General features: G+C 71.2%; 50 protein-coding genes and 1 riboswitch (2 of these 51 cut by a window edge). Of the genes, 16 read left to right on the top strand and 34 right to left on the bottom strand.

What is annotated here, in order from left to right; translation table 11 throughout:
* On the top strand, positions 1–108 hold the 3' end of the coding sequence (locus AB0F62_RS04070) for a hypothetical protein (protein WP_361791886.1). 267 nt of this gene lie to the left of the window's left edge; 108 of the gene's 375 nt are visible here — the last part of the coding sequence; its start codon lies off the left edge, out of view; the stop codon is at positions 106–108.
* Positions 109–306: 198 nt separating this feature from the next.
* Positions 307–681, top strand: a complete 375-nt coding sequence (locus AB0F62_RS04075; RefSeq protein ID WP_361791888.1) for a metalloregulator ArsR/SmtB family transcription factor — start codon at positions 307–309, stop codon at positions 679–681.
* A 34-nt stretch (positions 682–715) separates the two neighbouring features.
* Here the strand turns inward: AB0F62_RS04075 and AB0F62_RS04080 are convergent, their stop codons facing one another.
* The 10 genes from AB0F62_RS04080 to AB0F62_RS04125 form a co-directional block, all read right to left on the bottom strand.
* Entirely contained in the window at positions 716–868 is a 153-nt protein-coding gene (locus tag AB0F62_RS04080) for a DUF6126 family protein (RefSeq protein ID WP_361791890.1), read from the bottom strand.
* Positions 865–1,239 (bottom strand): metalloregulator ArsR/SmtB family transcription factor, encoded by a 375-nt coding sequence (locus AB0F62_RS04085; RefSeq protein ID WP_361791892.1) that lies wholly within the window; start codon positions 1,237–1,239, stop codon positions 865–867. The genes AB0F62_RS04080 and AB0F62_RS04085 overlap by 4 nt, the downstream gene beginning before the upstream one ends.
* Before the next feature lie 192 nt (positions 1,240–1,431).
* Positions 1,432–1,569 (bottom strand): hypothetical protein, encoded by a 138-nt coding sequence (locus AB0F62_RS04090; protein WP_361792046.1) that lies wholly within the window; start codon positions 1,567–1,569, stop codon positions 1,432–1,434.
* 42 nt (positions 1,570–1,611) lie between these two features.
* Positions 1,612–2,178 carry a hypothetical protein gene (locus AB0F62_RS04095; RefSeq protein WP_361791894.1) on the bottom strand — a complete coding sequence of 189 codons (567 nt, stop codon included), beginning with the start codon at positions 2,176–2,178 and terminating at the stop codon, positions 1,612–1,614.
* A 217-nt stretch (positions 2,179–2,395) separates the two neighbouring features.
* Positions 2,396–3,052, bottom strand: coding sequence for a fasciclin domain-containing protein (locus AB0F62_RS04100; protein WP_361791896.1), 657 nt, complete (start codon positions 3,050–3,052; stop codon positions 2,396–2,398).
* A gap of 106 nt (positions 3,053–3,158) precedes the next feature.
* Positions 3,159–4,748: a molybdopterin-dependent oxidoreductase gene (locus AB0F62_RS04105; RefSeq protein WP_361791898.1), complete on the bottom strand. Its 1,590-nt coding sequence runs from the start codon at positions 4,746–4,748 to the stop codon at positions 3,159–3,161.
* 136 nt (positions 4,749–4,884) lie between these two features.
* A complete protein-coding gene (locus AB0F62_RS04110) occupies positions 4,885–6,339 on the bottom strand; it encodes a glycosyltransferase 87 family protein (RefSeq protein ID WP_361791900.1) in 1,455 nt (484 codons plus the stop codon).
* Positions 6,336–7,199 carry a methyltransferase domain-containing protein gene (locus tag AB0F62_RS04115; RefSeq protein ID WP_361791902.1) on the bottom strand — a complete coding sequence of 288 codons (864 nt, stop codon included), beginning with the start codon at positions 7,197–7,199 and terminating at the stop codon, positions 6,336–6,338. Before AB0F62_RS04115 ends, AB0F62_RS04110 begins: the two co-directional genes overlap by 4 nt.
* Positions 7,196–7,888, bottom strand: coding sequence for a DUF2064 domain-containing protein (locus AB0F62_RS04120; RefSeq protein WP_361791904.1), 693 nt, complete (start codon positions 7,886–7,888; stop codon positions 7,196–7,198). Before AB0F62_RS04120 ends, AB0F62_RS04115 begins: the two co-directional genes overlap by 4 nt.
* Positions 7,885–8,616 carry a glycosyltransferase family 2 protein gene (locus AB0F62_RS04125; RefSeq protein ID WP_361791906.1) on the bottom strand — a complete coding sequence of 244 codons (732 nt, stop codon included), beginning with the start codon at positions 8,614–8,616 and terminating at the stop codon, positions 7,885–7,887. The genes AB0F62_RS04120 and AB0F62_RS04125 overlap by 4 nt, the downstream gene beginning before the upstream one ends.
* A 114-nt stretch (positions 8,617–8,730) precedes the next feature.
* On the opposite strand from AB0F62_RS04125, the gene AB0F62_RS04130 reads away from it, so the two are divergent.
* Positions 8,731–9,450 carry a response regulator transcription factor gene (locus tag AB0F62_RS04130; protein ID WP_361791908.1) on the top strand — a complete coding sequence of 240 codons (720 nt, stop codon included), beginning with the start codon at positions 8,731–8,733 and terminating at the stop codon, positions 9,448–9,450.
* Entirely contained in the window at positions 9,440–10,552 is a 1,113-nt protein-coding gene (locus AB0F62_RS04135; RefSeq protein WP_361791910.1) for a HAMP domain-containing sensor histidine kinase, read from the top strand. The genes AB0F62_RS04130 and AB0F62_RS04135 overlap by 11 nt, the downstream gene beginning before the upstream one ends.
* Positions 10,553–10,637: 85 nt before the next feature.
* Here AB0F62_RS04135 and AB0F62_RS04140 read toward each other — a convergent pair whose 3' ends face one another.
* The 3 genes from AB0F62_RS04140 to AB0F62_RS04150 form a co-directional block, all read right to left on the bottom strand.
* Positions 10,638–11,690, bottom strand: a complete 1,053-nt coding sequence (locus AB0F62_RS04140; protein WP_361791912.1) for an NAD-dependent epimerase/dehydratase family protein — start codon at positions 11,688–11,690, stop codon at positions 10,638–10,640.
* A gap of 120 nt (positions 11,691–11,810) precedes the next feature.
* The gene (locus AB0F62_RS04145) at positions 11,811–12,212 is read right to left on the bottom strand and encodes a hypothetical protein (protein WP_361791914.1); all 402 of its coding nucleotides are present in this window, start codon (positions 12,210–12,212) and stop codon (positions 11,811–11,813) included.
* Positions 12,209–13,354, bottom strand: coding sequence for a molybdopterin-dependent oxidoreductase (locus tag AB0F62_RS04150; RefSeq protein WP_361791916.1), 1,146 nt, complete (start codon positions 13,352–13,354; stop codon positions 12,209–12,211). Before AB0F62_RS04150 ends, AB0F62_RS04145 begins: the two co-directional genes overlap by 4 nt.
* A gap of 473 nt (positions 13,355–13,827) precedes the next feature.
* On the opposite strand from AB0F62_RS04150, the gene AB0F62_RS04155 reads away from it, so the two are divergent.
* From AB0F62_RS04155 to AB0F62_RS04170, 4 genes are all read left to right on the top strand, one after another.
* Positions 13,828–15,123: a molybdopterin-dependent oxidoreductase gene (locus AB0F62_RS04155; RefSeq protein ID WP_361792037.1), complete on the top strand. Its 1,296-nt coding sequence runs from the start codon at positions 13,828–13,830 to the stop codon at positions 15,121–15,123.
* The gene (locus AB0F62_RS04160; protein WP_361792039.1) at positions 15,120–15,629 is read left to right on the top strand and encodes a hypothetical protein; all 510 of its coding nucleotides are present in this window, start codon (positions 15,120–15,122) and stop codon (positions 15,627–15,629) included. Before AB0F62_RS04155 ends, AB0F62_RS04160 begins: the two co-directional genes overlap by 4 nt.
* Before the next feature lie 466 nt (positions 15,630–16,095).
* Complete coding sequence (locus AB0F62_RS04165) at positions 16,096–16,353, top strand: hypothetical protein (protein WP_361791918.1); 258 nt, start codon at positions 16,096–16,098, stop codon at positions 16,351–16,353.
* 115 nt (positions 16,354–16,468) lie between these two features.
* Positions 16,469–16,603: a hypothetical protein gene (locus AB0F62_RS04170; protein ID WP_361791920.1), complete on the top strand. Its 135-nt coding sequence runs from the start codon at positions 16,469–16,471 to the stop codon at positions 16,601–16,603.
* Positions 16,604–16,909: 306 nt separating this feature from the next.
* On the opposite strand, the gene AB0F62_RS04175 is transcribed toward AB0F62_RS04170, so the two are convergent.
* Both AB0F62_RS04175 and AB0F62_RS04180 read right to left on the bottom strand, forming a co-directional pair.
* Entirely contained in the window at positions 16,910–18,502 is a 1,593-nt protein-coding gene (locus tag AB0F62_RS04175) for an ABC transporter substrate-binding protein (RefSeq protein ID WP_361791922.1), read from the bottom strand.
* Between the two features lie 662 nt (positions 18,503–19,164).
* Positions 19,165–21,066 carry an alkyl sulfatase dimerization domain-containing protein gene (locus AB0F62_RS04180; protein ID WP_361791924.1) on the bottom strand — a complete coding sequence of 634 codons (1,902 nt, stop codon included), beginning with the start codon at positions 21,064–21,066 and terminating at the stop codon, positions 19,165–19,167.
* Between the two features lie 432 nt (positions 21,067–21,498).
* On the opposite strand from AB0F62_RS04180, the gene AB0F62_RS04185 reads away from it, so the two are divergent.
* Entirely contained in the window at positions 21,499–23,616 is a 2,118-nt protein-coding gene (locus tag AB0F62_RS04185) for a SpoIIE family protein phosphatase (protein ID WP_361791926.1), read from the top strand.
* A gap of 73 nt (positions 23,617–23,689) precedes the next feature.
* Here AB0F62_RS04185 and nhaA read toward each other — a convergent pair whose 3' ends face one another.
* From nhaA to AB0F62_RS04225, 8 genes are all read right to left on the bottom strand, one after another.
* Positions 23,690–25,006: a Na+/H+ antiporter NhaA gene (gene nhaA, locus AB0F62_RS04190; RefSeq protein ID WP_361791928.1), complete on the bottom strand. Its 1,317-nt coding sequence runs from the start codon at positions 25,004–25,006 to the stop codon at positions 23,690–23,692.
* A gap of 386 nt (positions 25,007–25,392) precedes the next feature.
* Entirely contained in the window at positions 25,393–25,926 is a 534-nt protein-coding gene (locus tag AB0F62_RS04195) for a GNAT family N-acetyltransferase (RefSeq protein ID WP_361791930.1), read from the bottom strand.
* A gap of 98 nt (positions 25,927–26,024) precedes the next feature.
* Positions 26,025–26,252 (bottom strand): hypothetical protein, encoded by a 228-nt coding sequence (locus AB0F62_RS04200; RefSeq protein ID WP_361791932.1) that lies wholly within the window; start codon positions 26,250–26,252, stop codon positions 26,025–26,027.
* Positions 26,253–26,499: 247 nt separating this feature from the next.
* Positions 26,500–27,276: a DUF427 domain-containing protein gene (locus AB0F62_RS04205; RefSeq protein ID WP_361791934.1), complete on the bottom strand. Its 777-nt coding sequence runs from the start codon at positions 27,274–27,276 to the stop codon at positions 26,500–26,502.
* Positions 27,277–27,522: 246 nt separating this feature from the next.
* Positions 27,523–28,977, bottom strand: coding sequence for a glycoside hydrolase family 47 protein (locus AB0F62_RS04210; RefSeq protein WP_361791936.1), 1,455 nt, complete (start codon positions 28,975–28,977; stop codon positions 27,523–27,525).
* Between the two features lie 211 nt (positions 28,978–29,188).
* The gene (locus tag AB0F62_RS04215) at positions 29,189–29,764 is read right to left on the bottom strand and encodes a hypothetical protein (protein ID WP_361791938.1); all 576 of its coding nucleotides are present in this window, start codon (positions 29,762–29,764) and stop codon (positions 29,189–29,191) included.
* A gap of 592 nt (positions 29,765–30,356) precedes the next feature.
* Positions 30,357–34,460: a carboxypeptidase regulatory-like domain-containing protein gene (locus AB0F62_RS04220; protein WP_361791940.1), complete on the bottom strand. Its 4,104-nt coding sequence runs from the start codon at positions 34,458–34,460 to the stop codon at positions 30,357–30,359.
* A gap of 535 nt (positions 34,461–34,995) precedes the next feature.
* The gene (locus AB0F62_RS04225; protein ID WP_361791942.1) at positions 34,996–35,244 is read right to left on the bottom strand and encodes a hypothetical protein; all 249 of its coding nucleotides are present in this window, start codon (positions 35,242–35,244) and stop codon (positions 34,996–34,998) included.
* 75 nt (positions 35,245–35,319) lie between these two features.
* Here AB0F62_RS04225 and AB0F62_RS04230 point away from each other — a divergent pair, with 75 nt between their 5' ends.
* Entirely contained in the window at positions 35,320–36,804 is a 1,485-nt protein-coding gene (locus tag AB0F62_RS04230) for an MFS transporter (RefSeq protein ID WP_361791944.1), read from the top strand.
* On the top strand, positions 36,801–37,364 hold the full coding sequence (locus tag AB0F62_RS04235) for a TetR family transcriptional regulator (protein ID WP_361791946.1): 564 nt from the start codon (positions 36,801–36,803) through the stop codon (positions 37,362–37,364). The genes AB0F62_RS04230 and AB0F62_RS04235 overlap by 4 nt, the downstream gene beginning before the upstream one ends.
* A gap of 115 nt (positions 37,365–37,479) precedes the next feature.
* Here AB0F62_RS04235 and AB0F62_RS04240 read toward each other — a convergent pair whose 3' ends face one another.
* On the bottom strand, positions 37,480–37,686 hold the full coding sequence (locus AB0F62_RS04240; protein ID WP_361791948.1) for a hypothetical protein: 207 nt from the start codon (positions 37,684–37,686) through the stop codon (positions 37,480–37,482).
* 727 nt (positions 37,687–38,413) lie between these two features.
* Here AB0F62_RS04240 and AB0F62_RS04245 point away from each other — a divergent pair.
* Positions 38,414–38,836: a VOC family protein gene (locus AB0F62_RS04245; protein ID WP_361791950.1), complete on the top strand. Its 423-nt coding sequence runs from the start codon at positions 38,414–38,416 to the stop codon at positions 38,834–38,836.
* A gap of 31 nt (positions 38,837–38,867) precedes the next feature.
* Here the strand turns inward: AB0F62_RS04245 and thiE are convergent, their stop codons facing one another.
* From thiE to AB0F62_RS04275, 6 genes are all read right to left on the bottom strand, one after another.
* Entirely contained in the window at positions 38,868–39,551 is a 684-nt protein-coding gene (gene thiE / locus AB0F62_RS04250) for a thiamine phosphate synthase (RefSeq protein ID WP_361792042.1), read from the bottom strand.
* Between the two features lie 2 nt (positions 39,552–39,553).
* On the bottom strand, positions 39,554–40,363 hold the full coding sequence (gene thiM, locus AB0F62_RS04255; RefSeq protein WP_361791952.1) for a hydroxyethylthiazole kinase: 810 nt from the start codon (positions 40,361–40,363) through the stop codon (positions 39,554–39,556).
* Between the two features lie 71 nt (positions 40,364–40,434).
* Positions 40,435–41,841: a cytosine permease gene (locus tag AB0F62_RS04260; protein ID WP_361791954.1), complete on the bottom strand. Its 1,407-nt coding sequence runs from the start codon at positions 41,839–41,841 to the stop codon at positions 40,435–40,437.
* Positions 41,832–41,925, bottom strand: a riboswitch (TPP riboswitch). Its footprint overlaps the gene before it by 10 nt.
* A 396-nt stretch (positions 41,926–42,321) precedes the next feature.
* A complete protein-coding gene (locus AB0F62_RS04265; protein ID WP_361791956.1) occupies positions 42,322–49,287 on the bottom strand; it encodes a glycoside hydrolase domain-containing protein in 6,966 nt (2,321 codons plus the stop codon).
* 485 nt (positions 49,288–49,772) lie between these two features.
* Positions 49,773–50,510 (bottom strand): hypothetical protein, encoded by a 738-nt coding sequence (locus AB0F62_RS04270; protein ID WP_361791958.1) that lies wholly within the window; start codon positions 50,508–50,510, stop codon positions 49,773–49,775.
* Positions 50,511–50,891: 381 nt separating this feature from the next.
* Positions 50,892–51,197: a hypothetical protein gene (locus AB0F62_RS04275; RefSeq protein ID WP_361791960.1), complete on the bottom strand. Its 306-nt coding sequence runs from the start codon at positions 51,195–51,197 to the stop codon at positions 50,892–50,894.
* 676 nt (positions 51,198–51,873) lie between these two features.
* On the opposite strand from AB0F62_RS04275, the gene AB0F62_RS04280 reads away from it, so the two are divergent.
* Entirely contained in the window at positions 51,874–52,014 is a 141-nt protein-coding gene (locus tag AB0F62_RS04280; protein WP_361791962.1) for a hypothetical protein, read from the top strand.
* Between the two features lie 138 nt (positions 52,015–52,152).
* Here AB0F62_RS04280 and AB0F62_RS04285 read toward each other — a convergent pair whose 3' ends face one another.
* Entirely contained in the window at positions 52,153–52,773 is a 621-nt protein-coding gene (locus AB0F62_RS04285) for a plasmid pRiA4b ORF-3 family protein (protein WP_361791964.1), read from the bottom strand.
* Positions 52,774–52,991: 218 nt separating this feature from the next.
* Between AB0F62_RS04285 and AB0F62_RS04290 the strand changes: the two genes are divergently transcribed.
* Positions 52,992–53,774, top strand: coding sequence for a hypothetical protein (locus AB0F62_RS04290; protein WP_361791966.1), 783 nt, complete (start codon positions 52,992–52,994; stop codon positions 53,772–53,774).
* An 85-nt stretch (positions 53,775–53,859) separates the two neighbouring features.
* Positions 53,860–55,068: an acyltransferase gene (locus AB0F62_RS04295; protein ID WP_361791968.1), complete on the top strand. Its 1,209-nt coding sequence runs from the start codon at positions 53,860–53,862 to the stop codon at positions 55,066–55,068.
* A gap of 381 nt (positions 55,069–55,449) precedes the next feature.
* Here AB0F62_RS04295 and AB0F62_RS04300 read toward each other — a convergent pair whose 3' ends face one another.
* The 3 genes from AB0F62_RS04300 to AB0F62_RS04310 form a co-directional block, all read right to left on the bottom strand.
* The gene (locus AB0F62_RS04300) at positions 55,450–55,791 is read right to left on the bottom strand and encodes a hypothetical protein (RefSeq protein ID WP_361791970.1); all 342 of its coding nucleotides are present in this window, start codon (positions 55,789–55,791) and stop codon (positions 55,450–55,452) included.
* Between the two features lie 155 nt (positions 55,792–55,946).
* Positions 55,947–56,360 (bottom strand): Imm10 family immunity protein, encoded by a 414-nt coding sequence (locus tag AB0F62_RS04305; protein ID WP_361791972.1) that lies wholly within the window; start codon positions 56,358–56,360, stop codon positions 55,947–55,949.
* Positions 56,361–56,593: 233 nt separating this feature from the next.
* Positions 56,594–56,977 (bottom strand): VOC family protein, encoded by a 384-nt coding sequence (locus AB0F62_RS04310; protein ID WP_361791974.1) that lies wholly within the window; start codon positions 56,975–56,977, stop codon positions 56,594–56,596.
* A gap of 232 nt (positions 56,978–57,209) precedes the next feature.
* Between AB0F62_RS04310 and AB0F62_RS04315 the strand changes: the two genes are divergently transcribed.
* Positions 57,210–57,553, top strand: the 5' end (the start) of a protein-coding gene (locus AB0F62_RS04315) for a hypothetical protein (protein ID WP_361791976.1). The gene runs 469 nt beyond the window's last position; the window shows 344 of its 813 coding nt (coding positions 1–344); its start codon is at positions 57,210–57,212; its stop codon lies beyond the right edge, outside the window.

The following is a 57,553-nucleotide window of genomic DNA, read 5'->3' on the forward strand; positions in this document are numbered from 1 at the left end:
CGCAGCGGCAAGGGTCTGTTCCTCTACCTGGTGCTGAACAAGGCCACCGCCAACCTGGCGATGGCCCGCCACCAACTCAGGCGCATCGAGGCCGACCTGGAGGTGTAGCCGCGACCCCGGGTTTCGCATGCCCATGAATTGAAGAATGTTTCAACTGGGCACATCCAGATCCTGAAAAGCCCGCAAGTGCATCGGCATGCGGGACCCGGGGGCGGAAGGATGGGACCCCAGCGGCATCGTCCGCGGCCACAGCGGCCGGCCGGCGCCGGGAAACGGTCATCGATGCGGGACGGGAGCGATCACGCGATGCAGGTACCCCTGTACCAGGCCAAGGCGGAGTTCTTCCGCATGCTCGGACACCCGGTGCGCATCCGGGTCCTGGAACTCCTGCAGGACGGACCCAGGCCGGTGCGGGACCTGCTGACCGAGATCGAGATCGAACCCTCGAGCCTGTCCCAGCAGCTGGCCGTGCTCCGCCGCTCCGGCATCGTGGTGTCGATACGCGAGGGCTCCACCGTCAGTTACGCCCTCGCCGGAGGGGATGTCGCCGAACTGCTGCGGGCCGCGCGCCGCATCCTGACCGAACTCCTCGCCGGACAGCGCGAACTGCTCGCCGAGCTCCGTCAGGCCGACAGCCCTCACACACGCCCGGTGGAGCACGCCGTCCATCCCGCCGGCTGAGCGTGCCCGAGGACGACGGGGCGGTGCGGCCGGCTCACTTCGGGGCGTGCTGCCCAAGGTAGAAGAGCAGGGTGATGAAGCCCGCGATGAAGTGCGTGACGAACACGTAGACGAGCACACGCAGGAGCACGGCCCGCTGCTTGTACCTCTCCGTTCCCCCGCCGGCGCTGCCGGTGCCGGCGTTCACGCCGCGTTGCCCTTCGTCCCCGACCCGGACGTCGTGGAATCCGTCTCGGTCTGCTGGAGCTCGGCGAGCAGATCCTGCTGACCGGTCAGCAGTTCGGTCAGGATGCGGCGCGCGGCCCGCAGCAGTTCGGCGACGTCGCCTCCGGCCAGCGAGTACACCACCGTGGAACCGCTCCGTTCGGCGGTCACGATGCCGGAGCGGCGGAGCACGGCCAGCTGCTGGGACAGGCTCGACGGTTCGATCTCGATCTCGGTCAGCAGGTCCCGCACCGGCCTGGGTCCGTCCTGCAGGAGTTCCAGGACCCGGATGCGCACCGGGTGTCCGAGCATGCGGAAGAACTCCGCCTTGGCCTGGTAGAGCGGCACCTGCACGCGAACCACCCCACCCTTTGAAGAGGCTTGTAAATTGAAGAACTCTTCAAGAGTAGTCGACGCCGGGCGGACCACACACCCGGATGCGCCCCGCAAACATGTCAGGGGCCCGGCGCAGGTCGCGGGCGGGCACCCGCTGCCCGCCTCTCGGCCGAGACGCCGCAGCCGTCGACGATGCCGCTCCGGCCGGGATCACGCCCCTGTGGTCGAACCCGGACGGACGATCATCAGGATGACGACGACCGCCCACAGGACGTTGAAGATGCCGGTGAGCATGGTCTCCGCCCGTGCCTGCCGCCACTGCGCACGCCTTCCTTCCGCGTGACCCATCAGCGTCCTGTACGCACTCCCCGGACGGCGCGGCGTCGGCTCTCAACCGACGAGCGTCTCGAAGCCCGAGTCTTCGCAGTAGGACACCACGCGCCGCTCGGCCCCCGTGTCGCCGCCGACGGCTGCGGCGGTGTCGATGAGGATGTGGCTGCCGTCGCGATCCAGACCCTCACGATCCAGTACCTTCGCGGCCGCGACAGCCCCATGCCCGGACACCTCGACTTCGTCGGACCCGGCCGACCGGCCGCCTTCACCGCCCTCCCCACCTACGTCGTCGGCGTCGTCGGCGGCCTCGGCAAGAGCCCTGCCGGCGTCCTGCCACGCCCCCAACTCCGTGCAGTACCTCCGCTGCCACTCCATGGCCCGGGCCGGCTCAGCGGACGAGCAACCACTGATCAGACCGGCGACGACAACGACGGCGGCTGCCGTCCGCACGACTCCTCGGACGACCTCGCGGCCGTACTCCCGATGATGCTGCACGCACACCCTCCCCGAAGCGACAAGCCCCACAGTATGGATCACCGGAGCGACATCGAACAGCACTCCGCAGCCGCCACGGGTGCCCATGGCCACGTCGTGGCGTGCGGCCTTTGCCGCTGCGTGGTTCACCACGGCGATCGGGTCGGTCCTGACACCTCCCTCGCACCGCTCAACTCACGGCTGCTCCACGCCGGTGAGGTGGCCGAGTGCCGACCGAAGCGAAGCAGGGCACCGGGGAAGGTGTGTGCGGACCCCTGGACGCACACAGCCGTTGTCCTTCCCCGGGCCCGGTCTTCGGTGTCCCCCCGGGCCGGCCGGCATCGTGACCGGCCCGGGGCGGGGCCGGCTACTTCGGCATCAGGACGGTGTCGACGATGTAGACGGTGGCGTTGGCGGTGGAGACGTTTCCGCACACCACGCGCGAGGTGTCGTTGACGGTGTAGTTCTCACCGGTGCCGGAGGTGGTGACCTTGCCCTTCTCCAGGGTGTCAAAGGAGCCGTTCTCCAGTTGGGCGGGTGTGATCTTCTGCCCGACGACGTGGTAGGTGAGGATCTTGGTGAGGGTGGCCTTGTCGCCGAGAACCTTGTCGAGGTCGGCCTTGGGGATCTTCGCGAAGGCATCATTGGTGGGTGCGAAGACGGTGATGCCCTGTGCGTTGTTCAGGGTGTCCACCAGGCCGGCCTTCTTCACGGCCGCCACCAGTGTGGACAGCACCGGGTTGTTGGACGCGGCCGTCGCCACGGGGTCCTTGGCCATTCCGTCGAAGCTGCCGGCGCCGTCCTCGGGTACCGCCGAACACGCGGTGCCGAAGGGCTTGTCCATGGCCATCGGGTCGCCGGGGTCCTGGCTTGCGGAGCCGTCGTCGGCGGGGGTGGACGGTGCCGAGGTGGACGAGGCGTTGTCCTTCCCGTCGGTACCGCATGCGGTCAGCGCGAGCGGCAGGACGGTAGCAGCGGTCACTGCGATGGCGGCACGACGAAGGCGCAGGGTGTTCGTGTTCATCAGGTTTCTCCTCGGTTGTCTTCTGCTGCTGGGAAGTACCGGCCCGACGGGCCGACGGGCCGACGGGCCGACGGGTCTGGAGGGGCAGGCGTCGGCGGCCACTTGGTCAGTCCACGGTGACCACCACCGAATGCCGTCCGCTGGCCCCGTTGGGGCTGGTGCGGGCACGCCGGGCGGTCTGGACCCGGCCGGTGCCGTCGGTGGCGCGGACGGTCAGGGTGTGGGGTCCCGGCACGGCCTTCCAGGACCAGGACCACAGGCGCCAGGTGTCGGGGCCGGCCTGGGCGGCGAGGTCCGCGTCCTGCCAGGGTCCGTCGTCGACCCGTATTTCGACGCGGTCGACGCCCCGGTGCTGTGCCCAGGCGACGCCCGCGACGATCACCGTCCCGGCCTTGGGGCGGGCGAACGGCTTGGGTGTGTCGATGCGGGCCTGGGTCTTGACGGGGGCCGCACGCGCCCAGTTGCGCCTCACCCAGTACGGGTCGTAGGCGTCGAAGGTGGTCAGTTCGAGGTCCTGGATCCACTTGCAGGCCGAGACGTATCCGTAGAGGCCGGGAACGACCATGCGCACCGGGAAGCCGTGCTCCAGCGGTAGCGGTTCACCGTTCATGCCGACCGCGAGCATCGCGTCACGGCCGTCCATGACGTCCTCCACCGGGGTCCCGATGGTCATGCCGTCGACCGACCGGGACACCAGCTGATCCGCCGGACCGCCCCGCGACGGCGGCCGCACACCCGCCTCGCGCAGCAGGTCGCGCAGACGCACCCCGATCCACCGGGCATTGCCGACGTACGGCCCGCCGACCTCGTTGGAGACGCAGGTCAGCGTGATGTCCCGCTCGATGAGCTCACGCCGCAGCAGGTCCCGGAAGGTCAGGTCCACAGGCGCCGAGACCCCCTTCCCGTGGACACGCAGCCGCCACCGTGTGGCGTCGACCTTCGGCACCACCAATGCGGTGTCCACCCGGTAGAAGTCCTTGTTGGACGTGACGAAGGGACTGACGGCGGGGATGCGCAGTGCCGCCCCGCGCGGCACCGGGGGCGCAGGCGAGGCGGGCACCGGCAGGGTGACGGCCGCGCGGGACGCCGCCGCCTCCTCGCCGGCGGACGAAGCCAGACGGCGCCCGAGCGCACCGGCGGCGGTGGAGGCGGCGGCAGCGGCAGCCGCGGCCGTCAGGAAACCACGCCGGTCCCACGCGGGAGCCCCCGTCGCGTCCGGCGCGGAGCCGGATGAGCGGGTCAGGCGCCCGGTGAGGACGTACATCACCGACCCCCCGGCCACCGCTCCCGCCAAAGACGGCAGCGCATCGACCACACCGGTGGCGTCCGGCCGATTCACGGCTGCCACCGCACCGACGGTGCCGAACAGCAGGACGCCGATCGCTGCCGCCCACCGGTGCCGGAGGCCGAGCAATCCCAGGCCCACGGCCAGGGCGCCCAGGACGAGAAGGATGCCCACCTGCAGTACGAGCTTGTCGTCGGTGCCGAATGACCGGATCGCCCAGTCCTTCACCACGGCAGGCGTACGGTCGATCGCCGCCCCGCCCACCGCGAGCACCGGCCCGGCCTGCGGCCGCACCATCCCGGCGACCACCTCCGCCGCCGCGAGTGCGGCGAACGCGGTCAACAGACCGGACACCGCGCCCAGTCCGCCGCGTGTCAGTCGCTGCTTGCCGAAGATCCTCACGTGATGCATTCGCCACCAGGGCGGCCCCAGATTGGTGTATCACCCAATCGAGTGAAGATCCCGCGCCGGCTCTCCTGGCCGAGACACGTCTGTCAGGGGACGCCTTCGGGCTCGTCGAGATGGTCCGGCACGAGGTCGAGCCACGTCAGACGGGCGACCGACGCCTGCCAGGAAGCCGCCGTGCCCGGGCGGCCCGCAGCAAGGACCCGACCGCGACGCACACGGCGGCCGCGCCGTACGCCCATGTCTGGAGCGGGACGCCCGGCAGCAGGCCGCCTCCGAGGTAGAGGACGGTGCCCGCGAGGGTGACGGTGAGCCATTCCCAGCGGCCGTCGAGCGCGACGAGGCCGACGACGAGCAGTGAGTACCAGGGGTAGTTGGGCGAGACCAGCAGCAGGGCCGTACCGGTCAGCAGCAGGGCGCCGCACCAGGGGCGGGCCGGGTCACCGCGCCACCATACGTACAGGGCCGCCAGTGCGAGCAGCGCGAGGGCGGTCACTCCCGCGGCGGTGTCCGGGAGCAGCAGGCGCAGCAGGGCGAAGCGGCGCACGTCGCCGGATTCGTAGCCCTCCTCCTGGAGGTAGCCGGGCAGGTAGCCCAGGACGCCTTTGCCGGAGGCGGCGACGTACGGCAGGTAGGCGAGCGCGATCACGGCGGCCGTCGCCGACACGGTGCGCAGGATGCGGGCCGGACTGCGCTCCCCGGACAGTGCTCCGGGCAGCGTGAGCAGAGGCAGCAGTTTCACCGCGACGGCGGCTCCGAGCAGCCCTCCACGACGGGCTCCCGCAGTGGCGGTGCCGAGGGCGAGCACGGTGAGCAGGACACCGAGGGTGTCGATGTGGGCGTTGTTGACCGCTTCGAAGGGGACGGCCGGGCACCACGCCCACAGGGCGGTGCGGGCCGGTGCCCGACGCGGCTCGCCGCGCCGCCGCAGCACCGCGAGCAGGGCGACGGCGGTGCCGAACGCCAGCACGGCTCCACCGACTTGGAGCGGCTTGTGGCGGCTGTCGGACGGGGAGAGGACGTGGACGGTGGCGAACCAGCCTTCCGCGACGGGCGGGTAGATGGTGGGGACGGCGGGTCGGTTGATGCGGGTGCACAGGCCGCTGTCCGCCCGGGTCAGCCCCCGGCTCCGACAGGAACCGCCGGCGGGGAACAGCCAGTCGTCGCGGAGCCCGGTCAGTTCCGGTGCGGCCGGGGGGTGGGCGTACGGGGAGATCCCGGCGGCCTGGACGCGGCCGTCCCAGGCGTAGCGGTACATGTCGGTGCTGGTGCGGGGTGGTGCGGCGAGCCCGGCCAGCGCCACGGCGGCCGCGCCGGCGAGGACCAGTGCGGTGGCGGCGCGCGCCGGGACCTTGCGAACCGCCCATGCCGCGGCGGCGAACAGCGTCCAGGCGACGGCGTATCCGGCGAGCACGCGGCCGGGGTCGCTCTGGCTGTCTCCCGCGCGCAGGGTGCCGATGACGACGGCGGTCAGCACGGCGAGGAGGACCGCGACGGCGAGGGTGCGACCACGGGCCGGTGTGCGGCTCACGGATGCCCCGGCCCGGCCGGACGGCGGCCGCGGGGACTGATGCTGTGCGGCGGCTGTGTCTCTCATACGTGTTCGGGCCTTCCGGTGGCCGTGGGGTGCTGGTCGCGGTGTCCGTGCCACGGGCGGTGCAGTTCCACGAACGGTCGGCCTGCGGCGGTCCACCGGCCGGCCGGAATCCAGCCCGTTGCCTCGGCGGTGTCCAGCAGCGCGGTGCCGCCGAGGCGGGCCCACGGAAAGGGGCGGCCGTGCCGGCCCTGGTCGTCCTCGACCCGGACGGTGAGGCGCTCGTCCTCGTCGTGCGGCGCGGCCTCTGCCAGAAGGCGTCCACCGGGCGCGACCAGGGTGCGCAGGCGGGTGAGGAGGGCCTGCGGGTCGCCGCCGATGCCGACGTTGCCGTCCATCAGCAGGACGGTGCCCCAGCGGCCCTCCCCGGGCAGGCGGTCGAAGACGGACCGACGCACGGCTGCGCCTCCGAGGTGCCGGGTCCGGGCCACCGCGGCCGGGCTGACGTCCACGCCCAGTGCCCGTGAGCCCTGGGCGGAAAGGGCCGCAACCAGCCGTCCCGGGCCGCACCCCACGTCGAGGACGGGGCCGGTGCAGCGGTTCAGGACGGTGGTGTCGGCGGTGTCGGGAGCGGCACACCAGCGCTCGATGTCCAGCGGCAGCAACTCCCCATCCGCCGCGGGGCTGTCCGGCGGGGCCGGCGGTGACAGGCGGCGCAGGAAGAGCGGGCCCCGACCGGTGCGCAGGGCGTGGGCGTACGGGTCGTCCGTCCATGGCTCGCCCGGCTGCGCCGGACCCTGCTGTTCGGCGGGACGCGCCGGTGCGGGGAAACCGGCGGAATGGGCTCGGGGGTTCCATCGGGCGGCGGTCCGCGGCCTTCGCTCGGCGAGGGCGGGATCCGAGCCGCCTGCCGTGCCGCTCAACGGCTCGCCCGCGCGAGCGAGTTCAGCGTGGTGGCGAAGCACGAGCCGGGCGGGCAGCAGGCGGCGACCGCAGCGGCGTCGGCGGCGGTGTCCACGTCACGCAGTACCGGCAGGTCGCTCACGCTGAGCCCCGCCTCGACGAGTCGTCTCCGCTGCGTCGCGCCGGTGCGGTCGGTGGACATCGGCACGCCGCGTACGAGCTCCGGGGCGAGCCCTGGATCGGCGAGACCCAGCGCCCAGAAGCCGCCGTCCGCGGCCGGCCCGAACCAGGCGTCGTGGCCGCCGTGTCCGGCCTCCGACAGGAGGTCCACGGTCAGCTGCGGGGTGTCCATCCCGACCAGGAGGGCCGGCCCGCGGTCGCAGCCCACGAAGGCGGCCGCGATCCGCTCGTCGAGGCCGCCGGTTTCCTGGCGCACGACATCGAAGCCGGGCGGCAGCCAGGGACCGGGGGCACCGTCGAGGACGAGGACGCGGCGCCGGGCGGGGGCCCTGAGCACCGTGTGCAGTGTGTCGGCGAGGGCGGCCTCCGCGAGCGCGGCCGCCTCCCGGGGTGTGTAGGGAGGGGTGAGCCGTGTCTTGACCCGCCCCGGCACGGGTTCCTTGGCGATGACCAGCAGCGTGACCGGCGTCGAGGCCGCGGTCGAGGCCGGTGTCGTGACCGGCGTCGAGGCCGGGTGGCGGGGGCTCATCGTTCCGTTCCCCGGGCGGCGGTCGCCGCGGGCACCGGGCCGGCGGCGGGGGGTTCGGCGAGAACGGCACGCATGTCCCGTACTGCCTGCCAGGTCCCGCGCCATGTGCCGGTGACCTTGGAGCGGCCCGTGCGCGGCCGGTACGGCACGTCCGTCTCCTCCACGCGCCAGCCCGCGTCGGCGGCGCGGACCACCGTCTGCAGCGGGTAGCCGGAGCGACGGTCGGTCAGATCCAGGGCGAGCAGCGGCTCGCGCCGGGCGGCGCGCATCGGCCCCAGGTCGTGGAGGCGCAGGCCGGTACGCCGGCGGACCAGCCGGGCCAGCTCCAGGTTGGCCAGCCGGGCGTGCAGGGGCCAGGCGCGGCGCGTGACGGGCCTGCGGCGGCCGAGGACGAGGTCGGCCGCGCCGTCGAGGACGGGGCCGGCGACGGCGGGCAGCAGCGCGGGGTCGAGGGAGGCGTCGCAGTCGCAGAAGCAGACGACGTCGGCCGTCGCGGCGGTGAGGCCCGCGTGACAGGCGGCGCCGAAACCGCGCCGCGGTTCGTGGACCACGTGCGCCCCGAGGGCACGGGCGATGTCGGCCGAGCCGTCGGTGGAGCCGTTGTCGACGACGATCGCGCGCCAGCCCGCGGGGATGCGGGCCAGCACCCACGGCAGGGCCTGGGCCTCGTCGAGGCAGGGCAGCACCACGTCCACCGGAGCGGAAGGGGAGGAGGATGTCTCGATCACCCCACTCACCCTACGGAGACAAAAGACCCAAAAGGGATCCAGCCGTCTTACGGATCGCTGACGTCCGCCCCCGCTCCCACCGTCGGCCGAAGGCCGGGTGCCAGACTCGACGGCGTGAGACACGTACTCGTCGTGGACGACGACGCCACCGTCACCGAGGTCGTCGTCGGCTACCTGAACCGGGCGGGCTTCGACGTCGGCGTGGCCTCCGACGGTCCCACCGCCGTCGCCCTGGCCGCCGTCCGGGCCCCCGACCTGGTCGTCCTGGACCTGATGCTGCCCGGCATGGACGGCCTCGAGGTCTGCCGCCGCATCCGCGGCAACGGACCGATCCCCGTGATCATGCTGACGGCGCGCGGCGACGAGGAGGACCGCGTCCTCGGCCTCGAGGTCGGCGCCGACGACTACGTCACCAAGCCCTTCAGCCCCCGCGAACTCGTGCTCAGGGTGGAATCGGTGCTGCGCCGTACGGGAGATCAGGCCGCCCGGACCGCCGCGGCCGGATCCGGGCTGCGTGCCGGCCCGCTCGTCCTGGACCCCGGCGCCCGCCGTGTCGCCCGCGACGGCACCGAACTCTCCCTGACGATCCGCGAGTTCGACCTGCTGGAGTTCTTCCTGCGCAATCCCGGGCGGGCCGCGAGCCGGGAGGAGCTGATGCGCCGGGTGTGGGGCTGGGAGTTCGGCGACCTGTCGACCGTCACCGTCCACGTCCGGCGGCTGCGCGAGAAGATCGAGGACGACCCGGCACATCCCCGCCTGATCAGCACCGTCTGGGGCGTGGGCTACCGGTTCGATTCCCCGACCACGGACGAGGGAGCCCCCGATGGTGCATGACACCCTCCTCATCGTGGCCTACGCGGCCATCGGCGCCGCCGTCGCCGGGCTGCTCGGCACCGGCGTGCTGCGGCTGCTGCGCAACCGCTCGGTCGCACTGTCCCTGGCGGTGGTCGCCGCCGTCACGGTCGCGGCGATGCTCGGCGGGACCATGCTGGTGTCCTGGGCCATGTTCCTGTCGGATCACGACCTGTGGGTCGTGACGATGGTCTGCTCCATCGCGGCCGTCGTCTCACTCGGGGTGGCGCTCACGCTCGGCCGCGGCGTCGTCCAGGGCAGCCGGGCGCTGGCCGAGGCCACCCGTGCCCTCGGCGACGGCGGCCGTTTCGTCCCGCCCGCCGCCGCGCCCACCGCCGAACTCGCCGAACTCGGCCGTGAACTGGCCGCCACCAGCGCGAAGCTCGCCGCGTCCAGGGAGCGGGAGAGGGCTCTGGAGGAATCCCGGCGCGAGCTGGTCGCCTGGATCTCCCATGATCTGCGCACCCCACTCGCCGGACTCCAGGCCATGACCGAGGCCCTGGAGGACGGCATGGTCGACGACCCGAGCGTCTACCACGCCCGCATCCGCACGGAAGTCGAACGCATGACCGGCATGGTCGGCGACCTCTTCGAACTCTCCCGCATCCAGGCCGGCGTCCTCACCCTGAACACCACCCGCATGTCGGTCTACGACCTCGTCGGCGACGCGCTCACGGGCGCCGCCGCCCTGGCCGAGGAGCACGGCGTGCGGATCGTCGGCGACGGGGTCGAGCCGGTCCCGGTCGAGGTCGACGGCCGCGAGATGTCCCGGGTGCTGGCCAATCTGCTCGTCAACGCGATCCACCGGACTCCGGCCGACGGCACGATCGCGGTCTCCGCCCGCCGGGAGGCGAACAGCGTCGTCGTATCGGTGACCGACGGCTGCGGCGGCATCCCGGCGGAGGACCTGCCCCGTGTCTTCGACACCGGCTGGCGCGGTACCGACGCACGCACCCCGCCCGCCGGAGCGGGTCTGGGCCTGGCGATCGTGCGAGGGATCGTGGAGGCCCACAAGGGCCGGACGGCGGTACGCAACGTCCCCGGCGGTTGCCGCTTCGAGGTCCGCCTGCCCGCCGCCGCCTGACGGGCCCGAGGGGTACCGGACCCGCCCGAATACCGGCCGGACCCGCCCCGTCGGGGAAGCGGGTCCGGCCCGGCCGGTCCTCGGGTCAGTCGTTTCGCAGCGGAGCCGTCGCGAACTCCGCCATTCCCTCCGCGAACACGACCCGCGGCTTCCAGCCCAGTTCCTCGCGCAGCCTGCGCGAAGAGGCGGTGATGTGGCGGACGTCGCCGAGCCGGTACTCCCCCGTGACCACCGGCGCCCGCGTGCCGTGCGCCCCGGCCAGGGCGGCGGCCATCTCCCCCACCGTGTGCGGCTCCCCGCTGCCGACGTTGTACGCCCTCGCGGTCCCCTCCGGCACGCCGGGCAGACCGTCCAGGGCCGCGAGGTTGGCCCCGGCCACGTCCCGTACGTGGACGAAGTCACGCCGCTGGCCACCGTCCTCGAACACGCGTGGCGCCTGACCGCGCTCCAGCGCGGACCGGAACAGCGAGGCGACGCCGGCGTACGGGGTGTCACGCGGCATCCCGGGCCCGTACACGTTGTGGTACCGCAGCGCGATCACCCGCCCGCCCACCGCGCGCGCCCACGCGGAGGCGAGGTGCTCCTGCGCCAGCTTGGTGGCGGCGTAGACGTTGCGGGGGTCGAGCGGGGCGTCCTCGGCCACCAGGCCGGACTCCAGCGGCGCGTCGCACGTCGGGCACGGCGGTTCGAAGCGCCCAGCCCGCAGGTCGGCCACCTTGCGAGGACCCGGCCCGACGAGACCGTGCGACGGGCACTCGTAGCGCCCCTCGCCGTAGACCACCATCGAACTCGCCAGCAGCAAAGACCCCACTCCCGCCTCGGCCATACCGGCCAGGAGCACCGCGGTGCCGAGATCGTTGCAGCCCACGTAGGCGGGCGCGTCGCCGAAGTCCTTGCCGAGGCCCACCATCGCGGCCTGATGGCAGACGGCGTCCACGCCCCGCAGGGCCTGCGACACCGCCGCCGCGTCGCGGACGTCCGCGTGCCTCCAGTCCACGCCGTCGGGGACCGGCGGGGGCGTACGGTGCGCGGCGGGCAGCAGCGCGTCGAGCACGCGCACCTCGTGCCCGGCGCCGGTGAGCGCGGTGACGACGTGCGAGCCGATGAAGCCCGCACCTCCGGTGACCAGGATCAACATGCCACGACCGTACGGCGGCCGGCCCGGCCGGCGACCGTACGACGCCGACACGTCAGCGGTTCGTAAGGCCCTGGGCCGCGAGCGACAGGGCCTGCCCCGATGCGGACGGACCGGCGAACGTCACCGCCGACGCCTGCGGCGGATGCCCCGCGCGGCCGCCACGGCGGCCGTGAGCACCGCCACCGCCACCAGCGCGATCAGCCAGTTGCGCGGGTAGTCCAGCGGCAGAACCGAAGGGTTGGCCGGCTTCCCCGGACGCAGCATCACCGGCAGCGCCACCGCCGTCACAGCGCCTCCGACCAGCAACGCCCCGCGGACGGCCCCGCGCACGCTCCCGCGAACCAGCAGCGACCCGATGAGCAGCACCAGCGGCGCGATCAGCGCATCGTGCAGCACCACCGCGCCGCCGAGCCAGAGCAGGACACCCGCCAGGTCACCCGCTCCCAGCAGCAGCCGGACACCCACTCCCGCCAGCACCAGGCCCACCGCGCCCGTGAGCCGCCGCGCCACGCTCACCCTCACGCCAGTACCTCCAGCCGGCCGACCCACTTGGTCTGCAGCACACCGGGACGGTTCGGGGCGATGAGACGCACGGGGTAGCCGTGGTCGGGCGTGAGCTCCTCGCCGTTGAGGCGCAGGGCGAGCAGGGTGAGCGGGTCGCGGGCGTACTCGTGCCCCATCTCGGACACCCGGTAGCCGCCGCGCGTCTGCAGGGACACCACCCGTACCCGGGCGTCGGTCGGGGCTCCGGCGAGGTCCAGGAGGTCCCTCACCCGTACCCCCGTCCAGTGGGCCGTCTTGCTCCAGCCCTCCACACAGGCGATCGGCAACTCCGCCTCGTACTGGGGCAGGCCGCGGAGCTCGTCCAGGGTCAGCGTGCGGGACCGCGGCCCGGCGACCGTCAGACGGTAGCGATCGGCCGCGATCGGCCCGACCCCGGCCTCGGTGGCGGTGCGGTTGACGGGCAGGCCGTTCGGGCCGTGGTCCGGATGGCGTGGCGCCAGCAGGACGAGGCCCTTCAGCGGGGTGAAGGACTGGCCCACCGTGGTCACGGTGACGGCACCGACCGCCGCCGCCACCGCGGCGAGCAGCGAACGCCGGTCGGGCCCGTCCTCCTCGGGCAGGGCCAGGGTTCCCGGCGACCGCCGACTCCAGTGGGCCCGGATCGCCGGGGCCTTGACGGCAAGGTGCAGCAGGATCGAGCCGGCGACCAGCCAGGCCACCGCGAAGTGCACCGGTACGAAGGAGAACGGCCACGGATACCACTGCGCGGTGTTCAGCAGGCCGGTGACGACTTCGAGGACGGCCGCCGCCACCAGCACGGCCACCGACAACCGCTCCAGTGCGTGCCGCACCGACCGTACCGGCGGCCAGGCGAACAACCGCGGATACACCGTCCACAACTTCGCCAGCAGCAGCGGCACCGCCGCGACACCCGAGGCGACGTGCAGCCCCTGCGTCAGCCGGTAACCCCACACCGGGCGGCTCGGCAGAGCACCGACCGCCCACCCAGGCGGATGCTGCAGCACATGGCTGATCAGGCCGGTGACGAAGCACACCACGAAGGCGAGTCCGAGCCACCGTCCGATCGAGGTCGCCGTGCGGGCATCATGCAGCCTGCCCTTGAACGCCGGCGGAAACAAGCGCGATCTCATGCCTTCCATCACAGCCGTCGCAAGGCCGTCGCGGAACACCCGAACCCCTTACGGAACCAGGACGTTCACGGGCCCGCGGCGACCTGCCGTCGCAGCCCCGGGCCCCGGCCCGCCGCACCGCGCGGAGCCCGGTTCCCGCGGCGGTCCCCTCCTCCGGACCGCCGTCGACCGTGAACACCTGCCCCGGACCGCCCTCCGCAAGGAAGCTCCCCCGCATCCGTTCGGGTGCTCTGTGAACGGACGCCCCGGTATGTCTCACGGCACCCGCGGCGCCCTGACACCAGGCTGCTGTCCTCGGGCCCCGCACGAACCAGCCGGACCGCCGCGGCCCGATCCTGTCCCGGAAGCGGCCTGGTGGCGGAGAGTCAGTCTTGAGCGACAGCGGACAGCGCCCGGATCCCGGTCCCGCCCATGGCGCGGGCGAGAGCGAGGAGCCCTCGCGGCGCAGCCTCAGGGAGATCGCCGACGGCGCGGCCGCGCGCGTGAGCAGGGCGACCCGGCGGGTCCGGGCAGCCCCCGCACCGCCGGGGCCCTTCAGGCCCGAGTTCTGGCGCAGCCCGATCCGGGGACCCTGGCTGACGTCGGTGTTCGGACTCGTACTGCTCCTCGGCATCCCCGTGCTGTTCGTGACGGGCGCCCTGTCGTACGCGGCGTACAACCCGGACCTGGGCCCGCTCAACGATCAGACTCCGGGCAAGGGGCTGCTGGGGTTCTATCTCTTCGACTGGCCCACCCGCCCCCACTGGCTCTACCGGCTGACCCAGGGCGTCCACGTGACGCTCGGAGTGGTCCTGGTGCCGGTGGTGCTGGCCAAACTCTGGTCGGTCATCCCGAAACTGTTCGCGTGGCCGCCGCTGCGATCGACCGCTCAGGCGCTCGAGCGCCTGTCGCTCGTCCTGCTGGTGGGCGGGGTCGTCTTCGAGTTCGTGACCGGGATCTTCAACGTCCAGCTCTTCTACGTCTTCCCCGGCTCCTTCTACGCTCTGCACTTCTACGGCGCCTGGGTGTTCATCGCCGCGTTCGCCGTCCATGTGATCCTCAGACTCGGCCGGATGACGCGGGCCCTGGGCAGCCGGGATCCGTTCCGGGAACTGCGCACCGGCGTATCGGGCACGCGTCCCGAACCTCCGGACCCCGACGGCCTGGTGCCGGTCGCTCCGGCGGCCGCCACCATGAGCCGGCGGGGCGCCGTGGGCATGGTCGGCGCCGGATCGCTGCTCCTGCTCGTGGTCACCGCGGGCCAGAGCATCGGCGGACGGTGGCGCGGTACCGCGCTGCTCGCCCCGCACGATCGCGATCCGGGCAGCGGCCCGAGCGGCTTCCAGATCAACAAGACGGCCGCGTCCGTCGGCGTCACCGCGGCGCTCGTCGGGCCCTCCTGGCGACTGGAGATCCACGGCGGCGGACCGCCCCTGGTCCTCACCCGCGAACAGTTGACGGCGATGCCACATCATGCCGCCGCCCTGCCGATCGCCTGCGTGGAAGGCTGGTCGACCGCGGACCAGCAGTGGGAGGGACTGCGACTCGCCGACCTCGCCGCCCTGAGCGGTCTGCGCACGGCGGGAAGCGTCCTGGTCGAATCCGTCCAGCCCTCCGGCCCCTACCGCTCCGTCCTGCTCCGCGGCAACCAGATCCACGACCCACGGGCACTCCTCGCCCTGCGGGTCAACGGAGCGGACCTGTCCATGGACCACGGGTTTCCGGCCCGCGTCATCGTGCCGGCGAATCCCGGCGTCAACAACACCAAGTGGGTCCACCGGCTCACGTTCAGGACCTGACCGTGACCCGCCGCCTGCGCTGGTACGGCGCGAGTCCCCTGCATCTGCTCGCCCTCGTCTGCTCCTCGGCCGTCGCCGCCTACGCCTGTGTGCGGCTGTTCGCCGATCAGCCCATCGCGGTGGCGGTCTGGCTCGTGGGGGCGGCGGTCCTGCACGACCTCATCCTGCTGCCGCTGTACTCGCTGGCCGACCTCTCGGCTCGCCATGTCCTGCGCCACCGCGCCCGCGTGATGCCGACGCCGGCATGGATCAACTACCTGCGCGTGCCCGCCTTCCTGTCCGGCGTGCTGCTCCTGGTCTGGTTCCCCCTCATCCTCCGCCTTTCGCGCCCCTACGCGGGTGCCACAGGACTCACCGACGCGGTCTATCTCGGCCGGTACCTGGCCATCACCGCGCTGCTCTTCGGCGGATCGGCCGTGCTCTTCGCCGTCAAACTCCGCCGGATCCGGCACGCGATCCGGGACGAAGCGGAGCCGTCCCCACCCGGGCACAAGCCCCGTCCGTGAACACGCCCCGCGCCCTCCCGCCCCTCGCCTTCCCGACCCGCACCCGCCGGTGCTCCGCCCGGACGAACTGCCGTTCTTCCCGGGATTGATGCCTGGCCGAACCGCGATCGCCGACCGTCGCGACGGATACCCGGCTGCCGGGCCGGCCCCGGCGGCCCCTGTCCAGACGGGGGCCCCATCGGCCGGCCGAAATGAACGCGTGAAGACTGCCGAAATCCGGCAGTGACCCGGCGATGCACCCCGTGACAGCATCGCGATGTCTTCGAGAGATGGGCAGGCGGACGGGGCGGGGAGGCGGACGGAAACACCGAGGGACCGGCTTGATCGCGCCCGCGGGCCCGGCAGACGCTCGCACCTACCCGGGCAGGGCCGGGCTCGCATCAGCGGGTCCTCGGCACAGGCGCTGCCGTGATGGGACGTCGGGCCCACCCGCGCCCGAACGCCCTCCAGGTGAAGGGAGGAAAGCATGCATGATGGAGCCGGAGGCACCTCCTTGGCCGTGGGCCTCGGCGTCCTGGGCGGAGTGCAGATCGTCAACATCGGACTGGCCGTGGAACTCGGCATCATCGCCGCCTTGGGCGGACTTGGAGGCCTGGTCCGGTGTCTCCTCTTCGGGGACTACGGACACTGGCTGGTCCACACCGCCGCAGTCGTGGCCGCGACAACAGGAGTCGTCATGAGCTTCGCGCTTCCGGTGGGGTATCTGCCCTGGCTGCACGCCTGACGCGAAGCGGAGGCGCTTCGGTGACGGGCTGGGGAGGCTCGGCTTCGCTGAGTTGCGGGGTTGGTGGTTCGCTGCGGGCATGAGGCCGGAGGAAACAGCAGCGTGTCGTGGTCGGTTGGAGGAGTTCACCGGGGAGGTGTTCGCGCCGTCGGCGCGTGCTGACCGGCGGGTCAAGGGCGGTCTGTATCTGCGCGATGTACTACTGGTGGGCCTGGAGCAGGATTCGCTTCGCAGGCCGCGCGACCAGTGAGCAAGGTGCGGCGGACTCCGCGGTGACGCTCCTCGCGGACCAGTAAGGCCGGGGATCGTCACCTCGGTGGGGGCCTCGGGCGGTACCGCGGCAGCCGCCACCGGTGATGCGGCCCACCGGCGTATCGGCCCGTGGGGCCGGGCCTGCATCAGGCCCGGCCCCACCGCCGCGGACTGCCGTTGAGTGGGCGCGGAGGAGTCAAGCCATTCCGCCGCGCTGAGTGCGACCTCCATCCCGATGGAAGCGAGTGAGGTACGCACCATCGTCAGGACTCCCCCCGTCCCGACGTTCAGGTGTGGCCGCTCGTCACCTGGACGCGCCTCGCGCGAGCTCCCAGAACAGGGTCGAGGACGAGAAGTTCAGCGCCCACTCCGTTCCGGTGACCCCCTCACGGGCGGCCACGTACTGCTTCTCCTGGTACAGGGGGATCACCGGCAGATCCTCGGCGAGGATCTCCTGCATGCGAAGGAAGGTCTTCTCCGCCGCTCGACGGTCGGCCGACTCACGGGTCCTCGGCAGCAACCGCGGCTTGATCTGGTCGTCCTTGTAGTTGAGATCGAGGAAACCCTCGGCGAAGAACGGAGCGATGTAGTTGTCGGCGTCGGGGAAGTCGGGCAGCCAGCCGAGCGAGTACATCGCCCATTTGCCGGAGGCGACGCCGGGCTGGAACGTGTCCCACGGCACGCCGTGCAGATCCACGTCGAACAGTCCGCTGTCGTTGAGCTGCTTGGCCAGGTGTTCCGCCTCCGCCTTGTTCGGGGAGGACGGCCTGTCGGTGGGGTAGGTGAAGGAGAGCTTGACCGGCGTCCGAATGCCCGCGTCGGCCAGTGTCCGGGCTGCCTTCTCGTGGTCGTCGTTGTTGTAACGGTTGAAGTAGGCGTTGCTGTGGCCGGGGATCCCGGTACCGACGACACCGAACAGCGGATCAGCGGTGCGGCTCAGCACGTCACGGATGAGGGCGCCGCGGTCGACGACGCGGGCGATGGCCTCGCGGACCGCGGGCGACTTCACCGACGGGTCCTCGACATTGAAGAACAGATAACGAGTCGCCGCGCCGATGGTGCCGGTCAGCTCGACTCCGGGCACCGAACCCTTTCGGATCTCGGTGATCTGCTCGGGGGTGAGGGTGCGGGTGACAACGTCCACGTCACCGTCCGCGAGTGCCTGCTTCAGCTTCTCGGCGTCGGCGAAGAAGCGCAGTTCGACCTTGTCGTTGTTCCGCTTGAAGGTTCCCTTGTATCCCGTATTGGCGCTGAATACCGCCTTTTCCTTGGTCCAGGAATCAAGCTTGTAGGGACCGGACCCCACGATATCGAAGCCGTCGTGCGGCTTCGAGGGCTCGTAGACCTTGCTGTCGACGATCGCCGCGGCCGGGGTGGCGAGCTTGAAGGGGAACGTGGCGTCCGAGCCCTTGAGATGGAAGACGACAGTCTTGTCGTCCGGTGTCTCGACGATGTCGACGTTCGCCAGAAGGCTGTGCGGGCCGAAGTCGCTCTTGATCTTCAGAAGGCGGTCGACCGAGAACTTCACGTCCCGGGCAGTGAGTGCGTCCCCATTGGAAAAGGTCAGACCGTCGCGCAGGGTGCAGCGGTAGACACGGGACTTGGCGTCGGAGAACCCGCAGGTCTTGGCCGCGTCGGGCTGCGGCCGAGTGGAGCCGCGCGAGTAACTGAGCAACATCTGGAAGGTGTTGTTGAAGATGGTCCAGCTCGCGCCGTCATAGCCGGTCGCCGGGTCCACCGGTGACGAAAAGTCTTTGGAGACCGCGAAGCGGTCGGTTGTGCCGATGACGATGACACCATCCTCGCCACCGGCGGATCCGTCCACGCCGCCGCATCCCGAAAGCGCGGGAATCGCGAGGCACAACACAGCGGGCAGCACGAACAGCTCGCTCTTCACTACGTCGTCTCCTTCGGGCCACCGACCACGGTGGCCACGCATGACCCGAACACGCCACAAGCGACGTCAGTTCGGGGGCGGTACTCTGATTGTCTTGCGAATCGGTGAACAAATATCGCTGTCGCACCCCATGCGTCAGCGATCACGCTCTGCGTAATCCACCGAACCACCCCCAAAAGGGGCATTCCTTTGCCTTGCGCATCTCAATCACCGTCCTTTCAGGCATCATTCGAGCGTCGGGCGACGCACGCGAATGTCGGACCTCGGGCACCCCACTTGATCCCCCGTCAGCACCATCGCCGACAAGATCACACCGTGCAGACAACGTAGGTGGCGAGAGTGTGACACTCCCGCCACGCCATCCATGAGCGTCGGACGGCTGATGCTGAGCCATCGGGTTCTCCAGGCGGTGGCCCGACCACGATCACCGCGTTCCGGCGCCCCCGCGGCTGTCGGCCCGAGAGCCTGGTGCCACGAGGACCTGGGGGGCCTGTCCAGGCGATCATGTGACTACTCGTCGCTCGGGTCGTTGACGTGGACCCGGGGCGGGGCGATCCGAAGGACGCGGCCTGGGAACGGCTGCGGCCGTTCCTGCCGGTCGGCAGCGGAAGGAGCCCTCGGTGAGCGCCGGGCATGCAACGGCGGGCGCCGCTCACACGCGTCTACGGCGTGACGATCGCGAAGTTCGGGTCGGGCTCGCCGAGGTGGGCGAAGAGCTCGGCGAGCTTGTCGGCATCGCCCGAGACCTGGATGCCGGCGCGGTCGGCCAGGTGGGTCGCCGGCGTGGTCCCGAGGAGGACGGCCCGCAGGTCGGCCTCGGGGAGGGAGATCTCCAGGTCGGGGTCCACAGCTGCGGGGCCCTCGCCGAACACGTGGGTCAGGACGCCGTTGTGCAGGCGCCAGGTGATGGGCTCCATGCCGGGGACGTTCCAGCGGATCGTGATGTCCGTGTTCCAGCCGGCCGGGCCGTCGACGCGGATGGCGAGGGAGTCGAAGAGCTGGTCGAGGGAGAGCGCGGAGACCACGTCGGGCGATGCGGTGACGGTCGGTGTGCCGACCGAGCCGTGTCGCAGTTCGAGGGCGCCGGTGAGGTAGAAGTTGCGCCATGTGCCGTTCTCGCTGCCGTAGCCGAGCTGGGTGAGGGCGTCCGCTTGCAGCTCGCGCGCCTCGGTGTTGCCGGGGTCGGCGAACAGCACATGGTTGACGACCTGGGCCACCCAGCGGAAGTCGCCGTCCGCGTAGGACCCGTGGGCCCGGCGCAGGACCTCTTCGGCGCCTCCCATGAAGTCCACGTAACGCGCGGCCGCCTCGGTGGGCGGGTGCTCCCACAGGTGAGCGGGGTTGCCGTCGAACCAGCCCAGGTATCGCTGGTAGATCGCCTTGACGTTGTGGCTGACGGATCCGTAGTAGCCGTGGGTGTGCCAGACGCGTTCCAGGGCCGGCGGCAGCTGCATCCGTTCGGCGATCTCCAACGGGGTCAGCCCTTGGTTGATCATGCGCAGGGTCTGGTCGTGGAGGTATGCGTACAGGTCGCGCTGTTCGCTCAGGAAGGTCAGCACCCGTTCGCGGCCCCAGGTCGGCCAGTGGTGCGAGGCGAACACGACGTCGGTGGAGGCGCCGAAGAGCTGGACGGTCTGGGTGAGGTACTGGGCCCAGACACGCGGGTCCCGGACCTCGGCGCCACGCAGGGTGAGCAGGTTGTGGAGGTTGTGGGTGGCGTTCTCGGCGATGCACAGGGCGGCGTGGCCGGGGAAGTGGATGTTCAGCTCGGCGGGCGCCTCGGTCTCGGGGGTGAGCTGGAAGGCCATCCGGATGCCGTCGACGGTGAGTGTCCGGCCGGTGGCGGTGATCTCGACGGTGGGCGGGAGGAGACTGGCCGCGCCCGTGGAGGTCGTCTGCCCCAGACCCGCCCCGACCTGACCGTGTGCCCCCTTGGGCAGCGCTGCGCCGTACATGTACGCGGCGCGGCGTGCCATCGCCGTGCCCGCGTAGACGTTCTCGCTGACGGCATGGGCAAGGAAGCCCTCGGGGGCGATGACAGGCACGTCGGGGCCGACCTCCTCGGCATTCACGACGCCCTTGACGCCGCCGAAGTGGTCGACGTGGCTGTGGGTGTAGAGCACGCCTGTGACGGGGCGGTCGCCGCGGTGGCGCCGGTACAGGGCCAGAGCCGCTGCCGCCGTCTCGACGCACAGGAGGGGGTCGATGACGAGGACACCCCGCTCGCCCTCGACGACCGTCATGTTGGACAGGTCGAAGCCGCGTACCTGGTAGATGCCCTCGGCCACCTCGAACAGACCGTGCCGGGCGGCAAGAGCGCTCTGCCGCCACAGGCTCGGATGCACGGTGTCCGGGCAGTCCGCGTCGAGGAAGCCGTAGGCGTCCAGGGACCACACCACATGCCCGTCACTGTCCGTGATATCCCGCTGGTCGCTGGTGCCGAGGAAACCACGGCCGACGTCGTCCAGGTCGCGGTCGTCCTCGAACGGCAGCAGACTTCGTGCGGCCTGGTGGGCGGCGACGATCGCCGGCTCGGAGCCCTTCACTGCGGAATCGGCGGACATCGTGTTCTCCCTCGGAACCGGACCGGCATCACCACCACGTGGGCTCAGTCAGTGCCACCCTCGGGGATCACCCGCAGGCGTGCCATCGCACGTACTCCGTCTGCACGACCGACCGCGCGCTGCTCCCGGTTCCCTGACAGGGATCTCCGATCGGCCGCCGGCCGGCCATCGGCTGCCTGCCGGATTGCATTCCTTTGCGAAGAACGGGCATCTGCTCCATGTACGGGCCATGTGCGCCGTGTGGTGCGGCGCCCCTGGCGATGCCCGTTCCGGTCGTCGTACCGGTGGCCGAGCCATGGACGGGCCTCGTACGCCGGGCGGCTCGCGGGAGCCTTGCCCGGACCGGTGCGACCGGCGCACCCGGCGACGCGGCCCGTGCTCGCTCCAGGCGCGGCCGACCCACTCCCGGACCCCCGGAGGGAAGTGTGTGCCATGCGGATGGCCACCGCTTTCGCCGACGAGTGCTGGGCTGACCTCGAGGACTCCTTCGGCCGCATGGTGCACGACACCGGAGGGTCGGCCGGGTTGTTGTATCTGTCGGTTCCGGGTGGGCAGGTACAGCAACTGGCCATGATCACCGGCGCCTCCCGCCGGATCGCCGCCCCGTGGACGCGTGTCGCCACCGATCTGCCCTCACCGGTGACGGACGCCATCCGCGAGAGGCGCCTGGTGTGGCTGGCCAGCCGGCAGGAGATGGCCTGCCGTTACCCCAACGTCGGGCTGGTGGTGCCCTACGACTTCATGCTGGCGGCCGTGCCGATCATCCACGGCACCAGCGCCTGGGGCGGGAGTGCGCTGCTGTGGCCGCAATGGCATGCGTCCCAGCTCGATCCGCGTGAGCGGGAGGTGATCAGCGCCTTCTGCCACCACGCGGGCCAACTGCTGCAGCAGGCCGCCGACCGCGGCGAACCCCTCCTGCCCCGTGACGATCCCCAGGTCCTGGCGCCGATGCGCACCGGAGCCCCGCGATGGGGGGAGGCGCTGGCAGCGGTGGAATTCTCCGAGCGCCTGCCGATCGGCTGCTGCGCGCTGGACCTGGACGGCCGGGTCACCTTCGTCAACACCGCCGCGGCCGGACTCCTCGGCACCGGCGCCACCGGCCTGATGGGCACCCGGCCCTGGGAATCGCTGCCCTGGCTGCACCAGCAGCCTTTCGAGGACCGCTATCGCGCCGCGGTGCTCAGCCGCGAGCCCACCACGTTCACCGCGCTGCGCCCGCCCGATCACCGGCTGTCCTTCCGGCTCTATCCGGACGCCTGCGGGATCAGCGTCCACATCACCCCCGCTCGGGCCGGACCGGCGAACATCACCGGCCCCGCCGGCCGGCCCTTGGCGGAGCCTGCCGCCATCGCGGGGCACTACCAGCTGATGCACCTGGCGGCGACACTCACACAGGCGGCCGGCACCCGGGATGTGGTGGAACTGGTCGCCGACCAGCTGGTGCCGGGATTCGGCGCGCGAGGGCTGGTCCTGATGATGATCGAGGAAGGTCGACTCCGCATCATCGGCCATCGCGGCTACACCTCTGAGTTCATCGACCGGTACGACGGTGCCACCCTCGCCTCCCTCACCCCGCCCGCGCAGGCTCTGGCCGGCGGTGTGCCCAGCTTCTTCGTCAGCTTCGCCGACTTCCAGCGCGCCTATCCCGATGCCGCCCGTTACGGCTCCCGCGACGCCTGGGCCTTCCTGCCGCTGATCACCAGCGGACGCCCTGTCGGGACCCTCGTGCTGTCCTACGACCAGCCCCGGCCCTTCCCCCAGGCCGAACGGGCCGCCCTCGCCGCCCTGGCCGGCCTCATCGGCCAGGCCCTGGACCGCGCCCGGCTCTACGACACCCAACACCAGCTCGCCCACAGCCTCCAGAACTGCCTGCTCCCCCGCGAGTTGCCCAGCGTCCCCGGGCTGGAGGTCGCCGCCCGTTACCGGCAGGCCGGCCGCGGCATGGAAGTCGGCGGCGACTTCTACGACCTCATCCGCTGCGACTCCAAGGGGGCGGCTGCCGTCATCGGCGACGTCCAGGGCCACAACGTCAGCGCCGCCGCCCTCATGGGCCAGATCCGCGCCGCCATCCACTCGCATGCCATCGCCGGCCCACGACCGGATGAAGTCCTGCTGTGTGCCAACCGCCTCATCGCCGATCTCGACCCGGGCCTGTTCACCAGCTGCCTGTACGTCCACCTCGACCTTCACCAGCACCGCGCACACCTGTCCACCGCCGGACACCTGCCGCCCCTGATCCGCCACCCGGACGGACACACCGAGATTCTGCGGCTGTCCCCCGGCCTCCTCCTGGGCATCGAGCCCGACGCCGACTACACCACCGCAGGCATCCCCCTCTCCCCCGGCACCGTCCTCGCCCTGTACACCGACGGACTCGTCGAAACCCCGGGGACCGACATCGACGATGCCATCACCGACCTCGCCGACCACCTCGCGCGCACCGGCGACCAAACCACCCAGAGCCTCGCGGACACCCTCGTCGAGCACGCCACGCGCACCACACCCGGCACGGACGACATGGCCCTGCTTCTGGTCCGTGCGACGGATTGAGCTCCACCGGGCGTCCGCGCCCGCGCTACGGAGTACGGGCAGCGCGGGCGGCGTACATCCACCCGCGAGGTGTTCAGTCCGCCTGACCCGATGCGGTACGGGCCGCGTCACCGCGCTGGTAGATGTCGGGGATGCCGTCGCCGTCCGCATCGACGTCCTCCTCCGCACACAGCCGCCGGTAGAGGCGGTTGCGGCGGTGCAGGAGCAGCGAGGCCAGGCAGGCCGACATCACCGAGGCCACCAGGACCGCTGCCTTGACGTGCTCACCTTGCGCGGTCGAGGGGAAGGCGAGCTCACCGATCAGCAGGGCGACGGTGAAGCCGATGCCGCCCAGGGTGGCGAGGCCGAACACGTCGGCCCAGGCGAGGTCCGGATTCAGCCGGGCACGGGTGAAGCGGGCGGCGAGGTAGGTCCCCGCGAAGATCCCGAGGATCTTGCCGAGCACCAGACCCACGACCACGCCGAGCGGCTCCGGGCTGGTGAACACCTGCCCCAGGGATCCGGCGGAGACGGTGACCCCGGCCGCGAACAGGGCGAACAGCGGGACGGCGACGCCTGCGGACAACGGGTGCAGCAGGAACCCCGTGCGCTCGGCGGGCGAGGTCACCTCGTCGTCGTCGCGGGTCGTCCGCAGGATCAGGCCCATGGCGACGCCTGCCACGGTGGCGTGCACGCCGCCGTTGTACATCAGCCCCCAGATCACCACGCCGAGCGGCACGTACCACCACCAGCCGGTGATCCGCAGCCGCTGCAACACGTAGAAGACCGCGAGGCCGGCCACCGCACCCAGCAGCGCCCAGACGTTGAGGTCGGAGGTGAAGAACACCGCGATGACCAGGATCGCGCCCAGGTCGTCCACCACGGCCAGGGTGAGCAGGAAGGCTCTCAAGGCCGCGGGCAGGTGGGTGGAGATGACGGCCAGGACCGCCAGCGCGAAGGCGATGTCGGTGGCCATCGGCACCGCCCAGCCACTCAGGCCGCCGCCCCCGAACGCCGAGACCGCGGCGTACAGCCCCGCGGGCACCACCATGCCGCACACAGCCGCGACGACCGGCAGCGCGGCGGTCGCCGGGGTGCGCAGCTCGCCGACCACGAGCTCGCGTTTCAGCTCGATCCCGGCCACCAGGAAGAACACCGCCAGCAGTCCGTCCGCCGACCAGTGCCCCACCGACAGGTCCAGGCCCAGGGCGGGGATGCCGAAGTGGAAGTCGCGTATCGCCTCGTAAGCGCCGCTGAACGGACTGTTCGCCCACGCCAGGGCCACCACCGCGGCGGCCAGCAGAACCAGGCCGCCGACGGTCTCCGTCCGCAGGGCGTGGGCGACGGCCCGTCGCTCCGGCCAGGGGAGCACGCCGAGGAACAGGGGACGGGATCGGGGGCCGGTGGCCATAAGGGCGGATCCTCCGGGGCGTTGACGACAACGGGCACAAAGCCCCTGACAACGCCGACCAGACTTCCCGGCACACCCGGCGCCTTTTCTTGACGCCTTATTGACACCCTACCGGACGGCACCCTGGCGGACCCGAGCGCTCCGCACACCCGCAGGGACGCGCTCCGCCGTCGGCGCGGCCGACCGGTCCGACTGCCCGGCACCACGTTGTCCCCGGCGACGGCCTCGGAGCGGGCCCCGAGGAGTGGCCGTCCCCGCGCGCGCCGCACTGTCCGTCGACGCTGGCGCCCGACATCTGCCACCGCGGACGGGCCGGCCATCGCGCGGCCCGGCCCGTGGTCCGCATGGAGCCGCTCGTGGGGCGCTCGCGGGGCGGTCGCGCCCGGTCAGGCCTCGAACTCGGTGAGGTCGATGGCGTGAACACGCAGCGGGAAGCCGTACTCGGGGTGTGTGGTGTCCCGCTGTGGCACCATGCCGAGCTTGCGGATCACGTTCGCCGAGGCGGTGTCGCCGATCCGGGCGATGGCCACCAGGCGTTCCAGGCCGCGGTCCTGGAGCGCGAACTCCATCGCGGCGTGGGCTGCCTCCGATCCGTAGCCCTGGCCCCAGAACTGCTGTCCCAGCCGCCAGCAGACGGACACCTCGGGCATCACCTCGGGAAGGAACTCCGGGAGGGAAAGGCCGGTGAAACCGGCCAGTTCGCCCGAGGCCAGCAACTCGACGGCGAAGAGCCCGAAGCCCTCCTCGTCCCACTCCTCCTCCCAGCGCTCGATGGCCTCCGCCGTTTGCTCCAGGTCGCGCACGGAGCCGTCGCCGACCCAGCGCATCACCCGCGGGTCGCCGTTGATCTCGGCCATGGGCACCAGGTCGTCGTCCTGCCAGCGGCGCAGGATCAGGCGGGGGGTCTGGATCTCGGTCATGGGCTCATCCTGTCGGAGGGGAAACCGCAACGTTAACCGGCGCGGCGCGCGCCTCGAGCACACGCGGGCGGCGAGGGCCGGTTCCGCCCGGCAAGGGGTCAGAGGGCGGACTGCTGGGCCGCTTGGTACGCGTCCCACAGCGGCTGCGCGACCGTGCATTCACGGGCGGACCCGTCCTGGCATGTGGAGCATGAGGTGGAGTGGTCCAGCCAGGCGCGGTACGCCGTCTGCACGGCCTGGTTCACCTGCGTCACCCGGGCCCGGACGACGGCACCGGGCCCCGAGCCGGTCTCCAGCCAGCGCTCCCTGAACCCGGGCTCCCCCATGACCAAAAACTCCTCGACCTCGCCGGATCCCGCATCCGGCAGCCCGCCCCGACAGCTGACCACCCACTGTAGCGATTCGTCGCAGGACACATCTCGAACCACCGCATCATCTGCACATCTCCAGCAGCGTGGTCATGCTGCGGGGCCGCAGGCGGCACCGCTTCAACGGCGTCCGGCAGCGGGCGCGATCCGGTCGCCGGCACCCGGCAGGCCCGGCCGCCAGGGGCCCGCCATGCCGCCGGGAAGCTCAGCGGGTGGGGTCGTCGGGCTTCGGCAGCGGAACGCCGTCGACGTACAGGTCGACGTACTCGTTGTAGAACGCGACCAGGCCCGCGATGCGGTTGGCCTGGATGGTCGGGAAGTCGTACGCCCAGGCGATGTCCTCGTGGGACGCGGTGTCGCTGCCGAAGGACCAGTAGCCGCTCGTGGTGCCCTTGTAGGGGCATCGCGACACCGTGTCCGACTGCCGCAGCCGGGACCAGTCGACGTACATGCGCTCGAGGTAGTAGCGGGTCGGCAGTCCGGTTTCGAACAACTTCACGCAGTTGGGTGCCTCCGCCAGCACGACACCGTCCAGTTCCACGCGGACGCTGCTGGACGAACGCAGAGCGTCCACTCGCGAATAGGGACTCCTGGGGTGCACGAACACCGGCTCGTCCTCCTCGAACCAGGAGTCCAGCGCCTCCCATTCGAAACGGACGGTGTCGTGGAGCGGCTTGGGGCTGTCCTCGTCCCAGACCCATGCGGCGCCCTCGCGGACCGCCGAGCCGACCCGCAGAGCGTGCCGGCGTGCGGACCCGGCACCGCGATGCTCCGTGTGCCGCTCGTCGACGAGCACACCGTCGACCAGGTCCTCGACCGGGATGCTGAACTGCGGGTAGGCGCGCCACTCCCACACGTACAGCGCGCGTCGCGTGTCGAACACGACGCGGTTTCCCACCACGCCCCGGATCCTGCGCGGCACCGGCTCGACATGGCCGACGGGGACGATCAGGCTCGGGTGCGCGACATTCTCACTTGCCATGGTGCTGACCTCGGTTCTCTCGTTCCTGCCGGTTTCCGCGCCTGTGGAGGCAGTGCCGGCTCGGGGCCGGTGGCGTCGTGCGGGGCTCGAGGAACGTGCGCCTCCCCCGGCCCGCGACACCGGGGAACGGACCCGCGCGCAATCGTCCCCGGAGGACAGACCAGGGGCGCCGTGGAGATGTGACACGCCTGCCGCACACCCGCCCCCTATGCCCCTGTGCCGGCACCCCGGCGGCCCGGCGGCCCGTCACTTCCCGACAGGACCGCCGCCCGGTACGGCGCCGGGTTCCAGCAGCCCGCGCAGGACGTTGCCCTCCGTCGTGAGGTAGCCGGCGCCGTAGTCGAAGCGGCGCGCGTTGGCGAACATCAGGAAGTAGTACTTGGCGTTCTCGCTGAACCAGTACGCCGGGGTGAGGTCCCCCAGCTTCATGGGGAACGCCGTCACATCCCGGACGACCGTGAAGCCGTTGGGGACCGTGCAGTAGCGCCTCTGCCGGTCGAACATCACGCGGGCTTGTTCGCGGTAGATCTCCTTGCCCGTGGTGAGCCACAGGAGCAGGCAGGAGTTGGCGTACTCCGGGCGCAGCGGATAGGACGGCTGGACCGCGCGCATGGCGTCGTAGTCGATGAGGTCCGGCGGCAGGCGGAAGGACTCGAGCACGGCCGTCCAGCTGTCGAGGTAGCTCTCGCCGTCGGCGACGTGTCCGCTCTGCGCCAGCAGTCCGGCGTAGAAGGCGGTCAGCTCGGACTGCACGTGACCGGTGGCGTGGCCCGTGCTCATCTCCGCCTGCCGGAACCACAGCCGCCCGGTGCCCCGGTCGGCGAGGTGGGTGAGGATCCCGGCGGTGAGCGTGGTGTACCAGGTGTGCAGCTCCTCGTCCCCGTACAGCGCCCAGCCGTGCCACAGGGACTCGAAGAAGGAGTCGACGGGCGGATCGAGGGTGGCGGTGGTGCCGGTCCACGCGCCGGTCTCCACGTTCATGGTGGTGCCGAGCAGGTCGAGCCGGGAGCGGCGTTCGTAGACGGCGCGCAGCGCCCGCTTGGCCGCGTCGTAGTAGGAGCGGTCGCCGGTGAGCCGGGACAGCTCGCCGAACTCGGTGAGGCAGCTGCCGACCTCGGCGACGTAGTTCTCCCGGCCGCTGACCGCGCCCGTGGAGAGGTTGACGTAGCGGTACGGGGCGCCCGTGGGCGATTTCGCGAAGGCGGGCATCAACCGGTCCGTGAGGTCTCGGGCCAGGTCCAGCAGCGCGGGGACCCTGGTCGCCAGGTACCCCGACAGCAGCCCGCCGACGAGCCGGATGACCGATTCGAAGACCTGGACGGACACATCCTGGTCGAGGTCGAGCTCGTTCCTCACCCACTGGACGGCCGCGACCAGCTCCTCGTCCAGCTCCATCAGGTACAGCGTGTCGAGCGCCTCGACGATCGTCAGGCCGAACGTGTGACCGGGGGCGAAGAAGTCGGCACCGGAGCCGCTGAGCGGCCGCAGCTCGTCGCGGCCCCAGGCCAGCCGCCGGTACGCGTCCCAGGCGCTGCGGAACGCGTCGACGGCCTCCGCCCCCAGGCCCTCGTACGGCTCGGGCGCCGCGTTGGCCGTACCGGGCAGGAAGACGGCCGGAACGGCGGCGACGGGCGTGAGGGCGGCGACGGCCCCGAACAGCCTGCGCCGTGACACTCCGCCGGAACCCGCGAGATTCCTCATGCCCCCAGACATGCCCGAAAAGCCCCACGGCTCCTCCGGGCATGACGGGACATCACCGCATTGCCGGGACACCCCGCCGACCGGTACCCGTCAGCCGCGGATCACCACGACCGGGCGCCCGGGCGATGATCCGCGCCGTCGGCGGCCGGGCATGTCCCGTGTTTGCCAGGCGCCCCGGCCGGCCGGAGTGCTGATGGTGCCGATGGTGCCGCTAGGGTCTGCCCGCCGGGTCGTGATCGATCTCGGGCAGTGCCAACGGAAGCCGGACGGTGGTCACCCAGGACCTGAGGATCGGCTCGGTGGGCGATCCGAAGGCGCCCGCCGGCAGGATGTGGAGCAGGAGCTCGGCGGCCGTCGGGAACAGCACCGGGGAGGACTCGTGCCCGTAGCCCGCTCGGTCGATCACCAGCCGGCCGGCCGGCAGCGCCCCACTGTCGAGGTACGTCCGCAGGCCGTCCGTCACGGCATGATCCAGCCTTTCGGGCAGGCCCGGCAGCAGAGCACCGCGCAACAGCCCTTGCCGGGGCGCGGGCCGGACCGTCTCCCAGAACCTGACGCGCCAATCCAGCCGGTCACCCTCTCCCGGCGCGAACTCGCCGCCCACCAGCGCCGTGAACCGCGCACGGGCGTGGTTCTGCCGCAGTTCCAGGACCGCGCGGGACCGGACGCCCGTGACAACGGGGCGCGCGAGAACCAGCCCGCTGTTCTCGCGTTTTCCCAGGAGGGCGAACTCACGGCGGTCGTCGTCGACCGCCGCGCTTCGGTGGAGCGCCCTCACCACCAACACGCAGAACTTTTCCGTTTCGCTCCGGACAGGGATCCGGGACGCGAGCGCGCGCTCCCGTCACGTGAATCTCCGGAGGGAACCTAGCCCTGTGGGACGTCCCTGACGAACACGATGCCGTCGCTGTCGGCCAGGTGGAGTGGATCGAGCGGGGCGTAGCCGAACCGCAGGACTGCCGGGCGCGGCCCGTCTCGGGCCGCGCCCGGTCTCTCCATGGTCCACCCGGACGATACGCACGGCCCCTTGGGCGCGCCGCGCCCTCGCTCCGGGGGCCGTGGCGGGACGCTCGCCGTAGCCGCGACGGGTTCCTCCCGTCGGCAGGCCGGGCGCCGTATCCCCGAGCGCGGCGCCCGGCCGGCGGTGCGGCCGTCCGGCAGGGGCGGCCCCCGTGCCGGGACATGGTCATCGCGCTGCCCGCCTCTTCCTCGACGACACATCGGCTGACCCGCGACACGGTCATGGCGCACCGCCCCGGACGGGGCGGTGCGCCATGACCGTGGAACCTTCACCTTCCGCAAGCCGCCCGGAGTTCACATCCGGGGTGCGCCGACGGCCCGTCACCCGGACCGTCGGCGCCTTCCCGGTGCTTCCCCGGTTACTTGCGCTTCAGCGTGAAGTCGGCGGTGACCGTCGCTCCCTTCTTCAGCTTCACCGTCGTGACGGTCGGCTGGTAGCCGTCCTTGGCGACGATGACCGTGAGCGGGTTGTTGCGGACGTCGAGCCACAGTCCGTACGTGCCGTCGGCGGACGTGGTGAGTGTGTAGGACGAGGCCCAGCTGTCGATCTGCACGGTCGCACCGGCCAGCGGTGCGGTGCCGCCGGTGGCCTTGTTGCCCAGGACGAGACCGCTGATCTTGCCCCAGGTCTTGGGTGGGTCGACGTGCAGGCTGACCGGGATGCGCGGCACGGCGTAGGGCGTGTCGGTGCCCACGCTCAGGCCGGCGGTCAGGTCACCGGGCTGGGTCACGGACGCAGCCGTGGCGTCCAGCGAGACGGTGACGGTCGTGCTGGCCCCGGGCTGCAGGGTGAGCTCCTGGACGCTCGTGCTCAGCCAGTCGACGTCGCTCGCCCCGCCCTGGTCGTAGCCGGGCAGCACCTCGACCTTGCCGATCGGCCTGCCGGGGGCGTTGCCGCCGCCCACCTTGTAGAAGCCGGGTGCGCCGCCGCCGCGGTAGGTGGCGACGTTGGCGTTGGGCAGGGCGGCCCAGGTGCCGGACCTCGGGTCGAAGGCCTGGCTGCGGTTGGTGAGGGCGTTGTTGCCGATTCCGCCGACCAGCAGCAGGCGCCCGTTGGCCGCGGAGTAGTGGGTACCCCACTGCGGGGCCGGGACGTCCGCGAGCTGCGACCAGCTGTCGGCGCCCGGGTCGTAGGCGTAGGTGTGGACGACGTCGTTCTCGCTGGCGCCCAGACCACCGGCGCAGTAGATCTGGCCGTCGATGGCGCCGCACGCCTCCCACGAGATGGGCTCGGGGTAGGCCGCGATCTGGGACCAGCTGTCGGTGCTCGCGTCGTAGACGCTCGCGTCCGTGGTGCCGCAGAAGTCGGCGCCGCAGCCGCCGATCATGTAGAGCTTGCCGTCCAGGACGGCGGTGCCGGAGCCGGCGTACGGCTTGGGCGCGGACGCCCCGGTGGTCCAGCTGTCGGACGCCGGGTCGTAGATCTCCAGCTTCGCGTCCGGGGTGCCCGACGGGCCCCAGCCGCCGACGGCGTAGAGCTTGCCGTCGATGAACCCGTGCGCGGGGTCCTCACGGGTGTCGGACGCGCTCGCCAGCTTGGTCCAGCTGCCGGCGACCGGGTCGAGGACGTACAGGTCCTTCACGTCGGTCGATCCGTTGTACCCGAAGGCCGAGTAGACCTTGCCGTCCAGCGTGTCGACGGCGTTGTCCATGAGGGCGGCCGGCAGGTCCGGGGCGGTCTGCCACGTGTCGTCGGCCGGGACCGCCGCGGCGGGCTTGGCCGCGCCGGCCGGTGCCCGGGCGTTGCTGGACAGCGGGTTGAAGGTGCCCTTGACGGTCTGCAGCGCGGCGCCCTTGGCCTGCTGGGTGAAGCCGCCGGCCTGTTCGCCGAGCTTGACCGTGGCGGCGGCGCCGCCGGTGTTCCTGACGGTCAGCTTCTGGGACTTGGCCCCGCCCCAGGCCACGGAGGCGGAGACGGAGGCCGGGGTGATCGCGACCTGCCCGGCCTTGAGCTTGAAGTTCGCCTGGACGGCGCTGTCGGCCCCCGGCTTGGCGGTCTTGGTCAGCGAGGTGTACTTCGCCTTGGCCGCGGTGAAGGGGTGGTTGCCGAATGCGGTCGAGACGAACGAGTAGAAGCCGTCGGGCAGGTTCGGGTCGTCGGGGGTGGCCCCCGTGGTGGTCTTCTCGGTGGGCTTGTCCTGGCTGGTGACGGTGGCACCGACGATGCCGGACCCGGTGTTGGCGTCGGTCACGGTGCCCACGACCAGGCCGGCGGGGACGGGGGTGAGCTTCCGGTCGCCGATGAAAACGTTGTCGACGGCCCACCACCAGCCGAAGCTCCCGGTGAAGTGGAAGCGCAGCTGCACCTCGGGCTTGCCGGCGAAGTCGGCCAGCGACGCCTCGATCCGGTCCCCGGTGACGTCCGAGCCGGGCGACCAGATCCTGGTCCAGTTCTTGCCGCCGTCCGCGGTCGCCTCGACGACCGCCGACTGCCCGCCGTACTGCTTGTACTCGGTGTCGAAGGCCACCTCGGGGTCGTTCTTGCCGGTGAAGTCGTAGACCGGGCTGACCAGTGAGGAGTCCTGGGAGACGCCGCCGCCGAAGTGGTCGCTGTCGATGATGGCGAAGGCGCCGTCGCCGCCGGTGTGGTTGCCGCGGTCGCCCGGGTCGTCGAACTGCCAGCCGCCCGTGGTGTCCTTGGCGTTGTCCACCGTCCAGTCGGCGGGCGGGGCGTCGGTGGCGTCGAAGGGTTCGGTGGTGCCGGTGACGTCGACCCGGTATCCGGGCGGGTTCGCCGTCCAGGCGTCGACCGGGAGCGTGATCCCCACCGTCTGCGCGGAGTCGCCGACGGTGATCGTCTTGCTGACGGTCTTGTAGCCGGGAGTCGACGACGCGACGTGCAGGGTGTAGGAGTGCCCCTCGGGCAGGTCCAGGCTGTAGGCACCGGTGGCGGGGTCGGTCCACGCCATACCGGGGACGCCGTCCGCGGTGATCTTGGCGTAGAGCGGCCAGCCGTGGCCGGAGCCGTCGGTGACCTTGCCGGCGACCGTCTGGCTGGGCACCGGGGAGAGGCTGAAGTTCCTGGTGACGTTGGCGTCCTCGTCGACCACGATCCCGTCGGCCGAACCGTCGGCGTAGCCGAACGCCTCGACGGAGACGTCGTAGGTGCCGGTGGGCACGGTCAGGGAGTAGGCGCCGGAGGCGTCGGTGTGGGCGATCCCGGTGCCCGCCGTGACGGTGGCACCTCCGACGGCCTTGCCGGTGGCGCTGTCGGTCACGGTTCCGGCGATCACGCCGTGCGCTCCGGTGCGGAACGCGTTCAGGCCGGCCGGGGTGCCGAGGCCGGTCGGGCCGTCGAAGCCCGTGGCTCCGTTGCACAGGTACGACGGGGAGCAACTGCCGTTGCTGCCGGTGGTGATGTCGTTGAGTCCGGTGCCGGCCTCGTACGGGTACGCGTTCGGGTACGACCCGGCGACGGGGGTGCCGGCGGCGGCGTACACCGAGGCGATGATCGGCGCCGAGACGCTGGTGCCGCCGTAGACCGCCCAGCCGTTGTGGCCGTAGGTCTGGTAGACGGCCACGTTCTCCGCGACGGCCGAGACGTCGGCGAGTGCCCGGTTGTCACAGCCGGTGTCGTGCTGGAAGGCGGGCTTGGGCTCGTACAGCGAGCAGCCGGAACCGGCCAGGCTCCAGGCGTCCTCGGTCCAGCCACGGGGGGTGGACGGAGCGCGGGTGAGCGTGGTGCCGCCGACCGCGGTCACGTACTGCGAGGCGGCCGGGTAGCTCACGCCGTAGCCGAAGTCGCCGGTCGACGCGGTGATCGCGACGCCGGGGTGGTTGTAGTGGGCGTCCAGCTCCGTGGTCTCGGACGGGTCCTCGCCGTTCCCGCCGCGGTAGTCCGTGCCATAGGAGTTGGAGACGTACTTCGCGCCGAGCGCGACCGCCTGGTCGACGGCCGCGGACAGGCTCTCGAAGCTGTTGTCGTCGGCCTCGACCAGGAGGATGTGCGCGTTGGGGGCGATCGCGGAGACCATGTCGAGGTCGAGCGAGATCTCACCGGCCCAGCCCGGGTCCGGTACGGGGTAGTCCGTGCCGCCGCGCTGGTCGACCTTGCGGAAGCATCCGTTGTCCGTGGTGCAGGCCGGCAGCCCGAACTGCGCACGGTAGACGGCGAGGTCCGCCTCGGCGGTCGGGTCGTCGAAGGCGTCGACGATGGCGACGGTCTGTCCGGCGCCCCCGTCGGCGGGCAGGTCGTAGGCGCTCCGCAGATCGGTGGCGCCGTAGCCGGCCGGGGTGTCGGCCGCCCGCAGCAGGCCCTTGACGGCCTTCACGTCGGTGCGGCGCAGGGCGAAGCAGCTGAAGTGGCCGGGCTTGGCGTCGTCACAGGTGGGTTCGAAGGAGGCGCGGCCGTCGGTGACCGAGGCGGCGGACTTCGCGCCTGCGGCACCTGTGGCTAATGCCGGTGCTTGTACTCCGAGTACCGCCATGGCGGCGGCGCCGAGGACTGCCAGTCCTCTGGTCACCGTCCGGTGGAGGGGGTTGGTGGTTCTCGCTGGTCTGCGCAACGTGACTCCCATGCGTGCGTGCAGGGATGGAGCCGGGTACGGCTCCCGGGCGACGGCGAACGTCCGAGCGTTCACCGGAGCCCATTAGCGAGTTCCGCTCTGTCCATGTCAACAAGCAAGATTGTCGGCGGCGGTGACGGAATGTCATCGCATAAATGCTGCAAGTACACGCTCGGCTGCGATTGTTGGATGTTTTGGAGGGGAATAAGGGTCCCGGCGTGTTCGCTGAGTGAACGCCCCACTCCGGCTACTCGTGAGTGGTCACTGCACGTATCGAGGGCGTGAATACGACACGCGACGCAAAGACGCCAGCCCCCTCGGAACACCGGTCAACCCACCGGGCGGCCTTTGCGCTGGCCAACGCGCCATTCCGGTGAAACACGGCCCCGGGCGCATCCGCGGAACCCGCCCGCGGCAAGCCCCATTGCCGGTGTCTCACCGTTTGGTGAAATAGCGGACTGCGCCTTTCGCGGGTGTGATCTCCTGCGCCGGTTCAGGTCCGGGGCGCCCGGGCGGAGCGCGGGCGAGCGCGCAGCGCGGGCAGCCGGGCACAGTCCTCGGCCGAGGCGAGCCCCTCGCCCAGGGCCAGCAGCGAAAGGAGCCGCACCGGGCGGCCCGCCGCCGCCGCGGCCTCCAGTTTGTGGTGGCCGTCGAGGAGGAAGTGCGTCAGCCCCCAGTGCCGGTAGTGGTCGGCCGGCAGGCCGACGGCCGGTTCGCACACGTCCAGCGTGGAGACCGGCATGCGGAGGCGCCGGGAATATTGTCATCGCGTGATGACTTCAGCTGAAGACATCACGCGATGACATCAAGGAGAGTCGTGGAGAACGCCGCGATGGGAAATCCGCGGTCCGGGCGGCAGCGGGCGCTGGTTCCCGTACTGGTCTCGCTCGGCATGCTGGTCGCCGTGGTCAGCAGCCTCGGCGCCCCGCTGGTGCCGACCATCGCCGCCGAGGAGCACGTCTCCCTGAACGACGCGCAATGGTCGCTGACCGTCACGCTGCTCGTGGGTGCCGTGGTCACACCCGTGATGGGCCGGCTGGGGGACGGTCCGCGCCGGCGCCCGGTGATTCTCGGCGCCCTGGTCGCGGTACTCACCGGCTGCGTCCTGGCGGCGCTGCCCCTGGGCATGGGCTCCCTGGTGACCGGGCGCGCGCTGCAGGGCCTCGGGCTGGGCCTCATCCCACTGGCAATCGCCACCGCCCGCGACGCCCTGCCGCCGGAGCGATCACGCCCCGCGGTGGCCCTGCTGTCGATCACCACCGTCGCCGGCGTCGGCCTGGGCTACCCGGTCACCGGGTTGATCGCGCAGTCCTACGGGCTCTACGCCGGATTCTGGTTCGGAGCGGTGGTCAGCGCCGCCGCGCTGGTGGCAGCCGTCGTGGTCCTGCCGCCGTCCCCGCGGCGCGCCGCCCCGCGGCTCGACGTCCCGGGTGCGGTGCTGCTCGGCACCGCGCTCGCGGGACTGCTGCTCGCCCTGAGCGAGGCCGAGCTCTGGGGCTGGGGCTCGGCGCGGCTGCTCGCCCTGGTCGTGGGCTGTGTTCTGCTGCTCGCGCTCTGGGTCGTGCACGAGCTGCGGACCGCGCGGCCGCTGGTCGACCTGCGGCTGACCAAGGACCGTTCGGTGCTCACCGCGAACGTGACCGCCCTGGTGGCCGGCCTCGGGATGTACCTGCTGCTGTCGCTGGTCACCCGCTTCGTGCAGACGCCGCGCGAGGCCGGTTACGGGTTCGGGGCCTCGGTGGCCGTCACCGGACTGGTGCTGCTGCCCTTCTCCCTCGCCAGCCTGGCCGCCGGCCGGGTGGTGCCGCTGCTGGCCCGGCGGGCGCCCACGGCTCTGGTGCTGTCGCTCGGGTGCGCGGTCTCCCTGGCCGCCGTACTGGCCTTCGCCCTGGCCCGCGAACAGCTCTGGGAACTGTTCGTCATCATGGCGGTGGCCGGCTTCGGGATCGGCTGGATGTTCGCCGTCATGCCCGGCATGATCGTGGGTTCCGTACCCGCACACGAGACGGGCAGTGCGATGAGCTTCAACCAGGTGCTGCGCTACGTCGGCTACTCCACCGGAAGCGTGCTGAGCGCCGCGATCCTGCAGGCCCACACCGCCGCCGGCAGCGCGCTGCCCACGGGTGACGGCTACCGCACGGCCGCACTCCTGGCCTGCGGGGTCTGGGTCGCCATGATCGCCGTCGCCGCCGTCCTGCCGCCGCGGCGCCGGCGCGCCGCGGTCGCGGCTCCGGCACCGGACGCGGCCGCCGTGTCGCGGCAGCCGGGCGGGGACGCGGTGCGGCACGAGGCGGCGCGGTGAACGAGGGCACACCGTCGCGCAGGCGCGACTCCTCACTCAGCCGCGAAAAGCTGTTCGACGCGGCGAGCGAGCTCTTCAGCGAACGGGGCTTCGACCGGACCACCATCCGCGACATCGGGGAGCGGGCGGGCGTCGACCCGGCGCTGATCGCCCGGTACTTCACCAACAAGAGCGGCCTGTACACCGCGGTACTGCGCGCCGAACTGGGCGACGCGCCCCCTCCGGACCTGCTGGCACCCGAGCGTCTCCGCGCGCTGTTCGACCGCGGCGACCGGCGCGGCACCGGCCCCGTCTTCCGGTCGGCCGTCCAGGCCCACGACGACGACGCCGTGCAGGACGCCGCCCGCGCGCAGCTGTACCTGCGCATGGTCGACCCCCTGCGCGAGCGGTTCGCCCGTGACGGAGTGGACCGGCCCCAACTGCGGGCCGAGCTGGCGGCCGCCGCCTTCATCGGGGTGCTGCTGGCCCGTGGCGCGGGGACGCTCGACGAGCTCGCCGCCGCGGACCTGGACGATCTGGTGCCCCTGGTCCTCGCGACCCTCGGGGGCCTGGACGTCTGAGGGCGGCCCATGGGACGCGACGGCTTCCCCGTCGCGTCCTGAGGCGCCCACCGGTGGAACCCCCACGCCATCCGCGTCGGGGTTCCACGACCGCAAGCGTGAGCGGGCCCGCCTGTCAGGGGTTGAACGAGCCGTACGGACTGCCGTGCGTGGCCAGCGAGTTGTACGTCATGCGGTCGCTGTGGGCCTGGTCACGGCGGGCCTGCTCGATGCGCAGGCCGTCGGCGGTCTCCGTGGGGCGGTTGCCGCGACGCAGGAGCTTGACGACCAGGAACGTCGCGAAGGAAGCGAGCAGGAGCAGGAAGATCGCGACTTCGACCACAACAGTTCTCCCCCGTGTTCTACGGCTACGTGATCAGCAGCGTAGCTTCGGCGCGGTGGCCGGTCTCCCCTCTTGAGCACCTCTTGAGCTTGCGGGACACCGGTTTGGCGTCGGGGCCGGTCATCACCACCCCGGAGTACCCCGCCTCGCACGGAACCGCCCCGCGTCCCACGCTGTCGGTATGCGCGCACCATGAACCGGCTGCGTGGCCTTCTCGCTGGTCACCGTGCCGATTCACGCCCTGCGCGACGGAGCCCGCATCCGGCACCGGAGGGTCTGTGAGCGCGAAGACGTGGAGGTCCGTCGGTCGGGGATCCCGCACGAGTGGGGGCCGCCGGACGGCCGCGCCGACGTGCTCCTCGATGAAGACCTGGCCGCGCTCCCCCTCCCGACGCGGCGAGCGGTCGCCGTCCGCGGTCTCGCCGATGGGTGCGACGTCGGCCCGGTGCTCCACGCCCGGCCCGGTTGAGCCGGCGCCGCCGGATCGCGGAGCCGGCGACCGTGGGCGCTCCTGGTGGAATCGCCGCCCCGGTACGGGACGGTCACGGTCACAGTCGCCTTGCGCACCGGGGAGCGGTTCGCCGTACTGAGGCCGCGGCACGGGTGGAGGTCACCGGTACGCATCTGACACACCGTCACTCTCCTCTGACGTCACTGGTGGGAAAGCTCTCGGATCTGCCGGACGGGCGGCATACTCTGAGCTTCGTCCGCACAGCCTGGGAGAGTCATGACAAGTAGGTTCACCGAGTTGACCGTTGACTGCCACGATCCGGAGCGGCTCGCGGCCTTCTGGTGCGAGGTCCTGGACTTCAAGGTCATCGAGCGGAGCGAGGGCAAGGTCGAGATCGGCTCCTGGGTGCCGACCGTCGAGGATGTCCGGGCCCGCCAGATGCCGCCCACCCTGCTGTTCATCCAGGTGCCCGAGGGCAAGAGCGTGAAGAACCGGCTGCACCTCGACGTTAGCCCGATCGACGGCAGCACCGAGGACGAGGTGACCAGATTGCTCGGCCTGGGCGCCACCAAGGCGGATGTGGGCCAGGGCTCGGACCGAAGCTGGGTGGTCATGGCGGACCCCGAGGGCAACGAGTTCGACGTCCTGCGCACCCTGGCACCGCCGAGCCAGGCCCCGGACGGACACCCGCACCCCTGACGCACCGCGAACATCGGGTTGCCGAGCACCGTCAGGCGGAGGTCCGCTCCCGGCTCGGGGTCGGCACGCGGCCCCAGGCGAGGGCGTAGGCGCGGGCCGCGGCACGGGGGTCCTCGGCGGCACAGATGCCGGACACGACGGCCGCCCCCGCCGCCCCCGCCTCACGCAGTCGCGGAAGGTCGGCCGGGGTCACGCCGCCGATGGCCACGGCGGGCAGCGCGCTGAGCCGGGCGAGGCGGGCGAAGCCGTCGAGGCCCAGCGAGGGCGGAGCGTCCGCTTTGGTCCGGGTCGCGTGCAGCGCGCCGATGCCGACGTGATGGACGCCTGCCGGATCCCGGGCGGCGGCGTGCAGTTCCTCCGCGGTGGCGGCGCTGAGGCCCAGCACCGCGTGCGGTCCGATCAGTTCGCGTACGGCGGCCGGAGGCAGGTCCGACTGTCCGACGTGGACGCCCGACACACGGATGCCCCCGGCGCGGGCGGCCAGGAACACGTCCACCCGGTCGTTGACGATCAGCGCCACGTGCTCCGGGAGGACCGCGGCCACCTCCGTGACCGTGCGCAGGAAATCACCGCCGTCGGCGTGCTTCTCGCGGATCTGCACCGCGGTGACGCCGCCCGCGACCGCCTGGGCGACGGTCTCGGCCACGCCGCGGCCCCGGGCCCCGCACTGGTCCGCGTCCGTGACCAGGTAGACCGACAGATCGACCGGCGTCATCGTCACGACACCGACGCCCGCTCGGCGATGTCGGACTCCCGCAGCGCGGCCAGCGCGTCCAGGAACTCCACGGCGAAACTGCCCGGCCCCGCGGCCTTCTTCGCGGCCAGTTCGGCGGCGATCGTGTAGGCGGTGACGGCCGCCACCGTCGCCGCGAACCGGTCCTCGTCGACCGCCGCGTAGGCGGCCATGACGGCGCCCAGCGCACAGCCCCCGCCCGTCACCCGGGTGAGGAGCGCGTCGCCGTTGGCGACGCGGGCCGTACGCACCCCGTCGGTGAGGAAGTCCACGGGCCCGGAGACGGCGACCACACCGCCGGTGGAACCGGCCAGGCGCTGTGCCGTCTCCTCCGCCGCCTCGACGCCGTCGGAGGAGTCCACTCCGCGGCCGCCGCCACCCGCTCCCGCCAGGGCGATGATCTCCGAGGCGTTGCCCCGTACGATCGTCGGCCGCAGCTCCAGTAGTTCGCGCGCCAGCGCGGTGCGCACCGGCAGCGCGCCGACCGCCACCGGGTCGAGCACCCACGGGGTGTCGTCCGAGGTGGCCGCCCGCGCGGCTTCGACCATGGCGGAGCGCTGCTCGGCGTGCGGGGTGCCGAGGTTGACCAGGACGCCCGAGGCGACCCGCGCGAACGGTCCGGCCTCCCCCGGGATGTCGACCATGGCGGGTGAGGCGCCCAGCGCCAGCAGAACGTTGGCGGTGAACCCCGTCACCACCGAGTTGGTCAGGCACTGGACCAGCGGGGAACGGTCCCGTACGCGGGAGAGCGCCTGCGCGGCGAAGGCCGTGTGATCGGCGGGAGTCGGGGACATGCGGTGTCGCTCCTCGGGAGACGGACGGGGTGCGGGCGTCTGCGGTGGTCGGTGGTTCGGGGCGCGGCGGCTCAGGGCCGCCAGCGCCGGCGCAGCCGCAGCGGGGTGTACACCGCCAGGGCCACGAGGAACGCCACGTAGTACGAGAGGTCCGCGCCGTGCAGGGCCTCCGCCACCGGGCCGACGTACAGGGTGGTGTCCATGAACGGCACGGCCGCTGCGAAGGCGGCCACGAACGCGACCACGGCGGGCAGCCCGGGCTGCGGCCGGCCGCTCTCGGCGGCGAGGTCGATCTCCGCGCCTGCCCGTGCGCGTGCCCGGGCCAGCCAGTCGACGATGACGATCGCCACGAAGCCGGGGATCCAGTAGCCGACGAACAGCAGCACGTTCTGGAAGCGGGCGGTGGTGTCGGCGGCGTGCATCCACAGTACGAGGGGGAAGCCGAGTACGGCGGCGAAGGCGGCCGCCGCCGGGCGCGGAACGCGCACACCGACGGTCTGCAGGGCCAGGGATCCGCTGTAGTCGTTCATGGCGTTGCTGCACAGGGCCGCGAGGGCCACGGCGAGCAGCCCGAACGCGCCCAGCGGCCCGCCGCCCAGCAGGTCCGCCACGCCGGCGGCGGTCTGGTCGGTCAGGACGGACGCGCCCCACAGCCCGAGGGCCTGGACGGCCACGAAGGACACCACCAGGCCCGCCAGGGTGTACCAGAACATGCGCGAGCGGGAGGTGGCCCGCGGCAGGTAGCGGCTGAAGTCGCTGGCGTACGGGGCCCAGGACAGGGACAGGCTCAGCGCGATGGTGCTGGTCAGGACGAACGCCCCACCCCGGTCGGCGCCATGGGCGGAGCCGGTGGCCGCGGGGTGGACGCCGTCGAGCAGCTTCCAGGCGATCAGGGCGAAGGCGACGGCGAGCACGAAGGTCATGACGATCTGGAGCCGGTGGATGGCCTCGTAGCCCAGGACGCCGAGAGCGCCCTGGCCGAGCATCATGAGCAGGACCCCGACCCAGAAGGGCAGGCCGCACAGCCGCGCCAGCGCGTCCCCGCCGAAGAGCCCGATCAGCGCGTCCCACGCGACCGAGGAGAGCCACTGCAGGAGGCCGGGCAGCGCGACGGCCCGGCCGAAGGCGAGACGGGCCAGCGGCAACTGCCCCGCACCGGTCCGGCTCCCCCAGGTGCCCAGGTAGGCGGTGGGTATCGCACCGATCACGGTGCCGAGCACCACGGCGGTGAGCGCGGTGGCGAAGTCCAGGCCGAGGACAATGCCGATGGTGCCGGTGAACACACCGGTCATGGTGAGGTTGGGGGCGAACCACACGGTGAACAGGCGCCCCGGGCCGCCGTAGCGGTTGCTCTCGGGGACCGGCCGTATGCCGTGCGCCTCGATCCGCAGATCGCCGGCGGCCGCCGGCATGCGCCCGTCGAAGACGGTCTGTCGGGTGTCGGCGGGCAGACCGCCGGAAACATGCGCCAATGGCATGGAGACATCCCTCCGCCAGTACGAACTGGTTCAGGTTCGACGGGTGTGATCTCAGCCCCTGATGGGGCACCCCGTGTCCGGTGCGAGGGACAGACTAACCCGACGGTGATGCCCGGCGTGTCGGGGGGCGGGGACGACAACGGCGAGGCCGCGCGGTCGACGCGGTCGACACGGTCATTTGTCGTGAATGTCTGACGGTGTGTCGGGCGCGGCCGTGATCGTCCGCGAGGGATCGTCCGCGAGGGATCGGCCGGGGACCGCGCTCGTCGTGCCGCGGCGGGCCCGGCCGCGATCCCTTCGGACGCCCTCGCGGACGACCGCCGCCCTGAACGGCCGTGCCGACATGCCGACGGCCCCTCCGGGTGAACGGGTGTCGTTCACCCGGAGGGGCCGGCCGCCGGTGGCGGTGCACCTCCCGGGGGTCGGCGGGATCCTTCCGCGGCCCCAGGGGGCGCGGCGGGTCCGCCGGTCACGCGGGCGCTACCCCCGAGGGATCCACATGGGGTTCGCCCACTCCGTCGACGGCGCCCAGAATCCGGCGCCGCCGGCCGAGCCCGCTCCGTTGCCTCCCCGGCTCAACAGGTCGGCCGCGGTGACGCGGTCACCGCCGTTGCCGCCGGCCGCGACCGGACGGTCGTCGCGGTCCGTGAGCTGGAATCCGACCGTGTAGGTCCGGGTGACCGAACCGTTGGCCGAGGTCACCTTGATGGTGCGGGTGGTGAACCGGTGCCCGTTCGACGAGAGGACCGGGCTGCCCTCGGTGACCTTCACCCGCGCGCCGGACTCGGCCGGTACGGCGGACAGGGCCGGGAGCTTCCTGTTCTTCGGCCAGTCGACGACGTACGTCGACACGGCCGGGTCGAACCCGTCGATCGCGACGCCTCCGACCTTGATCGCCTTGGCGTCGGCGACACTGGCCTTGGTGGCGTCCGCGTGGTTCGTCACCTTGACCGACCCGTCGGCGTCGACGACGACCTGCGCCGCCATCGCGGCCGCCAGGTTGATCCGCTCCCAGCTCTCCCCGCCGTCCGCGGTGAGGTCCAGCGGGGAGCCGGAGTCCGTCGCGGTCTGCTCGAGGATCTGGGTGCGCTGCGCGGTCGTCAGGTCCGGGAAGGCCGTGACCAGCAGGGCCGCCGCGTCGGACGGCGCCTTGAGGGCCTGCCCGGACTTCCCCACCTTGGAGAACCCGTAGTCCAGGCGCTGCGTGTACAGGTCGACGTGCTGCGCGGTGTTCAGACCGGCGTAGGAGTCGCCCTCGCAGGCCTCGAGCGTGTCGCCGTACCCCTCCTTCTCGCAGGCGGCGAGCAGTACGTTCTCCATCTCGGTGTGGGCCTGCGTCAGCAGCTTCGCGAAGTCGGGGTCCGCCCACCGGTGCGCGACCGTGGCCTGTGCGGCGATGCGGCCGCCCATGACGTCGAGCGGGTAGTGGAACCCGAGGACGATGCGGTTGTCCCCGTACTCCGAGGTGCGGGCGAGAATCGACGGTGCCAGCTCCGGCAGGAGCGTGGCGAGGATGGTCCCCGCCTCGTAGCCGCCGTAGGTGTGGCCGCTGGGGTACGAACCACTGGTGGTGAGGCTGCCGTAGGAGCCGTCCTGCGACTCGTAGACGGCGCCGCCGTCCCCGACGAACCCGAGCCGCACATACGGGCGCTGGTAGCCGAAGTGGTCCTTCGCCGCACCGCCCTTGTCGAGGCCCTGCGTGACGCGGGAGAACAGCGCGCCGGTCTTCGGCAGCCGGCCGCCGTTCAGCGCGTCCAGGTAGATCTGGCCGAGCCGGGAGCCCAGGCCGTCGGCCATCGTGACGGTGGAGCTGTTGGTCGCGTCGACCTCGGCGCGGTCCACCTCCTTCTGCGTCGCCGCGTTGTTGATGCGCACCGCGATCCGGTCGTTCTGAGCGGTGAGCGGGGTGCCGCCCGGCACCTTGGTGTTGGCGGCGAGGATGTCGGAGTCGAGGTCCTCGAAGCCGTTGAGCAGCCCGTAGAAGTAGTCGGTCCCGTCGCCGGTTCCCGGCCACTTGTCCGAGGCGTAGTTCGCCTTGAGCGTCTCGTCCGGGAAGGGGGACGGCTCGTACGCCGGGTCGGCGGCGGACGTGGAAGCCTCCGCCGAAGCGGTCACCGTGGTGGTCGCGGCGGCGTCCGAGGTTCCGGCCAGGGTCACCGCGGTGACGGTGGCCGTGTGGGCCTTGGCCTTGCCCGTGGTGGTGAGCAGCGCCGTGTCCGTGGTGGCGGGAACGTGCGCGGTGGTTCCGTCGCCGAGGGCCACGGTGTAGCCGATGACCGGGAATCCGCCGTCACCGGCCGCTCGCCAGGTCACACGGACCTGCTTGCCGTCGGTGGTCACTCCCGTGACGGCCGGCGTCTGCGGCTTGCCGCCGCCGATCACCACGGGTGCCGTGGCGGCGCTCTGGTGGGAGGTGCCGACGGCGTTCACGGCCTGGACGCGTGCCGTGTACGACCTGCCGGCCCGCAGCCAGGTGAACGTCGTGCTCCGGCTGTCCGGATCGTCGATCCTGATCCGGTGGCCGTCGCTGAGGGTGATCTTGTAGCCGGTGACCGATGAGCCGCCGGTGTCCTTGGGGGCGGACCAGGCGACGGTCAGGCTCGTGCCGGACGAGGTCGCCGACACGGCGTCGGGCGCGGCCGGCACCGTCTTGGGCTTCGTGGTGAGCGCGGACAGGGCATGGCGCAGGCCGTCGGACCGGGAGGCGAGCACCGCATCCGTCGACGTGCCGTCCGCGACCGCGGTCTTCGCCGCGGCGAGGGCCTCGGTGAACGCCTTCCACGACGCGTCCGTGTACCGGTCGTCCTCGAGGGCCGACGCGGTCTCGACCAGGTCCTCCAGCTTCAGCCTCGGCAGGGGGACCAGCTGGTTGGCGGCCAGGGTGAGGCCGCGCGTCTGCGTGTCGACCTCGAGCTGGGTCGGGTCCTCGGCGTCGACGAGGACGCGCGCGGCCGCGAGTTCGCGCAGGTACACACCGAAGTCGATCGCGCCGTAGCGCTGCGCGTCGCCCGAGAGCCCCGCGTACTGGTCGATCGCCTTCCGCAGGGCCGACTTGTCGGTGACGGCGGGCGTCTCGACGTGGTTGAAGGTGATCCGGCCCAGGTTCGCGACGTACGGGTGCGAGGAGTCCGGGTTCGTCGTCAGCCGCAGGTAGACGGTGTGCTGACCGGTGATCGCCTTGGGCAGCACCAGGCTCGTCGTCCCTCCGGACGACCACGCGCTGCCCGTGACCGGCAGCGGCACGGTCGCGTACGGCGTGCCGGGGTTGGCCGCGTCGAAGGAGTCCAGGTAGAGCTGGACGGCGGAGCCGGTGCCGCAGCGGGCGGAGTTGTTGACGTAGGTGATCGTGACCCTGCTCTTCGGGGAGTCACCGAAGTCGATGTCCCCGTAGTTCAGCCACGCTCCGTTGTAGGTGCCGCCGAGGTCGGTGGTGGAACCGGCGCCGGTCCAGCCGACCGGCTCGCTCTTGAGCCCGCCGCCGCTGTTGGAGCGCCACGCGGTGGCGTCGAACCCCACGGGGGCGTCGGCGTCCTGCGACAGGGTCAGCGCGTAGATGTTGCCCACGTAGGGCTGGGCGGCGGTCTGCGTGCCGGAGACGAAGGCCGCGTACACGTCCTGGACGCCGGTGAAGACGCTCGGGTCGAGCTGCACGGTCGTGGTGGCGATGGTTCCCCAGCCCGATCCGGTGTAGTCGAGCGGGATGTCGACCTTCTTGGTGCCGTCCTTCGAGCCGAGGTGCAGTTCGATGTGCGAGTCGGACGCCGCCCGCGACTGGGGCTTGTCGTACCGGACGGTGACGGTGTCGGCGCCGTTGCGGAGGTTGGTGTCCTTCCACTGCGCCCACGCGCCGTTCGTCACGTTCTCGAAGATGCCGTTCGAGAGCTTGAGGGGGAGCGAGCCGTCGCCGGTCGCGGTGGCGTTCACCGCGGTCAGCGTGGCGAGCGTGGTCGAGGGCGACGAGGACAGCTCGTACGGCGAGAACTGGTACCAGTCGAAGTTCGACACCCACTGCTGGCCGGACGGGGCGTGGAACACGAACGTCGCGCTCTTCGCGTCCAGCAGGGCGTCCGCGTTGGTGACGGCCGCCTGCACCGTGGAGTAGTACTGCCAGCCGCCGGTCCCGGGGAGCGAGACCGTGGCGACGACGGGGCCGTCGGCGGCGCCGGCGTGGATGTCGACGCTGCTCGGCTTCGCGTTCGTCGCCTGCGAGTTCGCGTAGCGGACCGAGATGCTCCGCGGGGCGACCCCGCCGAAGTCCAGCTTGGTGAACCGCTCCCACGATCCCTCGGTGACGCCACCGAGGTTGCCGTCGGAGTTGTTCCGCTCGCTGGCGAGGCTGGGGCCCTCCTTCTGGTCGGGGCTCTCGGCCTGCAGGACGGCGTAGCCGCCCTCGTCGATGGTGAGCGCGTCGACGGCGGTCTGCAGCGCGTCGTGCGCGGCCATGATCGTGCCCGTCGCGGAGGTCGTGTCCGCGAGGACGGTCCGCGCGCGTTCCAGCGCCGACCGGAACAGGTTCCAGGAACCGTCGGAGTAGTTGGCGCTGCGCACCAGGGACGCCTGGTCGACCAGTGCGCCCAGGGACTTGCGGTGCACCGCGGCCGCGGAGATCAGCAGCGGGTCGGTCGGGGATATCCCGGTGCCGCTCACCGTCGAGGCCCGCACCCCGTGGGCGAAGGCCTCGTCGCGGAAGGTGATGCCGAAGCGCGCGTCGACCTTCGTGGTGCCGGTGAGCGACAGCGTCGCCGTCCGCTTGTCACTGACGCGCAGGTCGGCCGTGACGCCGGCCGGCAGCCCGGTCACGGTCGCCGCCCCGGCCTTGGTGAGGCTGGTGCCCTTGCGGGCGTCGAAGGACGCCGGTCCGTCCAGGGTGAGCTTCACGCTGTCGTCGAGGGTGCCGTCCTCGGCGGTGGCGACGGTGCCCGGGCGGGCGGAGACGACGGTGTCGCCCTTGTCCGTACCCGCGTCGCCGTCACCGGTGTCGCCCGAGTCCGTGTTCAGCGAGTACGCCGGCTTGGTCTTGGCGCCCCACTGGGAGGGCTTGGAGCCCATCGTGAAGGCCAGGGTTCCACCGGAGATGATCTGCGAGTAGTCGAGCCACGTGTTGTCGAACCGCTTCCCGTCGAGGGTCGCGTTCTGCACGTAGTAGTTGCTCGGCGAGACGCCGTCGGCCTTCACCGTGAACTTCGAGCCGTTGGCGTAGGTGATCGTCGTGGAGTCGAAGAACGGGCTGCCGATCTGGAACTGGCTGGAACCGGCGGTCACCGGGAACAGACCCAGGGCGGCGCCGACGAACATGGTCGACATCGTGCCGGCGTCGTTGTCCATCGTCGGCAGGAAGCCGTTCGGGGAGAGCTTGTAGACCTGGGTCTTGACCGGCGGGCGGAACTCGCCGCCGGAGCTGGGGGCCTCGTTCGTGGAGCCCGTCGCGATGTAGCGGTTCCAGGTCGCGCCGGTGTAGATGGCACGCACCCACTTCTGCGTCAGGCTCGGCTCGCCGACGTAGTTGAAGAGGTACGGGGCCTGGAGGTCGATCTCGTTGGCGTTGGAGTGCAGCATGGTCGAGCCGTCGTCGACGGTCGAGTCCTCGCCGAACATGTGCCTGATCGCGGCCTTGCCGGCCTTCTCGCCGCCCATGGCCTCGATGAGACCGCCCATGTCGTAGGCGTCATACCAGTGGTACTGCCACAGCGTGCCCTGGTAGAGGCCGGCGGCCTCGAACTTCTCGTAGTCGGCGCTCTGCCAGTCGCCGTTCGCGGCGCGCGGGGTGAGCAGGCCGACCTTGGTGCCGTCGGCCGCGGTCCAGGCGCCGGACTTCACGAGGTTGTCGATCGCCATGGTCGACTGGGCGCGCAGCTTCTTCGCGTCGTCCTTCTTGCCGAGCGCGTCGGCGACGACGGACAGCGCCCACTGGTCGTAGCCGCGCTGGACGGTCGTACCGGGATCACCGGTGACGTAGCCCTGCCGCAGCTGCGCCCCCGTGTAGTACCCGGAGTACGACAGCAGCGCCGGGTAGGCCTCGTCGAGCCGGTCGAAGTTCTTGAAGCCCTTCGACAGCGCGTCGGCGACCAGCACGGCCGAGCGCTCCCAGCGCACGGTCGGGACCGAGTGGGTGAGGCTGCCGAGGCTCTTGCCGGTGGTGCGCTGGTCGGCGAAGAGCACGATCAGCGACTGGATCATGTCCCGGTAGGTGGCCGGGTCGATGTACGCCTCGACGGAGTACTTGCGGAAGTCGTCCCAGGTGGACCAGCCGTCGTAGTACGTGAAGCCGTTCGCCTTGTGCACCGCGCCGTCGGCGCCGCGGTACGTACCGCTGGTGCTGGTGGCGTTCACGGGCAGCGCGTACATGCGGTACAGGTGCGTGTAGAACTGCTTGGTGAGCGTCGACTCGGGGTCGGACTTCGCCGTGGAGCGCACGTCGACGGCGCCGAGCGCACTGTTCCAGGCCGCCTTCGTCTGGGCGCGCGCCTGGTCGAAGGTGAGGTCGCCCACCTCGTTGTGCTGGTCGGTCACGGCCTGCTCGGCGCTGATCGGCGACAGCGTGATGCGCAGCTCGATGTCGTCGCCGGCGGCCTTGTCGAACCCGAGGACGGCGCCGGTGTCGGAGCCGTCCTGCGTGGTCGCGTCGCTCAGCTTGCCGTCGTTGCCCCAGCTCTTCAGGGAGGTCACGGGGACGTTCGTGGTGGCGGCGTAGTACAGCTTGTACGAGGCGCCGTTGAACGAACCCGCGATGAGGCCGGTGATCGACGTGGTCCCGTTCGGAAGCGTCGTCGCCTTCATGGTCGAGCGGGTGCGGCTGGTGAAGTTGTTCGCGAGGTCGAGGACGAGCTCGGGGTTCGACCCGGCGGGGAAGCCGTACCGCTGCAGCGCCGTGCGCGTCGTCGCGGTCATCTCGGCCTTGATGGTGCCGGAGTCCTGCTTCACCGACGACGCGGTTCCGGAGATCGCGCCGAGGCCCACCTGGTAGTAGCCGGGCGTCGCGGTCTCGTCGTCGTGGCTGAACGGATGGGCGTACGTGCCGGTGGCGGGCCGGTTGTCGTACTGCACGGAGGTCGGGACGACGAGCAGGTCGCCACCGCCTCCGGAGCCGCCGACGCCGTCGAGGTTCGTCGAGGTGAACCCGGCGATGTGGTCCTCGTTGTAGTCGTACCCGGTGTGGTTGCGGTTCGGCGTGGTCAGCGGGTTGACCTTGGCCAGACTGTGGGGCGCCTGCGCGCCCGGCAGGTCGTTGCCGTCGTCGCCGGCGGTCGACACGAAGGGGTCGACGAGTCCGGTGTAGTCCGTGCCACCGGATGTCCCCGAGGACGCGGTCCCGAAAGGTGCGGCGGCGGCGACGCCGCCACCTGCCAGCGCGCCGAGGCCGAGCGCCCCGGTGAGCAGCGCGGCAACGGTCGCGCGCAGTGGCCGGCGACGCCCGCGGGCGGATCCCGGAGGGATCGCGGGGGGCAAGGGGGGATGGGATCTGATGGACACGTAACCTCTCCAGCGTCGCAATACACACGCACGAGTCGGCCTCACCAGATGACAACGTTGTCAGCCCGGATGCCGGGCGTGCAACCCAGAGCAATACGGCAGTGGTCACGGGGGAATTGCACCCGCCGCGATCACGACCGTACGCCATCAGACACGGAGAAGGCATACGGCGGGCAAACAAAATTCGTACAGTACGTACGCCCCGGGCGCCGCGCAGACGACGCAACGGCTGCGAGTGCGGCGGGGTGTGGCGGCCGGGCCCGACGGCACGTCAGAGGGCGGCAGACGGCGCCGGCGAGGTGCCGGGCCGGGGCAGGTCGTGGGCGAGTGCGGCCGGCGGCGGGAGCGCGGCTACCGCGCTCGAAAATCGCGGGGCCGGGCGCGACCCGACGGCCGAGCGTCCTGCCCCTCGATCCGCACCTGGCCGCGCTCCCCCGTCCGACCCGGCTGACCGTCGACGTCTACCGCGGTCGCATGAGCTCCAGGTCCGCGCCCCATGCGTCCAGCACCGTGCCGTGTCCGGCCCTCCGGGTTCCCGCCTCGACCAGGGCGAAGAGGTCACGCTGGACGGACGGTGCACCCGTTCTCGCGATGCGGTCCACGGCGTCGAGCAACGTACGGGTGTCCCAGCCGGGCAGGGGGAACCGGGCGAGTTCCCACTCCAGGAACTTGTTGTAGGGGCAGGGGCGCCGGTCCAGGGCGAAGAGCAGCTCCAGCAGAGACCGGATGCTGTCGCCGGCGTCGAGCCGGGCGGCGAGCAGATGTCCGTCACGGTGGTTCTTGAGGGAGCGATAGAGCGAGTTGGCATAGGCGTCCAGCCATGCGCCCGCGTTCCGGAACGCTTCACCGGCGTCGAGCCGCGCCTTGGCGGCCAGGATCCGGGCGATGCCTCCGTCGAGCCGGTCGAGTACGACCCGGGCCCGGGCGAGCGCGTACCGCTCGAAGCCCGGCATTCCGGCGGCGCGGAACTCGTCCAGGGTGAGCATGACGAGGTCGAGTTCCGCGGTGCGGTGCCCTGCGAACCGGGCGAGCGTCGTCGGCGCGCCTTCGGCAAGGATGACGTACAGGTCGTGATCGGAGTGTTCGGTGCTCATGCCCTCGTGGGCCTGGGAACCCTTGAGTACGAGGCCGAGGACTGCCGGATCGGCGATGGCGAGCGCGACGAACGCGTCATAGGTGAGGGACTGCTGGGCACTCATGAGGTGATCTCCGGTGAGGTGATGACGGACATGCCGACCGGCGGCCCTCGGTTCACAGGGTCTCCCGCACCGTTTGCGCCCGCGTTCGGGCGCCGGGAGTACGGCGGATGGCGCGCCGCGCCTCCTTCCCCCAGGAGGCTGCCGCGACGCGTCGGGACGCCTGCAGAGGCGATGTCGAACTGGTTGACGGCGTCGGCGGACTCATCGCCTCGACACCATGCCGGCAACCTTGCGCCGGGGGCAGAACCGTCTGTGACCTGTGAGAGTTGTTCTGGACCCCTCGCAGTCGTCGGCCTCGGTTCGCGACTGCGGCGCAGTTGAACGCTCACGCGGTGTTGGCGTGGAAGGCTGACGCCGGGCGCAAGGAGCGGTGACATCCGATCAGCGTTCCCGGATGCGCCACCACCACCATCGGCCCGCCGTCCACTCGCTCATCCGGCCTGGATCCGGCAGGGTCCGGCGCTCGAACTCGTCATCGATGCGCTTCACCAGCCGGCCCAGATCCACACGGGCACCACAGGGAAGATGCCGCATGGCGTCCTCCAAGTCATCGCGGGCGTCTTCGACTTCGAGCGCTGGTTGATGAACTTGGGAGGCGTTCAGATCGCGCCCCGGCTGCCGGAAGGCCCATTCGAAGCGGGACAGGGCGTCGGCGACCGCGTCCGGCCACAGCCGCTCATCCTCCACACGCCGTATCGCCGCCCGCGTCCGGGCGGAAACACCACGTACGCGGCGCACCACAACGCGCTTTCTCGGCCGCTACCGCTCATCGCGGACGGCCTTCGGGCGCCTACGCGGCACTGCCCGTTCGGAAGCAGGTCATGGGATCAACCTACCGCCTCGCGCACCGGGCACCCCTGCCCAGAACACGCACAGCAGCGGACGCTCATACCGGTACACCGTCAACCGCGGCTTCGGCACGGACTGCCACGGCCTCACCTCCAACGCATCCCCGACGCGGGCGGCCGGCTCGGCGGCAGTGGTGCGGTCGCGGCCACCCTCCTCCCAGGCGCTCCCGGACGACCGACACCGGCCGGTGGATCGCGGTAAGACGCCAGGCCACTCTTGACGATGAGCTGTCAACCTCTATGCGACGTCAGCTGAGCCGACTATCCTCCCCGCAACCGACCGCCCTCGATCCTTCGAGGGCGAGGCGGGCTCCATGTCGACACCATGAACGGGGGCATCCGTGAGATACAAGAAGTTCGCCGCTGTAGCCGGTGCTGTCGCCGCACTGATAGTCGGAGCAGGGGCCTCGCCCGCTGTCGCTCAGAGCAACGGCGAGTGTACCTGGGGCGCTTACATTGGGGACAGTACCGTCGCTTATTGCAACACCAGTGAAGGGCACAGCCAGTTCAGGGCAGTGGCTATCTGCCAGGACGATCTGAGTGGCGACGTCCGCTACTTCTACGGGTCGTGGAAGTGGACCTACGAGCCGTACCCCTCCTACGCCTACTGCAACAGCAGTAGCTTCCTCCTCGGTGCGAGCTACCGCATCAAGTGACGCTCGGCCTCCTGTAGTCAATCTGGGCGCTCGGCAGAGCACTTGGCCGAGCGCTTAGTGCAGCACCGCACTGATCCGGCGAGGGTCAGGATCCCCCTGCCGTGGTGGCCGGGGCGATCGATGCTGCATGGTGGGGCGTCAGTTCTCGATCAGGATGGCTGCGAAGCCGGACAGTGCGCTGTTGACCTGTGCCAGGTCGAAGGCGGCGGGGTCGAACTGGTCTACGGTGTCAAGGCCGAGCCATTCGAGCCGTTCGTCGTGTTCTTCGTGGCCTGGGTCGGCGAGGATCTCGATGAGGTACTCGTATCCCCACATCCCGCCGCAGTCCTCAGGCGGGCAGGCACGGCGACCGGTAAGGCAGCGTGGGTAGGGAATACCCGCTTCGGCGTCGGTGACGGCCTCGACCAGGATGTCGTGCTCCCAGTCATCGCCGAAGTCGTAGGTGTAGCAGAGCTTGTCGCCGACGCTTGGGGCGACCTGGTCAAGCCGCTTGGACGTCGCACTGCGGATCCCCAACTCTCGGTCGGCGACTCCGTAGCGGTCCTGCGGGGCCTCGAAGGCCCACATGTGGTAGTCCTCCCAGCCGAAGGCCGCCTGGATGACGTGGTGAAGCTGCTGCAGCGTGGTGCCCGACGGCACTTCCAGGCGGCGCCAGATCGGGGGCCGCGAGCCACGCAGGGTGACCTTGATCTTGTGGACGCCCTTTCCGGGTGCCGTCCGGGAGCGGGAGATCGGCTTCGCGCGCCTGGTATTCGCCATGGCCGTCATCCTGCCACCGGCCCCGGTCCCCGCGAGGCCGTCCGCCGCTGACCCTGCGAGGGCGTGCCGGGGTTGGCCGATCATCGTCCCGGCCGTCGGGATGTGCCTGTCAGGACCTTGACCGGGTGCCGCTGCAACGGAAGATGGGGGAAGAGAGCGGGCCTGCGTGGTGAAGTGTGGGCCCCTGACGACTTCGACAGCAGGGAGCGCTTCTTCCGATGCCCGCACAGCCCGCACGCCGCCCTGAGCACGGCGGTCCCGAGACCGCCGCCGTCGTGGACATCTCGCCGATCAAGCCTTCTCTCGTCAAAGCGGTGTTCAGAGACGTGACCCCGATGCACGTCTCTCGGTCGGCCGCGTGGGCCGCCGCGTCGGTGACGCGGACAGTCCTGTCGGAGATCATCGACGGCGCGAGGAGAGCGGCGGCGGAGGAGGCCCGGAAGAAGCTGTTTCCCAAGGACCTTCTCTCGGCGATCGATCGGAACGTCGAACTCGAGGTGGGGGCCAAGTGGTATGACCACAGCCCGACGTTTCAAGGCATGACCGGTGTCCTGTACGACGCCGAGGGTGTCATCGTGCCTTCTCGCAAACGCCGCAGGTCGCGCAAACCGAGTGCTGTGGTCGGCGCCCACAGGTTCGAGGCCGGGGTCAAGAAGCTGCTGTGGAGCCAGGGGGCGACGGCCGTCCCGGCGATGGTCCGCGACCTGGACGGAATCGCGAGCGTGTTCCTGACGGACCTCGCCCGGGACGCGGCCATGGTCGTCCGCGAGGGCGGGGTCAAGCGTTTCGGTACGGTCACGCTCGTGATGTCGGGCGAACCGGCCCCACCCCCGTTCCTCAAGGATTCCTCCCGGCCCCTGTCCGCCCGCAGGGGGGACAGGCGGACCATCGGCACGGATGACATCCTGGCCGCCACCACGATTCAGTTGTTCGGCGGCAACCTCAGGCAGCGAGCCCTCACCGAGGCACGCGAGGCGACACGGAACACTTCGGCCGGCTGAGTGTGAGCGGAGTCCGTCGCGGGGGTGGCGCCCGGCGGCCGCCTTTCAAACACTGGTGGGACGTAGGGGCGACGGGGGCACAGACATGGCGACGCGCACAGAACCGGCGCAGGCACCGCTACCGGAGCGGCGGCCGGAGCTGGACGCGATCCGGATGCTGGTCGTGATCGGGCTGGTCTTCTTCCACTCGGCGCTCGTATTCGCCGCCGGCGACGACTTCTACGTCAAGAACGCCGAGACCACCGAAGCCATCATGATCATCGCCGGGTTCGGGGTCGTCTGGGCCATGCCCCTGCTGTTCCTCATCTCCGGCCTCGGTGCCTGGCACTCGCTTCAGCGCCGCGGCGCGGGCGGCTTCGCCGGCGAGCGGCTGCTGCGGCTCGGCGTTCCGCTGGTCTTCGCGACCCTCGCGCTGAACCCGCTGCCGCAGTGGCTGCGGCTGCGCTCGGCCGACGCCGGCTACCACGAGTCGTACCTCGGCTTCCTGCCCCGCTTCTACGACGTGCACCTGGAGCCCGAAGAGTTCCCCTTCCTCGTCCAGGGCGAGCACTTCGAGACCGGCCATCTTTGGTTCGTCGTGCTCCTCCTGGCGTTCTCCCTCATGCTGGTGCCGTTCCACCGGTGGTTGCCGCGCGAGCGCGTCCGCCGCATCGCCGACCGGGTGGCGGAGGCGACCCTGCGCCGGCGGGGCGTCGTGTTCCTGCCGGCCCTCGCCTTCGCGGCGATCTGTGCCTTCGCACGGCTGGAGGAGGACTACGCGGGCTGGCACCGCTGGTCGTACCTGCTGTTCTTCGTCGCCGGCTTCGCGCTCGCCGGCGACGACCGCTTCCGCGCCGTGATGCGGCGCGACGCCGGGACCGCAGCCTGGCTCGGCGCCCTGCTGTTCACGGCAGCCGGCCCCGGCTTCGCCCTGGCCGACGAGCCCTTCACGGAGATGACCGCCCTGGCCACCGCCTCAAGGGCACTGTTCGGTGCGGCCGGATGGTGCCTGGTGGTCGCCATCCCAGGCCTCCTCGACCGTCGGCGGCTGGGGCAACCGCGTGCGACGCCGAACCCGCACCCGACGACGCGTCAACGCCTCTACGGCTATCTCGCCGCAGCCGTGCTGCCGCTGTACGTCCTGCACCAGCCGATCGTGGTCGCCGTCGCATACTTCGTGACCGGCTGGTCCGCGCCGATCCTGGTCGAGTACGCCGTGCTCGTGGTGATCGCCCTGATCCTCACCCTCACCGCGTACGAGCTGCTGGTGCGCCGCACGCGGGCGACCCGGTTCCTGTTCGGGATGCGACCCTAGGGGCGTCTCGAATGTGCCGGTCACAGCGACTCGTTGACAGCCGCTACGAGGACGGTCGCCTCGTAGCGGACCGGGAGCTTGTCTTCCGGAGGTGGAAGATACTGGCGGGGCCACGCCGCTCGCACTGGCTGAGCGATATGGGCACGATGTAGCGATCCGGCTGATTCGAGCCTCTATTTCTCGCTCGCATCGACGCTGGTGGCGACGCAGACAGCTGTAGCCACTCGAACGCGGATCTTCGTTCCGGAGCGCCGAGAGCGACCTTCCGACGTGGGGCGGAACTATCCGTGACCTGCGAGAAGTGTTCGCCAGCGTCCCTGATCGTCCGCGTCCGTGCCGACCTGTCGGACACGGATCGGGCACACGTGTGCGCTCAGTTGTTCACGCACCTTCACCGCCGGCGGTCCGCTTCGCCGCCGCGTTCCGAGCGTGCGTCTCGCGTCGCAAACGACGCTCGTAGTCGGCGATCTGCTCGCGGATGGGGTGGCTGGTAGCCGTCGGGGTCAGCCGCTCGTTCTCGCGGTCCACGAGGAACGGACCGTTGCCTCCGAGACGAGCGGGCCGCCCGTTCGACAACGGACTGACGGCACCCCAGTAGACGACCCACCCGAACGACACCGCTTGGATGCGGTGGATTCCCAGCTCGCAGTCGACGCCGCCGTCGCCGGAAGCGTTTTCGATCTCGGCCAGCACGAGTCGGCGGGCATCGTCTTCAGACATCATCGCTCGACGATGATACGGAAGTGGACCACAACTTCAGGACCCAGGTGGCTCCCCCTACCCTGGCGCTCGACGACGCGCTTCGGTGCTTCCGGATAGGTGAGCGGGCTCAACGCCGGTTCGGCTCGAACGACCAGGGAACGACCCGACTGTTCCTCCTACCGGGAGATCACCGAGGCACGGGCGTCGGGCCGCCCGTAGGTCAGGATGCGCGCAAGAATCTCGAGCATGCGGGCCACATCCGGAGCCGGCGCCCGTAGGACGGCTTCGACTGTCGGGGCCTCCAGTCCCAGCGCGTCCAGGGACTCAGGGTCCAAGGTGATCCGCAGGACATCCCCGTCCCGTTCCACCTGACGGACACACCCGTACGCGGTGTTCTGGTCGGGCGTGACAACGCAGTGCGAGTCGAAGCCGAGACGCACGTCCTGTTCGTCGGGCTCGTCGAAGCGACACATGAACAACAGCGAGAAGTCCTCCTCGTCGTCGGACTCGGCTATCCCAGCGATGATGGTGCCGTCCTGCTCGGGATCGTCGAATCCGAACGCGATGTGTGCTTCAAATCTGAACGCCATACGCGTGTTCTACCAGCGGCTGCTGACACCGAGGGGAACGCCCGAGTGGCGTCGGGGGAACGGCTTTGTACCGCGGCCTCCTGGGACGAGAGATCGAGGCCCTTACACCGGCCGCGAATCGGGCCGGTGTGCGACACGCTCGCGGGGTGTTGCGAAGCGACCGTCCTTGTCGCGGCCATCGATCAACGGACGTGACCGGCGGCGCGGGCATCCGGCCGTTGCCCGTGCAAGGCTCAAGAAGACGTCGCCGCGCGGTCGGACTCGCTGCGCAGCACACAGAACTCATTGCCCTCGGGGTCCGCGAGCACTGCCCAGCCGGCGCCGTCGGATTCCCGGCGATCGTCGACGAGGGCGGCCCCGAGTTTCAACAGGCGGGCGACCTCCTCGTCGCGCGTGGTCTTCGGGCGCAGGCACAGGTGGAGCCTGTTCTTGATCGTCTTTGGCTCCGGCACCTGGTTGAAGTACAGCACCGGCCCCTCCGGCGGCATCACTTCGGCTTCCGGGTCACCGGGACGGACGTCCCGATGCAGCGGACAACCGAGCACCTCACTCCAGAACCGAGCCAGCTCATAGGCGTTCGCACAGTCGATCGCCACGTTCTGCACCACCGAAACCATGCACGAGAGCCTGCCCGAGGCATCGCTCGGTGTGCCACCGGATTACGGCCGGACGGCACCGGCGCTTGCCCGGTGGGCCCCTGACGCCGCAGAACATCGGTCGACCGGCGCCAAGAGGTGACCGGGCGGCGGCACCGCTCGGCGACCCGTTGACGTGTCGCAAGGTTCGTCGCACCATATTGAGACAAGCCTTGCGACATAGAATGCGTCACGCGGAAAGGGAGGTTGACGGATGGCTGACCAGTCGGTGCGTCCGGCGGACGTCGAGCAGGCCGGCGCGTGGCTGGCCCGGCACGGCCTGGCCGACGTCCGGCCGACGCCGTTGCTGGCCACGCGACTGGCGGCCCGGCGACGTGCCCGTCTCGCCGCCCAGGTCCTGCTGGCCGCGTTCATCATCGCGGTCGCCCTTGTCTACACCCTGGACCTGACTGCCCGCGCCGCGGCTGACGGGCCCGGGCCGAACCGGCGCTGGTCGCTGCTGGCCATGACGGCGGTGGTGGTGGCGTTGGTGCTGGCCCTGTCACTGCTGGACCGGTGGGTACGGAAGGTCGACCGGCGGGCCGGCGCGACGTTGCC

It is taken from the genome of Streptomyces sp. NPDC026673, from assembly GCF_040638135.1.
Classification (GTDB): domain Bacteria; phylum Actinomycetota; class Actinomycetes; order Streptomycetales; family Streptomycetaceae; genus Actinacidiphila.

Excerpts from the sequence above, each read along its gene's own strand:
- thiM (WP_361791952.1), bottom strand. The coding sequence starts at position 40,363 with ATGTCCCCGACTCCCGCCGATCACACGGCCTTCGCCGCGCAGGCGCTC.
- AB0F62_RS04290 (WP_361791966.1), top strand. The coding sequence starts at position 52,992 with ATGCCCGCACAGCCCGCACGCCGCCCTGAGCACGGCGGTCCCGAGACC.
- AB0F62_RS04150 (WP_361791916.1), bottom strand. The coding sequence starts at position 13,354 with ATGGAAGGCATGAGATCGCGCTTGTTTCCGCCGGCGTTCAAGGGCAGG.
- AB0F62_RS04270 (WP_361791958.1), bottom strand. The coding sequence starts at position 50,510 with ATGAGTGCCCAGCAGTCCCTCACCTATGACGCGTTCGTCGCGCTCGCC.
- AB0F62_RS04285 (WP_361791964.1), bottom strand. The coding sequence starts at position 52,773 with ATGGCGAATACCAGGCGCGCGAAGCCGATCTCCCGCTCCCGGACGGCA.
- AB0F62_RS04300 (WP_361791970.1), bottom strand. The coding sequence starts at position 55,791 with ATGATGTCTGAAGACGATGCCCGCCGACTCGTGCTGGCCGAGATCGAA.
- AB0F62_RS04295 (WP_361791968.1), top strand. The coding sequence starts at position 53,860 with ATGGCGACGCGCACAGAACCGGCGCAGGCACCGCTACCGGAGCGGCGG.
- AB0F62_RS04205 (WP_361791934.1), bottom strand. The coding sequence starts at position 27,276 with ATGGCAAGTGAGAATGTCGCGCACCCGAGCCTGATCGTCCCCGTCGGC.
- AB0F62_RS04180 (WP_361791924.1), bottom strand. The coding sequence starts at position 21,066 with ATGTCCGCCGATTCCGCAGTGAAGGGCTCCGAGCCGGCGATCGTCGCC.
- AB0F62_RS04305 (WP_361791972.1), bottom strand. The coding sequence starts at position 56,360 with ATGGCGTTCAGATTTGAAGCACACATCGCGTTCGGATTCGACGATCCC.
- AB0F62_RS04200 (WP_361791932.1), bottom strand. The coding sequence starts at position 26,252 with ATGGGGGAGCCCGGGTTCAGGGAGCGCTGGCTGGAGACCGGCTCGGGG.
- AB0F62_RS04110 (WP_361791900.1), bottom strand. The coding sequence starts at position 6,339 with ATGAGAGACACAGCCGCCGCACAGCATCAGTCCCCGCGGCCGCCGTCC.
- AB0F62_RS04135 (WP_361791910.1), top strand. The coding sequence starts at position 9,440 with ATGGTGCATGACACCCTCCTCATCGTGGCCTACGCGGCCATCGGCGCC.
- AB0F62_RS04185 (WP_361791926.1), top strand. The coding sequence starts at position 21,499 with ATGCGGATGGCCACCGCTTTCGCCGACGAGTGCTGGGCTGACCTCGAG.
- AB0F62_RS04140 (WP_361791912.1), bottom strand. The coding sequence starts at position 11,690 with ATGTTGATCCTGGTCACCGGAGGTGCGGGCTTCATCGGCTCGCACGTC.
- AB0F62_RS04210 (WP_361791936.1), bottom strand. The coding sequence starts at position 28,977 with ATGAGGAATCTCGCGGGTTCCGGCGGAGTGTCACGGCGCAGGCTGTTC.
- AB0F62_RS04090 (WP_361792046.1), bottom strand. The coding sequence starts at position 1,569 with ATGGGTCACGCGGAAGGAAGGCGTGCGCAGTGGCGGCAGGCACGGGCG.
- nhaA (WP_361791928.1), bottom strand. The coding sequence starts at position 25,006 with ATGGCCACCGGCCCCCGATCCCGTCCCCTGTTCCTCGGCGTGCTCCCC.
- AB0F62_RS04100 (WP_361791896.1), bottom strand. The coding sequence starts at position 3,052 with ATGAACACGAACACCCTGCGCCTTCGTCGTGCCGCCATCGCAGTGACC.
- AB0F62_RS04195 (WP_361791930.1), bottom strand. The coding sequence starts at position 25,926 with ATGACCGAGATCCAGACCCCCCGCCTGATCCTGCGCCGCTGGCAGGAC.
- AB0F62_RS04075 (WP_361791888.1), top strand. The coding sequence starts at position 307 with ATGCAGGTACCCCTGTACCAGGCCAAGGCGGAGTTCTTCCGCATGCTC.
- AB0F62_RS04310 (WP_361791974.1), bottom strand. The coding sequence starts at position 56,977 with ATGGTTTCGGTGGTGCAGAACGTGGCGATCGACTGTGCGAACGCCTAT.
- AB0F62_RS04225 (WP_361791942.1), bottom strand. The coding sequence starts at position 35,244 with ATGCCGGTCTCCACGCTGGACGTGTGCGAACCGGCCGTCGGCCTGCCG.
- AB0F62_RS04120 (WP_361791904.1), bottom strand. The coding sequence starts at position 7,888 with ATGAGCCCCCGCCACCCGGCCTCGACGCCGGTCACGACACCGGCCTCG.
- AB0F62_RS04245 (WP_361791950.1), top strand. The coding sequence starts at position 38,414 with ATGACAAGTAGGTTCACCGAGTTGACCGTTGACTGCCACGATCCGGAG.
- AB0F62_RS04105 (WP_361791898.1), bottom strand. The coding sequence starts at position 4,748 with ATGCATCACGTGAGGATCTTCGGCAAGCAGCGACTGACACGCGGCGGA.
- AB0F62_RS04165 (WP_361791918.1), top strand. The coding sequence starts at position 16,096 with ATGCATGATGGAGCCGGAGGCACCTCCTTGGCCGTGGGCCTCGGCGTC.
- thiE (WP_361792042.1), bottom strand. The coding sequence starts at position 39,551 with ATGACGCCGGTCGATCTGTCGGTCTACCTGGTCACGGACGCGGACCAG.
- AB0F62_RS04260 (WP_361791954.1), bottom strand. The coding sequence starts at position 41,841 with ATGCCATTGGCGCATGTTTCCGGCGGTCTGCCCGCCGACACCCGACAG.